The 55,164-nt window shown below is 69.5% G+C and carries 50 protein-coding genes, 3 tRNA genes and 4 pseudogenes; 21 read left to right on the forward strand and 36 right to left on the reverse strand.

What is annotated here, in order from left to right; all coding sequences use genetic code 11:
• Nucleotides 1-408: 408 nt before the first annotated feature.
• From ABT245_RS25530 to ABT245_RS25560, 7 genes are all read right to left on the reverse strand, one after another.
• A complete protein-coding gene (locus ABT245_RS25530) occupies nucleotides 409-951 on the reverse strand; it encodes an MOSC domain-containing protein (protein WP_351737336.1) in 543 nt (180 codons plus the stop codon).
• Nucleotides 952-1,068: 117 nt separating this feature from the next.
• On the reverse strand, nucleotides 1,069-1,356 hold the full coding sequence (locus ABT245_RS25535) for a hypothetical protein (protein ID WP_351737338.1): 288 nt from the start codon (nucleotides 1,354-1,356) through the stop codon (nucleotides 1,069-1,071).
• Entirely contained in the window at nucleotides 1,353-1,649 is a 297-nt protein-coding gene (locus ABT245_RS25540; protein ID WP_351737340.1) for a DUF6247 family protein, read from the reverse strand. Before ABT245_RS25540 ends, ABT245_RS25535 begins: the two co-directional genes overlap by 4 nt.
• 275 nt (nucleotides 1,650-1,924) lie before the next feature.
• Nucleotides 1,925-4,045 carry a tetratricopeptide repeat protein gene (locus ABT245_RS25545; protein ID WP_351737342.1) on the reverse strand — a complete coding sequence of 707 codons (2,121 nt, stop codon included), beginning with the start codon at nucleotides 4,043-4,045 and terminating at the stop codon, nucleotides 1,925-1,927.
• Nucleotides 4,042-4,452, reverse strand: coding sequence for a hypothetical protein (locus ABT245_RS25550; protein WP_351737344.1), 411 nt, complete (start codon nucleotides 4,450-4,452; stop codon nucleotides 4,042-4,044). Before ABT245_RS25550 ends, ABT245_RS25545 begins: the two co-directional genes overlap by 4 nt.
• A 299-nt stretch (nucleotides 4,453-4,751) precedes the next feature.
• The gene (locus tag ABT245_RS25555; protein WP_351737346.1) at nucleotides 4,752-4,946 is read right to left on the reverse strand and encodes a hypothetical protein; all 195 of its coding nucleotides are present in this window, start codon (nucleotides 4,944-4,946) and stop codon (nucleotides 4,752-4,754) included.
• Nucleotides 4,947-4,954: 8 nt separating this feature from the next.
• Entirely contained in the window at nucleotides 4,955-5,803 is an 849-nt protein-coding gene (locus tag ABT245_RS25560) for a helix-turn-helix domain-containing protein (protein ID WP_351737348.1), read from the reverse strand.
• Between the two features lie 267 nt (nucleotides 5,804-6,070).
• Here ABT245_RS25560 and ABT245_RS25565 point away from each other — a divergent pair, with 267 nt between their 5' ends.
• The 3 genes from ABT245_RS25565 to ABT245_RS25575 all read left to right on the forward strand — a co-directional run bounded on the left by ABT245_RS25565 (nucleotide 6,071) and on the right by ABT245_RS25575 (nucleotide 9,203).
• Entirely contained in the window at nucleotides 6,071-6,721 is a 651-nt protein-coding gene (locus ABT245_RS25565) for an ATP-binding protein (protein ID WP_351737350.1), read from the forward strand.
• On the forward strand, nucleotides 6,718-7,113 hold the full coding sequence (locus tag ABT245_RS25570; protein ID WP_351737352.1) for a hypothetical protein: 396 nt from the start codon (nucleotides 6,718-6,720) through the stop codon (nucleotides 7,111-7,113). Before ABT245_RS25565 ends, ABT245_RS25570 begins: the two co-directional genes overlap by 4 nt.
• A 128-nt stretch (nucleotides 7,114-7,241) precedes the next feature.
• Nucleotides 7,242-9,203, forward strand: coding sequence for a hypothetical protein (locus tag ABT245_RS25575; protein ID WP_351737354.1), 1,962 nt, complete (start codon nucleotides 7,242-7,244; stop codon nucleotides 9,201-9,203).
• A 69-nt stretch (nucleotides 9,204-9,272) separates the two neighbouring features.
• Here the strand turns inward: ABT245_RS25575 and ABT245_RS25580 are convergent, their stop codons facing one another.
• The 5 genes from ABT245_RS25580 to ABT245_RS25600 all read right to left on the reverse strand — a co-directional run bounded on the left by ABT245_RS25580 (nucleotide 9,273) and on the right by ABT245_RS25600 (nucleotide 13,704).
• Entirely contained in the window at nucleotides 9,273-10,475 is a 1,203-nt protein-coding gene (locus ABT245_RS25580) for a DNA cytosine methyltransferase (RefSeq protein WP_351737356.1), read from the reverse strand.
• Between the two features lie 89 nt (nucleotides 10,476-10,564).
• Nucleotides 10,565-11,572, reverse strand: a complete 1,008-nt coding sequence (locus ABT245_RS25585) for a DNA cytosine methyltransferase (protein WP_351737358.1) — start codon at nucleotides 11,570-11,572, stop codon at nucleotides 10,565-10,567.
• A gap of 105 nt (nucleotides 11,573-11,677) precedes the next feature.
• On the reverse strand, nucleotides 11,678-12,151 hold the full coding sequence (locus ABT245_RS25590) for a very short patch repair endonuclease (RefSeq protein WP_351737360.1): 474 nt from the start codon (nucleotides 12,149-12,151) through the stop codon (nucleotides 11,678-11,680).
• A gap of 205 nt (nucleotides 12,152-12,356) precedes the next feature.
• Nucleotides 12,357-12,656, reverse strand: a complete 300-nt coding sequence (locus ABT245_RS25595; RefSeq protein ID WP_351737362.1) for an NUDIX hydrolase — start codon at nucleotides 12,654-12,656, stop codon at nucleotides 12,357-12,359.
• Between the two features lie 31 nt (nucleotides 12,657-12,687).
• On the reverse strand, nucleotides 12,688-13,704 hold the full coding sequence (locus ABT245_RS25600; RefSeq protein WP_351737364.1) for a hypothetical protein: 1,017 nt from the start codon (nucleotides 13,702-13,704) through the stop codon (nucleotides 12,688-12,690).
• A 656-nt stretch (nucleotides 13,705-14,360) separates the two neighbouring features.
• Here ABT245_RS25600 and ABT245_RS25605 point away from each other — a divergent pair.
• Nucleotides 14,361-15,164, forward strand: a complete 804-nt coding sequence (locus tag ABT245_RS25605; RefSeq protein WP_351737366.1) for a class E sortase — start codon at nucleotides 14,361-14,363, stop codon at nucleotides 15,162-15,164.
• Between the two features lie 273 nt (nucleotides 15,165-15,437).
• On the opposite strand, the gene ABT245_RS25610 is transcribed toward ABT245_RS25605, so the two are convergent.
• A complete protein-coding gene (locus ABT245_RS25610) occupies nucleotides 15,438-16,793 on the reverse strand; it encodes an MFS transporter (RefSeq protein ID WP_351737368.1) in 1,356 nt (451 codons plus the stop codon).
• Nucleotides 16,794-17,111: 318 nt separating this feature from the next.
• Between ABT245_RS25610 and ABT245_RS25615 the strand changes: the two genes are divergently transcribed.
• From ABT245_RS25615 to ABT245_RS25625, 3 genes are all read left to right on the forward strand, one after another.
• Nucleotides 17,112-17,711, forward strand: a complete 600-nt coding sequence (locus tag ABT245_RS25615; RefSeq protein WP_351737370.1) for a winged helix-turn-helix transcriptional regulator — start codon at nucleotides 17,112-17,114, stop codon at nucleotides 17,709-17,711.
• Nucleotides 17,712-17,782: 71 nt separating this feature from the next.
• A complete protein-coding gene (locus ABT245_RS25620) occupies nucleotides 17,783-18,094 on the forward strand; it encodes a DUF6412 domain-containing protein (RefSeq protein WP_351737372.1) in 312 nt (103 codons plus the stop codon).
• Between the two features lie 128 nt (nucleotides 18,095-18,222).
• A complete protein-coding gene (locus tag ABT245_RS25625; protein ID WP_351737374.1) occupies nucleotides 18,223-18,945 on the forward strand; it encodes a YidC/Oxa1 family membrane protein insertase in 723 nt (240 codons plus the stop codon).
• A gap of 297 nt (nucleotides 18,946-19,242) precedes the next feature.
• Here the strand turns inward: ABT245_RS25625 and ABT245_RS25630 are convergent.
• A pseudogene (locus ABT245_RS25630) lies at nucleotides 19,243-19,799 on the reverse strand (GNAT family N-acetyltransferase).
• A pseudogene (locus ABT245_RS25635) lies at nucleotides 19,796-20,899 on the reverse strand (NsdA family TPR-like regulatory protein); the annotation flags it as partial. The pseudogenes ABT245_RS25635 and ABT245_RS25630, both read right to left, overlap by 4 nt.
• A gap of 272 nt (nucleotides 20,900-21,171) precedes the next feature.
• Between ABT245_RS25635 and ABT245_RS25640 the strand changes: the two are divergent.
• Nucleotides 21,172-21,303: pseudogene (locus ABT245_RS25640) on the forward strand (fumarylacetoacetate hydrolase family protein); the annotation flags it as partial.
• A gap of 65 nt (nucleotides 21,304-21,368) precedes the next feature.
• On the opposite strand, the gene ABT245_RS25645 reads toward ABT245_RS25640, so the two are convergent.
• The 3 genes from ABT245_RS25645 to ABT245_RS25655 form a co-directional block, all read right to left on the reverse strand.
• Complete coding sequence (locus tag ABT245_RS25645) at nucleotides 21,369-22,244, reverse strand: LLM class F420-dependent oxidoreductase (protein WP_351737378.1); 876 nt, start codon at nucleotides 22,242-22,244, stop codon at nucleotides 21,369-21,371.
• 91 nt (nucleotides 22,245-22,335) lie between these two features.
• A complete protein-coding gene (locus ABT245_RS25650; RefSeq protein WP_351737380.1) occupies nucleotides 22,336-22,839 on the reverse strand; it encodes a heme-degrading domain-containing protein in 504 nt (167 codons plus the stop codon).
• Complete coding sequence (locus ABT245_RS25655; protein WP_351737382.1) at nucleotides 22,836-23,915, reverse strand: Gfo/Idh/MocA family oxidoreductase; 1,080 nt, start codon at nucleotides 23,913-23,915, stop codon at nucleotides 22,836-22,838. Before ABT245_RS25655 ends, ABT245_RS25650 begins: the two co-directional genes overlap by 4 nt.
• A 1,358-nt stretch (nucleotides 23,916-25,273) precedes the next feature.
• Here ABT245_RS25655 and ABT245_RS25660 point away from each other — a divergent pair.
• The 5 genes from ABT245_RS25660 (at nucleotide 25,274) to ABT245_RS25680 (ending at nucleotide 30,103) form a co-directional block, all read left to right on the forward strand.
• Nucleotides 25,274-26,053 (forward strand): HAD-IIA family hydrolase, encoded by a 780-nt coding sequence (locus ABT245_RS25660; protein WP_351737384.1) that lies wholly within the window; start codon nucleotides 25,274-25,276, stop codon nucleotides 26,051-26,053.
• Nucleotides 26,054-26,144: 91 nt separating this feature from the next.
• Entirely contained in the window at nucleotides 26,145-26,771 is a 627-nt protein-coding gene (locus ABT245_RS25665; protein WP_351737386.1) for a hypothetical protein, read from the forward strand.
• Nucleotides 26,772-26,782: 11 nt separating this feature from the next.
• Entirely contained in the window at nucleotides 26,783-27,499 is a 717-nt protein-coding gene (locus ABT245_RS25670) for a sortase domain-containing protein (RefSeq protein ID WP_351737388.1), read from the forward strand.
• A gap of 140 nt (nucleotides 27,500-27,639) precedes the next feature.
• Nucleotides 27,640-28,671, forward strand: coding sequence for a glycoside hydrolase family 6 protein (locus tag ABT245_RS25675; protein ID WP_351737390.1), 1,032 nt, complete (start codon nucleotides 27,640-27,642; stop codon nucleotides 28,669-28,671).
• 247 nt (nucleotides 28,672-28,918) lie between these two features.
• Nucleotides 28,919-30,103, forward strand: coding sequence for a helix-turn-helix domain-containing protein (locus ABT245_RS25680; protein WP_351737392.1), 1,185 nt, complete (start codon nucleotides 28,919-28,921; stop codon nucleotides 30,101-30,103).
• Nucleotides 30,104-30,418: 315 nt separating this feature from the next.
• Here ABT245_RS25680 and glxA read toward each other — a convergent pair whose 3' ends face one another.
• The 4 genes from glxA to ABT245_RS25700 all read right to left on the reverse strand — a co-directional run bounded on the left by glxA (nucleotide 30,419) and on the right by ABT245_RS25700 (nucleotide 35,540).
• Nucleotides 30,419-32,356, reverse strand: a complete 1,938-nt coding sequence (gene glxA, locus ABT245_RS25685; protein WP_351737394.1) for a radical copper oxidase GlxA — start codon at nucleotides 32,354-32,356, stop codon at nucleotides 30,419-30,421.
• Nucleotides 32,353-34,359 carry a glycosyltransferase family 2 protein gene (locus ABT245_RS25690; protein ID WP_351737396.1) on the reverse strand — a complete coding sequence of 669 codons (2,007 nt, stop codon included), beginning with the start codon at nucleotides 34,357-34,359 and terminating at the stop codon, nucleotides 32,353-32,355. Before ABT245_RS25690 ends, glxA begins: the two co-directional genes overlap by 4 nt.
• Nucleotides 34,360-34,678: 319 nt before the next feature.
• Nucleotides 34,679-35,401, reverse strand: coding sequence for a FadR/GntR family transcriptional regulator (locus ABT245_RS25695; RefSeq protein ID WP_351737398.1), 723 nt, complete (start codon nucleotides 35,399-35,401; stop codon nucleotides 34,679-34,681).
• Between the two features lie 65 nt (nucleotides 35,402-35,466).
• Nucleotides 35,467-35,540, reverse strand: a tRNA-Lys gene (locus tag ABT245_RS25700).
• 185 nt (nucleotides 35,541-35,725) lie between these two features.
• Between ABT245_RS25700 and ABT245_RS25705 the strand changes: the two genes are divergently transcribed.
• The 3 genes and pseudogenes from ABT245_RS25705 to ABT245_RS25715 form a co-directional block, all read left to right on the forward strand.
• Nucleotides 35,726-37,027 (forward strand): peptidoglycan-binding protein, encoded by a 1,302-nt coding sequence (locus ABT245_RS25705; protein ID WP_351737400.1) that lies wholly within the window; start codon nucleotides 35,726-35,728, stop codon nucleotides 37,025-37,027.
• A gap of 121 nt (nucleotides 37,028-37,148) precedes the next feature.
• Nucleotides 37,149-38,270 (forward strand): SPFH domain-containing protein, encoded by a 1,122-nt coding sequence (locus ABT245_RS25710; protein WP_351737402.1) that lies wholly within the window; start codon nucleotides 37,149-37,151, stop codon nucleotides 38,268-38,270.
• A 47-nt stretch (nucleotides 38,271-38,317) separates the two neighbouring features.
• A pseudogene (locus tag ABT245_RS25715) lies at nucleotides 38,318-38,515 on the forward strand (chitin-binding protein); the annotation flags it as partial.
• A 91-nt stretch (nucleotides 38,516-38,606) separates the two neighbouring features.
• Here the strand turns inward: ABT245_RS25715 and ABT245_RS25720 are convergent.
• The 8 genes from ABT245_RS25720 to ehuB all read right to left on the reverse strand — a co-directional run bounded on the left by ABT245_RS25720 (nucleotide 38,607) and on the right by ehuB (nucleotide 44,091).
• Nucleotides 38,607-38,843, reverse strand: coding sequence for a hypothetical protein (locus tag ABT245_RS25720; RefSeq protein WP_351737404.1), 237 nt, complete (start codon nucleotides 38,841-38,843; stop codon nucleotides 38,607-38,609).
• A gap of 344 nt (nucleotides 38,844-39,187) precedes the next feature.
• Nucleotides 39,188-39,754 (reverse strand): aldo-keto reductase family protein, encoded by a 567-nt coding sequence (locus ABT245_RS25725; RefSeq protein WP_351737406.1) that lies wholly within the window; start codon nucleotides 39,752-39,754, stop codon nucleotides 39,188-39,190.
• A gap of 105 nt (nucleotides 39,755-39,859) precedes the next feature.
• Nucleotides 39,860-39,933 (reverse strand) — tRNA-Lys (locus ABT245_RS25730).
• A 116-nt stretch (nucleotides 39,934-40,049) separates the two neighbouring features.
• Nucleotides 40,050-40,808: an IclR family transcriptional regulator gene (locus ABT245_RS25735; protein WP_351737408.1), complete on the reverse strand. Its 759-nt coding sequence runs from the start codon at nucleotides 40,806-40,808 to the stop codon at nucleotides 40,050-40,052.
• A 227-nt stretch (nucleotides 40,809-41,035) separates the two neighbouring features.
• Nucleotides 41,036-41,755: an ectoine/hydroxyectoine ABC transporter ATP-binding protein EhuA gene (gene ehuA, locus ABT245_RS25740; RefSeq protein ID WP_351737498.1), complete on the reverse strand. Its 720-nt coding sequence runs from the start codon at nucleotides 41,753-41,755 to the stop codon at nucleotides 41,036-41,038.
• 52 nt (nucleotides 41,756-41,807) lie between these two features.
• Complete coding sequence (gene ehuD / locus ABT245_RS25745; RefSeq protein WP_351737410.1) at nucleotides 41,808-42,458, reverse strand: ectoine/hydroxyectoine ABC transporter permease subunit EhuD; 651 nt, start codon at nucleotides 42,456-42,458, stop codon at nucleotides 41,808-41,810.
• On the reverse strand, nucleotides 42,455-43,183 hold the full coding sequence (ehuC, locus tag ABT245_RS25750) for an ectoine/hydroxyectoine ABC transporter permease subunit EhuC (RefSeq protein ID WP_351737412.1): 729 nt from the start codon (nucleotides 43,181-43,183) through the stop codon (nucleotides 42,455-42,457). The genes ehuD and ehuC overlap by 4 nt, the downstream gene beginning before the upstream one ends.
• Complete coding sequence (gene ehuB / locus ABT245_RS25755) at nucleotides 43,180-44,091, reverse strand: ectoine/hydroxyectoine ABC transporter substrate-binding protein EhuB (RefSeq protein WP_351737414.1); 912 nt, start codon at nucleotides 44,089-44,091, stop codon at nucleotides 43,180-43,182. Before ehuB ends, ehuC begins: the two co-directional genes overlap by 4 nt.
• A 47-nt stretch (nucleotides 44,092-44,138) precedes the next feature.
• Between ehuB and ABT245_RS25760 the strand changes: the two genes are divergently transcribed.
• The gene (locus ABT245_RS25760) at nucleotides 44,139-44,645 is read left to right on the forward strand and encodes a DUF3830 family protein (protein ID WP_502982192.1); all 507 of its coding nucleotides are present in this window, start codon (nucleotides 44,139-44,141) and stop codon (nucleotides 44,643-44,645) included.
• Here the strand turns inward: ABT245_RS25760 and ABT245_RS25765 are convergent.
• Together ABT245_RS25765 and ABT245_RS25770 are read right to left on the reverse strand one after the other, a co-directional pair.
• Nucleotides 44,626-46,005, reverse strand: coding sequence for an amidase (locus ABT245_RS25765; protein ID WP_351737418.1), 1,380 nt, complete (start codon nucleotides 46,003-46,005; stop codon nucleotides 44,626-44,628). The genes ABT245_RS25760 and ABT245_RS25765 overlap by 20 nt on opposite strands.
• Before the next feature lie 14 nt (nucleotides 46,006-46,019).
• Nucleotides 46,020-46,973 carry a D-2-hydroxyacid dehydrogenase gene (locus tag ABT245_RS25770; protein ID WP_351737420.1) on the reverse strand — a complete coding sequence of 318 codons (954 nt, stop codon included), beginning with the start codon at nucleotides 46,971-46,973 and terminating at the stop codon, nucleotides 46,020-46,022.
• Nucleotides 46,974-47,157: 184 nt separating this feature from the next.
• Between ABT245_RS25770 and ABT245_RS25775 the strand changes: the two genes are divergently transcribed.
• From ABT245_RS25775 to ABT245_RS25785, 3 genes are all read left to right on the forward strand, one after another.
• Complete coding sequence (locus ABT245_RS25775) at nucleotides 47,158-47,943, forward strand: maleate cis-trans isomerase family protein (protein ID WP_351737422.1); 786 nt, start codon at nucleotides 47,158-47,160, stop codon at nucleotides 47,941-47,943.
• Nucleotides 47,940-48,671 (forward strand): maleate cis-trans isomerase family protein, encoded by a 732-nt coding sequence (locus ABT245_RS25780; RefSeq protein ID WP_351737424.1) that lies wholly within the window; start codon nucleotides 47,940-47,942, stop codon nucleotides 48,669-48,671. Before ABT245_RS25775 ends, ABT245_RS25780 begins: the two co-directional genes overlap by 4 nt.
• Before the next feature lie 500 nt (nucleotides 48,672-49,171).
• Nucleotides 49,172-50,260, forward strand: a complete 1,089-nt coding sequence (locus ABT245_RS25785; protein ID WP_351737426.1) for an LLM class flavin-dependent oxidoreductase — start codon at nucleotides 49,172-49,174, stop codon at nucleotides 50,258-50,260.
• Here ABT245_RS25785 and ABT245_RS25790 read toward each other — a convergent pair.
• On the reverse strand, nucleotides 50,239-52,083 hold the full coding sequence (locus ABT245_RS25790; RefSeq protein WP_351737428.1) for a putative bifunctional diguanylate cyclase/phosphodiesterase: 1,845 nt from the start codon (nucleotides 52,081-52,083) through the stop codon (nucleotides 50,239-50,241). The two genes, ABT245_RS25785 and ABT245_RS25790, sit on opposite strands and share 22 nt — an antisense overlap.
• Nucleotides 52,084-52,441: 358 nt before the next feature.
• Between ABT245_RS25790 and ABT245_RS25795 the strand changes: the two genes are divergently transcribed.
• A complete protein-coding gene (locus ABT245_RS25795; protein ID WP_351737500.1) occupies nucleotides 52,442-53,653 on the forward strand; it encodes a M6 family metalloprotease domain-containing protein in 1,212 nt (403 codons plus the stop codon).
• 118 nt (nucleotides 53,654-53,771) lie between these two features.
• Here the strand turns inward: ABT245_RS25795 and ABT245_RS25800 are convergent.
• From ABT245_RS25800 to ABT245_RS25810, 3 genes are all read right to left on the reverse strand, one after another.
• Nucleotides 53,772-53,845: transfer RNA gene (locus tag ABT245_RS25800), tRNA-Lys, on the reverse strand.
• A gap of 11 nt (nucleotides 53,846-53,856) precedes the next feature.
• Nucleotides 53,857-54,414: a bifunctional DNA primase/polymerase gene (locus ABT245_RS25805; RefSeq protein ID WP_351737430.1), complete on the reverse strand. Its 558-nt coding sequence runs from the start codon at nucleotides 54,412-54,414 to the stop codon at nucleotides 53,857-53,859.
• Between the two features lie 146 nt (nucleotides 54,415-54,560).
• The gene (locus ABT245_RS25810; protein WP_351737432.1) at nucleotides 54,561-54,932 is read right to left on the reverse strand and encodes a DUF8844 domain-containing protein; all 372 of its coding nucleotides are present in this window, start codon (nucleotides 54,930-54,932) and stop codon (nucleotides 54,561-54,563) included.
• Nucleotides 54,933-55,164: the final 232 nt, after the last annotated feature.

Below are 55,164 nucleotides of genomic sequence, written 5' to 3' on the forward strand. Positions count from 1 at the left end.
TACCTTCCCGTCCTCGGTGGTCAGCCCCTTGAGCCGGTCGCGGATCGCGACTCCCGAAGGGCCGGGGAGCACGAACGGCGCCGCCATCTCCCGCAGCCTGCCCATGCCTTCGCCCCCGTCCCGGCGTCTTGCGAAGAGCCCGTCACCGTACCCAACGACCACCATCAGGAAAGGTCCCACATTCGACAGAGGAATCTTCGTTCTGCCCCACGCGGTCGCACAGGCCGCAGCCCGGACACTCACTCATGTGCGCCAGAACACGCCCGTGCACAGTCAACCGCCAGCAGTCCGCAACCCCGGCCCCGCGCACCGTCCCGAACCTGAGTCAAGGTGTGTCAACCTTCCGTCGGCGCCGGAGGCGTCCCAGGGGCGAGGCCGCCGTCGGGCCGGGGGTGCGCCGACGACGCTTCAGACCCGGTCCAGGGGCCGATGCGGCCCCGCCGGCAATTCCGCCTCGATGACATCGCCCGGCCGGACCCGGCCGCCCGCCTTCACGATGCTCATGATGCCGGCCTTGCGCACGAGGTTCCCGTCCGCGTCCCGCCCGACGACCTGCTTCAGCAACCCGGTCTGGAAGGCGTCGATCTGCACACACGGATTGCGCAGCCCGGTCACCTCGACCACGGCCTCGTCACCGATCCGCAGCAGCGTTCCCACGGGCAGCCCCAGCAGATCGATGCCCCGGGTGGTGATGTTCTCGCCCAACTCCCCGGGCCCCACCCGGAACCCGGCCGCGCCGACCTCCTCGAACAACTCCTCGTGCATGAGGTGCACCTGCCGAAGATTCGGCTGCGTGGGATCCTGCGCGACCCGCGACCGATGCTTCACGGTCACCCCGGAATGCACATCCCCTTCGACCCCGAGCCCGGCAAGCAACACGATGCTCTCCCGATTCGGCTTGCTGAACGAGTACACCCCGTTACAACTGACAGCCACGACTATGCCCCGCATAAACCGACCCCCTCCGCGTCACCGAGACCCTACCTCCGCGGCGTCCAAGCGACCTTGGCCCGCGAATCCCGCGGCTCACTGCACGCACATACCGTTGGCGACGGCAGACGCCCGAAATCAATCGGAGGCAACTCCGTCGTCCGGCGTCAGCGAGACAATGGCCACGGTAGGCGGCGGTGGCGCCGGTGTGTATACGTACGCCACTGCCAACCCCGGAACGCTGCCATGGGGTTCGATCCTCGTCTTGCGGACTTCGGTGCCGTCATGACCGGGAAGCCCGAGCAGGACCCCGAGTCGGGGCACCTGTTCCAGCTCCTGCCGCAACCTCTCCAACGCGTGCTCGGCCCCGAGACCCTTCGCTCGCTCGGCGGCCCGCTCTGTGATGGCCGCGATCACACCGCTCATCGGTCCTGGGCCTCCTGCTTCAACCTGGCCGTGAGGTCGATGCCCTCTTGTACGGCGACGTCGAAGTCGGGGTCCTGGTAGAGCCGGATTCGACCCCGATAGTCGACGATCACCGTGGCCACAGCGTTGAGGTCCGTCTCCGATGACGTCTCCAGCGCATGCTGAAGGTCCGCTTCAAAGGACTCTCGGTCGCTGGGAAAGCCATGGCCGGACCTGAGGGCGGCTCTGATGTCACCGATGGTCGTCAACGGCAGCGTCGTAGGTCCAGACGCCTCCGCGTACTGTGCGCTCACGATCGAGTACTCCTTGCTTCCGTCGGTCTAAGACAAGTGTCCTACAGCGGTACGTCTCCCGTTGCGGAGAGCACCAAGGAAGGGGCCGCGCGCCCTGCTCCCTACGGTAATGACCGAATCTGTCACGTACGTGAACCAGGTAGATGGCAGGCCGACGCGCTTACGAGGTGCTGCGCGGAGAGGATTATGATCGATCACGCAGCGTCATGGCTGTTGGTCTGAACCAACCACCTTGCTGAGGAACTGGGTAAGTCGATGTAAAGTCAAGATTTTCTCTATGGTTCTCGATATCTCTCCAGGAGTTCCTTGGCGTGGATCGTCCACGGATGGTTCGGCCCGAGTGTCCTGGTCCGGCCTTCTGTGACTTCTTCCAGATGCTCAATTGCTTCAGCCTCTTCGCCGAGAGTATAGAGAATCACGCCAAATGTTTGGCGGGCGTTGAGCGTGATAGGAAAATCGGCACCGAAGCGGTGGGAGAATTTTTCAGTGGCGGAGCGAATGTACGACAGGGCCTCTGCCGGGCGCCCAGCGCGATTGAGTGCAAAGGCGCAGTTGAGTTCTGCGCCGAGCGTGATGGTGTGGTCTTCTCCGATCTCCTGACGGCATTCCATGACCAAGTCCGGCCCTGCGTCTACGTCTAGCGACTGCGTGGATACTTCTAGGAGGTTCGACCGCGCGTTGAGCGTGAGGGGATGCACGGCGCCGAGTGCTCGAAGATACCCTTCTGCCGCTCGCCGGAACAGCGAGATACCATCCGGTCTTCGGCCAAGAACGACGAGTGGACTGGCTAGCTTTGTGCAAGCCGCTAGTGTGTCTGGTGCTGTTGGCCCCAGCGTCCGTTCGCAGTCCTCCAGATTTTGCTGAAAAACGGCCTCGGATTCCTCAAATCGTCCAAGCCGAAAGAGGGCCCGCCCTACACGTTGACGCAGTCTGACAAGCCAAATGTTGTCTTCGGGCAAGCGGGATTCCAGTAGCTCACCAGCTTGTCTGCCCAAGCTGAGTGCTGAGGTGTAGTCACCAGTTCTATGAATTGCGGTGACAAGTCGAAGAGCGCATTCTGCTGCAGCCTCTGCTGTTGGTTGGCCGGTTGCCCAACTCGCTGTTCTCTGCAATAGCGCGATCACGTGAGGTGCGAGCAGGTTCACCAGGGGGTCCTGCATCCCTCGGTCAGGCACCTCTGGCAATAGAGTGAGACATAGGCGGGCCGCCGTGAAGGAGAGTTGCTCCTGCTGGTCAGCGGGTGTGGCTCGGGCCACGCTGTTGAGGAGCACGCCGTGGGTGCGTAAGCAACGCATTTCCCCGGGCGCCAGCTCGGTGAGGGAGTGATCAATGAGCCCGCGCAGAGCCGATTCGACGCGAGATGCCGGGAGTGCCGGGCCGAGTTCGGCCCCGAGCAGGACTGACAGCGGCAACGGATCACTGGACCAGCAGGCGAGTAGGCGCAGAAGGCGGCCTGCTTCGGGTAGACCTTGTGCGGCGAGGGCATCGATGGAGAGTTGCCAGGTGCAGCTGGGCAGGTGCCGAGAATCGCCGCCGATGGCTGTGGCGCCTTGTTCGATGAGGTCGATGGGGTCGAGACCTGTGCTGCCGTCGAGCCGGCGGCCGTAGTCGGCAAGGCTCCATGGGTCGATCACCTGGTGGGCGAGGAATCCGCCGGCGAGGGTCAGTGCCAGAGGCAGTCGTCCGAGGCGGTCAGCGACCTCCGCGGCATCTTCGATCGACCCGGCATGCGGTGCGAGGTCGCGCAGAACGAGGGCGGCATCCTCACGTGGGAGCACACCGAACTGGAGCAGTTCTGCACCCGGCCACCAATGGGTCGCTGCTTGCCGGGTCGTGACGACCACAGTGCCGGTGGGGCTGGTACGCAGCCAGCCGCCGTCGCGGAGGATGGCGGGATCGTCGGCGTTGTCGAGGACCAGGAGCCAGGGGCGGTCGGACCGGTCGAGGTAGTGCCAAACGAGATCGGCGGCGGGACGCAGCCCGCTGCGTGCTCCCATCAGTTCACCGTCTGTGGCTCCGCGGTCGGCTGCGACAGCGAGCATGCCGGCACGTAGAGAGGCCGGGTCGGAAGCGTTGACCCATAGCCCAAGTCGGCCCACCTGGTCGGTGGCGTATTGGAAGAGCGTGTAGGCGACGGCGGTCTTGCCACAGCCGCCCAGACCGTGAAGGACGTAGGCGCGGTTGCCGACACCGGGTTCGACGGCGGCGCGCAGACGGTCCATCTCTCCGACTCGGTCGCGGAGCACCCGGGGGGCGCGGCCGACCGTCGGGCGGCGCACGGAGTCCGGCCCGAACCAGTCAGGGGCGTGGTGATGGTGCTCAGTGATGTACTGGTCACCGGTGGCTTGGTAGATGCGCCCCTGGCCATCGGCCCGGGCATCGTTGTGGCCGCTCACCGGTGGCCGAAGTTCTGGTCACGGCCGGCCTGGTAGACCCGAGCGTGGCCGGAGGCGGTGGCGTGCTGCGTCACCGACGAGCCTACGGGCCTGTACGGAGCCAGTTCATTCAGCAGCGTCCGCAGCGCCTCTGCTTCCTCGGGGTGTGCGGCGAGCAGTCGCCGTATGCGGCCCTGCCACTCCGTACCTAGTTCGTCGCGGGATTCGAGGTCGCCGCCGGCCTGTGCGGCCAGCAGCTCTCCTCGTGTTACCTCGAGCTCCGCGGAAATCGCCTCGGCCCGCTCTGGCTCAGCACGGCGCCACAACGAGGCGATACAGTCCCTGGCACGTTGCCACACTTCGGTCGTCAACAAGGTCACCAAGGTTGTCCCTGCTGTGCCGGCCAGCACGGCCATCTCCGGATCCATGAACCCACCCCCTCCATCCCGTTACTACCTGTTGCCACAGAGTAGCCAGTGGGTCTGGTAACAGCACGGCCCATACGTTCGCTGCACGCTCTGTGAGCTTGCCTTGCCCGGTGAAGCGTGTGAAGACGGTGTTCGTCTGCGATGTGCCTGATGAACGGATCACCGCGAACATCCTGCATGCTGAACAGCGCTCGTGTCAGACATTCCCTCCGGGCCGGACCGCATCCGTCACTCGGCCTCCGCTGAACCTCAGTTCGTATCTCCGGTCTGCCGAAGTCTGATGTCAGCCTTCGGTGGACTCATCTCAGCAGGCGGTCCGCCTTGCCGGCCTTGATGTCGAGGATCATGGTCCGGAGGGCCTCCCGGCTGTCCGTGATGAAACGGTCCTCCTGGCCGTTCACGGCTATGTACGCGTTTCCGGAGCCGTCCACGCCCATCCGGAAGCACGAGTTGCCTTCCCCGCAGAACGGCTCTTCCCACTGGATCTCTGGCATGGCGTCTCCTAGAGCTCGCGAGTGATGGCGTGGATGAAGGCTCTTGAGTCGTCGGGGGACAGCGCCAGCTCCTCCATCCGGTCCAAGTGAGCACGGTACTTGGTCAATTCTGCCTCGCCGTAGAGGAAATCCGGGCCGTGGGAGTTGTCGATCTGCACGGTGTCCAGTTGTTCCGTTGGCCCTTCCGCGTACAGAACGGTCTGTCCCGCTCCCGGAAAGGCTCCGCGGGTGAAGGGGACGACCAGGACCGTTCGGCTGTCCCGCTCGGACTGGTCCAGCAGGTGACGGAGTTGCTCGCGGGTGACCCTCGGCCCACCGAACTGCATCCGGAGCGCTGCCTCGTGCACGATGCCGGTGAAGGAGGGAGCGGCCTCGGAGTTGAGCACCTCCTGACGGTGGTTGCGGTGGGCGGCTCTCAACGTCACCTCGTGCTCGGGCAGATGCGGAAGGACAGCCCGGAAGACCGCGAGAGCATAGTCGGTCGTCTGGAGCAGGCCGGGAATGTGCACTGTGCACGCGGTGCGCATGCGAACGGACTGCCATTCCAACTCGGCGATGTCCAGGAGCCCTTGAGGCAGGGTCCTGCGGTACTGCTCCCACCAGCCCGAGGTGCGTGAGGCCATTTCCGCCAATGCGGCCACGTACTTTTCGTCGTCGCAGCGGCAGTGGTGAGCCAGGGTGCGCAGCCGCTCCTCGCTGATGCTCCTGACCCCGGACTCCATGTAGGAGATCTTCCCCCGGTCGACTCCCAGGAGCTTTGCGGCCTCCTCCGCGGACATGCCGACCGCTACTCGCATCCTGCGCAGCTCGTGGCCGAGCCGCTTCTGCCGCTGAGTGGGGACTGGCTTCGGGGGCATGCCGTTCCTTCCTGTGCGCTCGGTTGCAGTTTGCCGTGTTCACGTGACCCAGTGCCACGATCTAGCTAATCTGCCGAAGTCGATGGCAAATTTACCTCAACCTCTCTACGTTGGGTGTCGCGCCGATCGCGGATGGTGAGCAGAAGTGCATCGCGCACGCCTGCCCGGGTGCTCCTGTCCTGGGAGCGGTGGGTGTGTGTCAGGGCGACAGGCCACTGCTCGCTTCGTGAGCTGCGTGTCACGGACCTGAAACCAAGGAGGTTGCGCGTGAATCACGACAACTGCCTGCCGCGCTCGGAGTTGCAGATTCCGTTCGAGGCGAGGCCGAACGAGGTGCCTGCATTGCGGCGGATCATCCGTCAGCATCTCGGCCATTGGGGCCTGATCGGCATGGTGGAACCTGCTCAGCTCTGCGTCAGCGAACTGGCCACCAACGTGATCAAGCACGTCGGCTTCGGCGTTTCGGCGACGCTGGCGGTCTCCATGGCGGGCACGAATCTTCGTTTGGAGGTACAGGACCCGTTCGCGAACCAACTCCCGATGGCAGTCCAATCGGACGACCATGCGGAGGACGGAAGGGGCCTCACTCTGATCGACGCGGTGTCCGAAAGGTGGGGCGTTCGCCTCATTTCGGAAGGGAAGGCCATCTGGTGCGAGTTGGTGACAACGCTCACAACGCCGCACGGTCACATCTCGGATCGCCGCGTTTCCCGTGCCGATGAGCTGCTCACTGCGTACGGCAAACAGGTCTGCTGCCCTGGGAGTCCCGGAGTGCCCCCTGTGGTTGAAGGTGGCGACGGCGCGGTCGGGCTGATTGCCGATCTCTTGCACTGGGTTGCGGCTCATGGTCTGGACCCGGATTCCATCCTCGACCAGGCGCAGTCCTGCTTTAAGGCGGCGTCAGGGCAACTCTCGTGACACGCGAGAACGGAATCGGAGCTTCCGGGTTGGTCGAGGACTTCAACTTCGTCCGCCCCGAACCTGATTCGATTCGGGTGATCTGTCGGATCGCGAGTGAAGCAGGGTTCCTGGACGGAGTGGAGGTGATGCCACTCGCGAACGGCCCGACTCGCGGGGAGTTCCTGCTGACGGTTGCCGTGGAGGAAGACCTCGTCCTCGCGTCGAACAGATTCACATGGAGTGAACTGGAGCCTCCGGTCGGCGTGAGGGGGGCCGAGGCGATACGACACGTCCTCGGACGCATTGACGAGATCGCTCGGCGCACCCGGGCTGGCCTGAACGCCTACACATGGCTGCGTGCATCGGAGCGGGAGCAGCTGCTGATCCTCGGTCAAGCTCGCGAGAGCTGACGTGCCCTGACATCGCGAAAACTCTACGCAAAGGAGGACGCCTGAGGCTATGGTGCTCTCTTGGCAAGGGCGTTCGCTCTTGCTGAAGCTTCTAGGGCTACGGCTCTAGGGGGAAGGGAGAGTTCGACATGCCCAGGTACGTGCATGTGCCGACGGAAGCAACACATCAACTCATCCGGCAAGCGTACGAGGCAGGCGGCCCCTACCAGTGGGCCAGAGAAGCGTGGAAGAACTCTGAGGAGAGCCACGCATCGATCATCCAGTTCGGGATTGAGGAACAGGCTGCGGAGCGGCTTGGTGTCCGGCGTCGGACGATCATGGACAACGGCGAGGGCATGGAGCCCGACGACCTCAAGATCTTTCTCACCACCTTCGGCGGCGGTGGCAAGCCGATCGGGATGGACCAGAACTTCGGGCAAGGTTTCAAGTCCGCAGTGCTGCCATGGAATCCCTACGGAGTTGTAGTCATCAGCTACACCCGGAACAACCCCGAGGGGGCCATGCTGTGGATCTATCGGGATGAGCAGGGCAACTACGCCCTGAAGGAATGGGCAGCGCAGGACGAGGACGGGGATTTCGTCTCCTATCTGTCCACGCCCAGGCCCTTCAACGACGAGGAGCACGGTTGCGACTGGGGTGCCATCCGGCCCGATTGGATGGAAACCGGCACCATCATGGTACTGCTGGGCCAGTCGGCGGAATCGAATACTTGGCAGGGGGATCCGGAACCGGCCCGTAACGAGAACGTTGATGGGCTGATCAGGTACCTCAATGGGCGCCTTCTCGAAGTACCTGAACGAAACGGTGCACCGATCGAAACCACGGTCTTTGACCTGTACGAGCGCAAGAGTGAAGAGAGGCGCGCCAGCAAAGACAAGACCGTAGTTCTGCCGGGCGGCCAGGAGATGGTGTGGCGGCCCCGGCGAGTATACGGGCTGCGGCACTTCATCCCGAAAACTGAGCTCACCGGGACTGTAGTAGTCGACGAACATGGCACAGAAGCCGAGTGGTTCTATGTGCCTGAACCAGATGCCCCGGTCAAGGGGTCTCGGGACTATGTCAACCAGCGCCCAGTCGTTGCTGTTGACTACCGCGGCGAGCTCTACCATGCGGACTCCGCTAAGAGCCGGTATCGGCAATTCGGTATCACCGACGAGATTCGGAGCCGTACCTGGTTGGTCTTGCATCCTCCTGTCTACAGCGACAGCCGGCCGATGGAGTGGGGCGTCATCAGCCACGCGTCCCGGAACATGCTCATGGCCAAGGGAGGTGTCGATCTCCCCTGGGACCAGTGGGGGGATGCGTTCTTCGCACGCTTCCCTGAGGAACTTGCACGCGTGCGGGATGAGGCGCGATCCGGGAACCGAGGACAGAGCGATGCGTCGATGGCCAAGAATCTTTCGAGGATCTTGGACCGGCTGAACCCCCGATTCAAGGCGTCGAGGGTTCTTTCATCGGCGGCAGGCCTCGTAATGGGATTCCCGCACGGCGCGACCGCGGGAATTCCGGGCAGCCAGCGAACCACTCGCAATAGTGGTGGCAAGGGAACGCCTGGCGGGGTTGGCGGCAGCACGGGGCCCCGGCAAGTACTGATCCCCGCCGTCGGTGGAAGTGCGCCTGGACGGCCAGCGCGTGCCAAGGGCGGGTTCCCGGCATTCCAGTGGAGGAAATTCGAATCGGACGAGGCTAAATTCCTCGCCCGATATGACCAGAACGACAGTATGACGCTGTCAGACGGGCTGGTTTCCCACGGGGTTGTCTTTCTGAATGAGACGCACCCCGTCTTCGTCCAGGAGTGCAACTACTGGGTCGATAACGTGTGGCCGAAGGCTGATCCGAAGCAAATCCAAGAGCTGATTCACAGGGTGTATGGTGAGGAAGCAGTCGCCCATGTCGTGCACGCGCAGAGGCTCAATGGCACCGTGGTAGGTAGCAATGGTGACAAGCCAGAAGTGATCAGCGAAGAGGACGTTGAACGTCTTCTGGAGCCAGTGGCGCTATCTTCTGCTCTCCTCGGCCTGGTGAATGTCGAGCAGCGCATCCTGACGCAGGGCGGCGGGTTGTTCGGCAGCAGGGCAAACGCTCAGTAGATCTGGGCCGAGACAACACCATGTGTCGGCGCTTCGATCCCCTCGAAGCGCCGACACAGTGCTTTCCGCTCAGATAGCGTTGTTCGCAGCCAGATGGTAGTGAATGTGCTTAGCCAATTGCTCGGCTAGCCCGATCGGTACGGCGTTTCCAATCTGTCTGGCAATTTGCAGCTTAGAGCCACACCACTTGTATTCTTCGGGGAATCCTTGAATCAAAGCAGCTTCGTAGTGCGTGATCGGACGGTTGAGAGATGGATGGAGATAGCGACCCTTCTCGGGCTTAAAGAACTCCGTCCGGATTGTAACGGATGGTGCGTTGATGCGCAGCCGACCCATTACGTCTCCGGTGCCGCTGTTGTGACGGTCCCAACTTTCCGTTGAAAGGGATACTTCCTCGCCGTTGATTATCGTCGTTTTTCCGCGTAGATCCTTGCGGTTTCCACCCGGCGGAATCGCGTCGTATCTAGCAAGCGAGAGGGCTGTTGGACTCCTCCCGATGTGGAGTTCACTCGTCCGGTATATGCCAGGGATGTTGTAGCCGAGAATATCTGCTTCCCTTGACGGGAGGGAATTCGTTAGCGGCTCCTCTGGGCTCTTTGTGAAGATCTCTTCGACGGTCGCCCACGGTAGTCGGCTGGGTGCATCGAATAGCGTCGGATCCCCCTGTGGGGTCCGCTCGTGTGTTGGATCAGGGCTCCCCAGTGCCGGAAGGTCTTTATGTGTTGCGATAACGATGGCGCGCTTTCTAGCCTGGGGGACACCGAAGTCAGCCGCGTTCAAGACGCTCCGAGCTGTGAGATTGTAGCGTCGCAGCAGCCCCTTCTTGTTCGAGGCGAGAAGGGCCCGATATTCGGGTGAATTAAAGAAGCGGTCTACATTTTCGATGACGAAGATTTTGGGTTCGATTGCCGCAACTACTCGAACGTATTCGCGCCACAGTTTATTTCTCGGGTCAAGTGGGTTCTCGTCACCCAGTCCGGAAAACCCCTGGCAGGGTGGCCCCCCGAGTATTACGTCTACATTTCCCTTATATGGGGATGGGTCCCACTTCTTGATGTCGTCAGCGAAGACCTCGCAAGATTCTTCCTGGCCCTCGCCGAAGTTCGCTGCGTACGTGGAGGCGGCAGCCTTGTCAAACTCCACGGCCGCTACCGAGCGGAACGGAGAGGCCTGGCCTGGAGCGGGCTTGTACGAGTGAAAGCCTTGAGTGAAGCCGCCGCAGCCAGCAAACAGGTCGACGACGTTGATCGTGGCAGTGGTGCGGGCGGTCATGGCCGACAGAATACAGACTCGCCGAACTTCCTCGGCCGCCAGCCGAGCGCAAGCAGTGTACCGCTTGCCGTGGTGGGCGTGACTGGCATCTAGGCAGCCTCGGCAGCCGGGGGCTCGCGGAGAACCTCGGCTATGGACGACGCGACAGCGTGTGCCACCGGCGGCGGGAAGGCGTTGCCGATCTGCTTGTACTGAGCTGTCCGGCTCCCCGCGAACTTCCAATCAGCCGGGAAGCCTTGCAGCAGTGCGACCTGCTGAGGGGTGAGCTTCGGGTAGCCCTTCCAACCTCCTCTGCCGATACCATGTCGGAGGACGAAGTCTGGGCCTGGTACCAACTCTGCGGTCGAGTCCCCGTTAACGGCTAGCTCGGCCCACCGCCTCTTGGCGCGATCCGGTCCGAGGTCGCCGCCTCCATGTTTTTCTGAGCCGCCGACCAGTGTTGGAGCGATGTCATTTGCGAGGCGGGCCCATTCGTCGGCTCCCGGCCAGCCTCTGGATTTCATAGATTCCCTCAATACCTCGCCCACAGTTCGAGGGAGTTCCCAGATACCCATTGGCCATTGAAACTTCTCGCGGCCGTCTCGGATGGCCACGATCAGGGTTCGCTGCCTAGTCTGGGAGACTCCAAAATCCTTGGCGTCCAATACCTTGAAATCTACTGAGTAACCTAGATTTTCGAGTTCGCTTGTAATGTTCTTCCGGACGGGAGCGAAATTCCTACTCCTGGCCAGAGTCTTCACGTTTTCAAGCAATACTGCGCGTGGGCGCAAAGTTTTGGCGAGCCTCAGTGCCACGGGCAAGAGATCGCGTTCGTCGTCGGAACCCTTCTGATGCCCGGCTATGGAGTAGGGCGTGCATGGCACGCCGCCCGCAAGGAGATCGACGGCGGTGAGCCCGGCGTCCCGCTCCGGCTCGAAGTCCCGTAGATCCTTCTCAATCACTTGCCAGGACGGGCGGTTGAGACGGAGAGTCTCGCACGCTTCTGCCTTGCGCTCCACGAGCGCAACGTGCTGGAAGCCGGCTTGCTCAACCCCTATGGACTGTCCCCCTCCCCCTGCGCAGATCTCGAGTGATGTCAGGGTCTCGTTGCCCAGCAAGGTCATCCCTCCCCATCCAGACGATGCTGATGAGAGAGTAAACGACCGCACTGACATTCGTTCCTGCCTGCGGCTTCATCGTGCGGAGGAGGGGGGAGCGGTCTCTCAGGAGCCGTGTTGCCGCCTCCGCCGTACCTCCTCGATGATCTTTGCCGCAGTCTCCTCCGCAGGGGTATGTTCCCAGAACCGGAGGACTAGCCAGCCCGCCTCCTTGAGCTGGCTGTCTGTGTCTCGGTCGCGTGCGACGTTGCGAACAACCTTGTCTGACCAATAGTCCGGGTTGGTCTTCGGAGAGACGTAGTGCTCGGGGCATCCATGCCAGTAGCAGCCGTCAATGAACACCGCGACCTTGCCTGGGCGAAACACCATGTCGGCGGTCCGCCGCAGGTCCGGGACGGGCCTTTGCGCAACGCGATACCGCAGGCCGTTGGCGTGGACGAGTCGGCGGACCAGTATCTCCGGCTTGGTGTCTTGGCTGCGCACGGCTTGCATATTGCGCCGTTTCGCCTCCGAAGAAGCCCAGGAACCTGGAGGCGGTGTCCAGGGTCGTGGCTCCTCTGTTGCTTTCCTGCGCGACATGGTGTCCTACGTGTTGGGTCGTCGGTTCGGGGCGATGATCCACGCTAATCGATTTCGGGTCCTGATTGTGAAGTGCCGCCCTGTGGGATTCGAGGCATGGCTTCCTGACAGTGCTGGCACTCACGTTGGGTAGTGCACCAACGCCCCGGGCTTGCGCAGGTCAGGTGCGATGGCATCCGATCACTGGCGGTTCACGGACAAGGCGTCACCGGCTCAGCGTAGCGTCGAGATGAGCCTGCACCGGACCGAAGAGGCCGTACGGCACGTACTCGGTGATTTGGGTAAGTCTGACCCATGCGACCTCGGCCATCTCTTCGTCGTCTGCGACGTAAGGGCTTCCGGACTCTACGACTACGGCCACGTACGACATGCTCCGACCGGTCTTGGAGTGGACCCGTTCTCCGAGGAACTTGAGCGCGGTCACATGTATGCCGACCTCTTCGAGAGTCTCGCGCACGGTTACTTGTTCAGGGCTCTCGCCTGGCTCGATACACGCTGGGCCCATTCCACCGTCGACTCGTTCATGGCCGGGTGGCTCATACCTCAGTGCCGTGGCACTCCTCGTAGTTCTGCCTTGTCCCGCACCAGCACCCCGCCCCTCTCTCTGGCGGCCAAGCCACCGCCCTCCCCCTCGCCGCCAGCGTCGTTGCGTACTGCGGCAGTAGCGTCACGTCGTTCGGGGACGAGCCCTCCGATGCTGCGAAGGCCTCGTAGGAGGGGACCGTGCCTGTGACGATGCCCAGGTTGGCCGTTCCGGAGGAGGCCAGTTCCCGAAGGGCGGACTCTATGGTCGTCAGGTGCTGTTCGTGGGACGGGTACTCGGTGGTGAGGGAGGGGTAGGCGGCCAGCAGTTCGGACAGTTCCGTGGCCGGCCAGTGCAGGACCGCGACCGGGAACGGGCGGGACAGGGTCTCGCGGTGGGTGTCGAGTTCGGCGCGGAGGCGGGAGATCTCGGCCTCCAGCTCCGCCGGGTTGTCCGAGCCGAGGGACCACACGCGTTTGGGGTCGTGGAGTTCGTCCAGGGACACCGAGGAGGAGTGGAGGGTGTCGGCCAGGGTGTCCCAGTCGTCGTGGGCCGCGCCCAGCATCCGGCGGACGCGGTGGCGGCCGAAGAGGAGGGGGTGCGCGGCGTACGGGGGCTGCGGGACGTCCGTCAGGAGCAGCGTCGCGCCCTGCGTGAACGCGTCGTGGGCCGCTTCCAGCTCGTCGTGGGATTCGAGGGCCTCGGCCACGATCACCCAGGGTGCCGGGTCCCGGGGGGCGGCGGTGCGGATTCCCTCGATGATCGCGCGGGCCTCCGCCTCGTGGCCGTACTCCCAGAGGTTGGCCGCCTTCAGGGCCCGTACCAGGTGGGGGGCCTCCAGAGGGGCCGGGGCGGACAGCAGGCGGTCGTAGAGCGCGGTCGCGGCGGGACGGTCGCCGGCGAGTTCCAGGTGGGCCGCGGCCTGGAGGAGCAGGGCCTCGGCGTCCTCGGGATACAGGCCGACGGCCCGTTCCAGGCGTGCCGCTTCGGCGGTGTGGTCGACGTTCTCGGCAGGCGTGTCGGGGCGCATGGGGGACACCGTACTGCCGATGGCCGAGGCAGAGGGCGGGCGCCCGGGGACCGGTATGCGGGCGCCCGGGGACCGGTATGAGGAGGGCGGAGGGGGCAAGGTGCGGGGAGGGGTGAGGTGGCGGTCGTCGAGGGCCTGCCGCTGTGCCGGGCGGGGTGGGGTGTGTGCCGCGTACGTCGGCACCGCCAGGCCGGCCAGGGTGAGCGCGGCGCCGGCGTACGGCGGGGACCGGTAGCCGAGGCCCGCGCCGATGGTCAGGCCGCCGGGCCGGGCGGGCCGGGGGCGGATTCGGCGGTGCCGGTGATGTCGGTGGTGTGGGTGGCTTCGGTGGTGGGGGGTGGTTTCGGTAGTGGGGTGCGGGTAGTTGGGGTGGGGCTCTGGTGGGTTGGCGGTGGTGCGCCTATCGTGCGGGCGTCGCGGGGGCGGGAGCGGTGCGGGGGTGCGGGCGCGCGGGCGGCTTCGGTGGTGCGGGCGGCTTCGGTGGTGCCGGTGACGTCGCTGGTGCGCGACCTCCGTGTGCCGGTGGCGCCAGTGGTGCGGCGACTTCCGTGTGCCGGTGGCGCCAGTGGTGCGGCGACTTCCGTGTGCCGGTGGCGCCGGTGGTGCCGGTGTGGGCAGTGGCCTTGAGAGTGGGCGCGGTGGGAGGCGGGTGGTGTATGCGGGCTTTCGGTGTGCGTGGGGTGCCGGTCGTGGCCGACGGCACGCGGTGGCGGCGTGCCTGTCGTCGGCGGGTGCTGTGGGGCGGGGGCGAGGTCCTGGTGACCGTCGGGGTCGTCCTGCTGCTGCTCGTCGTGCACCAGCTGTGGTGGACGAACCGGGAGGCCGGACAGGGGGCCGAGCGGAAGGTGGAGGCGCTGGAGCGGGAGTGGGACGCCGGCGGCCCCGCGGACCTCGGCACGGGCCCGGCGGCGCCGACCGCGTCGTCCGCGCCGTCGGCGAGCCCGTCGGGCGCCACGGCCGGGCAGCGGTCGTACACCGCCGCCGGTGCGTCCCGGCCCGGCCGCTCCCAGGCGTACGCCGTGCTGAGCATTCCGCGGCTGGGGCTGCGGGTGCCGGTCGCCGAGGGCATCGACAGGCGGGAAGTGCTCGACAAGGGATACGTCGGCCACTACCCCGGCACCCAACAGCCCGGCCAGGCGGGCAACTTCGCGCTCGCCGGGCACCGGAACACGCATGGGGAGCCGTTCCGTCGACTGCCCCGGCTGCGGGCCGCGGACACCATCGAGGTGGCGACGGGCGCGGCGACGTACACGTACGCCGTCGACACGATCCTGCCGCGGACGTCGGCACGTGACGCGGGTGTCCTACGGCCGGTACCGCGCTCGGTCGTCAGGCCCCGGTACGGCTATGTCGAGCCGGGCCACTACATCACCCTGACCACCTGCACCCCGGAGTTCACCTCCCGGTACCGGATGGTGGTGTGGGGGAAGCTGCTGTCGACGCGACCGCGGTCCCGGTGACGGTCGGGGCGCGAAGGCGCGGCGGGCCCACGGGGGCGTTCCCCCGGAGGGTGCGGACCCCTGGCGGGCACCCCCGTGGGCGCGGGCCCCTGGCGGGTGCGGAGCCGCGGCGGGCAGGCGTCCCGCGGGCACGGGCCCCCTGCGGCGCGGATCCCCGGCGGCACGGACCCCCCGCGGCACGGACCCCCGGCCGCGCGGTTCCTCCGCGGGCACCGCCCCCATTACCGGTCGCCGCCCGCCGAACCGTCCCGCTTGTTGATCGCGCGGCTTCGGTCACCCCCGTTCCCGCAGTGCCAGTACGCTCGCCGCGCCCGCCAGTGCCAGGCCGGCCGATACCGTCATGGCCACGTCCGCGCCGTGGGACAGGCCCGCGCCGGAGGACGTGGCCAGGGCGATGGTCAGGGCCACGCCCGCGCAGGAGCCGATGTAGCGGAACGTCTGCTGGGCGCCCGAACCCATCGCCGCCCGCTCGACCGGTACCGACTCCACCGCCAGCAGCGGAAGCGCGGCGTTCAGCAGACCGCTGCCCGCCCCGCTGAGCATGAGCCCCGGCAGCAGCCGGACCCAGGAGTCCGCGTCCACCGCGCCCAGCATCGTGACCACGCCGACCGCGTGGAGCAGGAAGCCGACCACCAGTTGGCCGCGCGGCGACACGCGTCCGGAAAGGCGCTTCGCCTGGAGCGCCACCGCGAAGGACAGTCCGGACCAGAGCAGGAACAGCCATGCCGTGTCCATCGGCGACAGATGCAGCGTCTGCTGCATCAGCGCCGGGAGATAGCTGAACAGACCTATCACCGCGAGCCCGGTGAACAGGCCGCCGGCCGAGGACGCCAGGAAACGGGGGCTGCGCAGCAGACCGAGGTCGATCATCGGGGTGCGTACCCGCCGTTCCACGACCGTGAAGATCCCCACCAGCACCACGGTCGCCGCCAGCAGCAGTCCCACCGGCGCCCGCAGCCAGCCGTCCCGGCCCAGGGTGAGCGCCGCGACCAGGGCGACCAGCGCCAGCCCGAAGGCCGTGGCCCCGGCGGTGTCCGGCCGGCCGCCCCTGGGCGAGCGTGACTCGGACAGTACGCGGACGCCCAGCCCCGCGACGAGCAGGGCCGCCGCGCCCAGGACGCCGTACGCCACCCGCCAGTCGGGCAGCGCGCCGGAGACCAGCGGGCCGGCCGCGATGCCGCCGCTCACGAACGCGCCCCACACACCGGTCGCGTGCAGCCGCCCGCGCGGGCTCGGGAACGCCGCCACCAGCAGGCCGAGGCCGCTCGCCAGGAGCGCCGCGCTCGCCGCGCCCTGGGCGACACGGGCCAGGGTGAAGGCCCAGGTCGACGTCGCCAGCCCGCCGAGGGCCGTGGCGATGCCGAGGGCCAGCGTGCCGGAGAGGAAGACCCGGCGGCGGCCGTAGTCGTCGGCGAGGCTGCCGGCCACCAGGAGCAGCGCGGCAAGGCCCAGCGGGGCGCCGTTCAGGAGCCACGCCTGGGCGGACAGGGGGGTGTGCAGGGCCGCCGCGGTGTCCGGCAGCGTGACCATCGGCGCCGTGTACGTCATCAGGGACACCGCGGTCGCGGCGCTGGTCAGAACCAGGGTGGCGGTCGGGCGGGAGCGCGGGGCCGACTCAGCCGACTCCACAGACTCAGCCGACTCCACAGACTCAGCCGACTCCACAGAGTCCGCCGACTCCACAGAGTCCGCCGACTCCACAGAGTCCGCCGACTCCACAGAGTCCGCCGACTCCACAGAGTCCGCCGACTCCGCAGGGCGCGCCGAGTCCGCCGAGTCCGCAGAGTGCGCAAAGTCCGCCGCGTGCGCCGTGTGTGTGCTGGGCGGGGTACTCCGGGAGGTCGCGCCCATGAGGGTTCTTTCATTGAACCTAGCCATGTGCGTTACCGTAACACTGTCGATTCGGTCATTGAACCAAGGTGTCGGAAAGTGGCTAAGGTGGTGTCCATGGCACTGGGCAAGGACTACGTGACACAGGAGTGCTCCATCGCCCGCGCGCTGGAGATCGTCGGCGAACGCTGGACGCTCCTCGTCGTCCGCGACGCGATCTACGGCGTCCGGCGCTACAACGACTTCCTCGGCCACCTCGGCATCCCGCGCGCCGTCCTGTCGGCCCGGCTCAAGGCGCTGACCGAGGAGGGCATCCTCGACCGGCGCCGCTACCAGGAGTCGCCGCCGCGGGACGAGTACGTCGTGACCGAGCGCGGCATCGCGCTGTGGCCGGCGCTGCGGGCCCTCGCCCTGTGGGGCCGCGAGCACTTCATGGACAGGCAGTTGCGCGCGTTCGAGCACGTGGACTGCGGTACGGAACTCGGGCCGTACGGCGAATGCCCGGCCTGCGGAACTGTCGTGCCCGTCGGGGACGTTGTCATCGTGCCGGGCCCCGGACTCGACCCCGACCCGGCCGATCCGGTCAGCCGGGCGCTGCTGAAGCCGAAACGGCTGCTGGAGCCCCTGGTGATCGAGCCCGGTCAGCCGGGGGAGCCAGGGCAGGGACGGGAACCCGAGCGGGCGGAGGATCGGGTGCAGCAAGGGGATCGGGTATAACCGATCAGCACGGCACGCCTGAGCCGAACGGCGACACGGCAACGCATGAGCGCGCGAGGGGAGGGTGATCGATGGTCCGCAGCTGGTCCACCCTGCGTCCCGCCGCCGTCCTTCTGCTTCTGCTGCTGGAAGTCGCCCTGCTCGACACCGGCGCACTGTCCGCCACGGTCGCGCTCGCCGCGACCGCCGCCGCCGCGTCCGCGCTCGCCGTCTGCGCTCTGATCGCCGCCCGCTGCGTCCCCGCCATACCAACCACCCGGGTCCGTACGGCCATCCGTGACCGGGCCCGCCGTACGGCTTTCCTGCCGCAGCGGGACCCCGACGCCGCGGGCCGGCCACGGCCCAGGGCGCCCGGGCACGCCCTCCCGGCGACCACCGCGTAGGGCCCAACCGGACACCCGGACATACCCAGACACCCGGACATCCGGACCCATACGTGACCCCGCGCGGGTCGTCATGCCGCCACGCACATCCGACCCCGGCACGACGAGACCCCACGGAGGGCTCACCCATGTCCGTTTTCGCCACCCTCGTCGAGCAGCTCGCCGAACTGCTCCGACCGTTCTTCCACGCCTCCGCTGCCGCCGCCGCGATCGTCCTGTTCACCGCGCTCGTCCGGCTGCTGGTGCATCCGCTGTCCCGGGCGGCGGCGCGCGGACAGCGAGCCCGGGCCGCGCTCCAGCCCAGGATCGCCGAGCTGCGCGAGAAACACGGCAAGGACCCGCGTGCGTTCCAGCAGGCCGTGCTGGAACTGCACGCCGAGCAGAAGGTGTCACCGCTGTCCGGCTGTCTGCCCAGCCTGTTGCAGCTGCCCGCCTTCTTCCTCCTCTACCACCTCTTCTCCAGCGCGACGATCGGCGGGCGGGCCAACGGGCTGCTCACGCACGAGCTGTTCGCCGCGCCGCTCGGCGGACGGTGGGCGGACGCCCTCGCCGACGGCGGCCCGTTCGGCGCGGCGGGCACCGTCTACCTCGGCCTGTTCGCCGTCGTCACCGCCGTCGCGACCTTCAACTACCTGCGGACGAAGCGGATGACCGCGGCCGACGCGCCGGTGCCGGCCGCCGCGCCGGCCGGCACCGGGCAGACCCCCGGGCTCGCGGCGGTCGGCCGGGTCATGCCGTTCCTGTCGTACTTCACCCTGCTGACCGTGGCCGTGGTCCCGCTGGCCGCCGCACTGTACGTGGTCACCAGCACGACATGGACCACGGTCGAACGCGCCGTGCTCTATCGGTGATCAAGTTCCCTGACCGGAAAACTCAACGGTCACCAAGGCGCGGTACCGGCCGGGGGCCGCGTCGATGAGTGCACGCACCGTGTCGGCGTGGATCGGCACTGTCTCGGCTCGGCGCTGCTCGGGCCGTCGTACGCCCTCGCACGGGTGGCCAGCGATGATCCGGGGCGCTGTCGTCTCCGGGGATGACCAGGGGATGCCTGGGGGCGCAAGCAGCGTCCCCCGCGTCCCCGTCGTGCCCCGCTCAGCGGTCCGGTGTCGGCACGCGACCGGTCGCGCCCTTCTCCGCGCGCGAGCGGGTTACCGCAGGGTGAGCAGCATCACGTCATGCAGGTCCGCGCCCTCCCACGGGCGGGCCTCGCCCACCTTGCGATATCCCCACGCGCGGTACGCAGCCGACGCCGCTTTTGCTCCCGGGGTGGACATTGAGCAGCACCCGATCGACCTCGACACTGTCGAGCAGCGTTTCGTGCAGCCGCCGAGCGACGCCCTGCCCGCGCCACCGTTTGCGCACGGCAAGTTCCATGAGCCCGAAGGTTCGGTGTCCGTCTTCGCGGCGCAGGTCGTCAGGCACCGGCTCGGTGAGCTGATCCCACCATCCCGTGTTTGCGGTGAGCGGGTAGCCGTAGGCGATGCCGACGGGTTCGCCGCCCTCGCTGCGGGCCAGGGTGGCGCGGAAGGTGGCTTTGCGGGTCTGTGAGCGGAAGCGCTGAAAGGTGGCTGTGACGTCCCTCTCGCTCTCGTTGTAGGGCGGCTCGGCGAACACCTCGGCGTAGACCAGCCGGAAACGCGTCTTCGGCCTGCTGGGCGGCATGCCCGTTCAGGCCCTCGACCGTGATGGTTCCGTTCTGCGTCATGTGGCGCCCCCTAGGACGGTCTCGCGGATACGTTCGCCGCACTCATGGGCTGCCGTGCTGTCCACCCGGGCGGCAGCGCGCTGAAAGGACCGGATCTTGGCCAGTAGTCGTGGCGAGGAGATCCCGCCACACGCGTCCAGTACGGCGCTCATCTCCGCGCACGCCTCATCGACCTCCCCGGCATCGAGGAGCACACCCGCGAGTTTCACCCGATACGAGGCACTGTTGCGGGCGAGGTCACCACCGATGCCGCGCACGGCGGCACGCAGGAACGGCACTGCACGTTCGGGCTGCTCGGCTCGTATGTACATGTCGGCAGTGGCGTAGTCCACCTCGAACGGTCCGACGAACTTTGCCCAGTTGGGTACCTCCGAGTCGGTGTCTGCGCGCCCTTGGTAACTGACAGCTCGGCTCAGGGCACGGCGCGCACCTGCCAGATCTCCCGTGTGCGTGGCTACGTTGGCGTCGCGCAGTGCGATGACCAGGTGGACGGTGTGACCGGCTCCCGCTCGGGTGGCGAGTAGGTAGGCAGTCTCGACCGCGCTTGCCGCCTCCCACGCGCGCTCCGCCTTGATTGCAAGGAGTACGAGCGTCTCCAGTACAGAGACCTGTAGCAGCGGGTTGTCGACAAGCTGCGCCGCTGCAAGTGCCTCCATACAGGCGGCGCGGCCCTGATCGGTGTGCCCGCCGTCGTAGCCGTACCAGGCGCGGTGGCCGTGCAGTTCGGCGAGCATCGTCTGCAACTCCCGCCCTACGCGGCTGGTGTACGACGAGGCGCCGAGCGCGCCCGTGATCTCGTCCTCGGTCCGGCGCGCTTGGGTCATGGCAGGCACGCTGCCCGAAGTGTGGTCGGTCTCATACAAGCCATCGAGTCTCGTGCGCAGCCGTGCAATATCGGTTGTGCCGATCCGTGGCCCAGGGCGGGCAGGAACAAGTGCTGCTGCTGCGAGCGCCCCGGCGTCAGCGACGAACGTCCTCCGCTTCACGTCTCCAGCGTCGCTTACTGGCGCGGGAACCGTCACGCGATGCCGGGGAACCTCGAACCCCATTTCGGCGAGAGGAATGCCGAACATCGTCCAACACCGACGGGCGCACCTACTCGGCGTCGTTCCCCTCGCTCTTCCTCAACCCGGGCTACCCGCCGCGCCGCGCCGTCCCCGCCGACCGGCCCGACCCCATAGCCTGACGGCCGAGGTTTGCTCCATTGGTGGGCGGCGGGTGTGGGCGGTGGCTGGGTGTAGGCGCCGGGTGGGTCCAGTATGTGAACCGGGTGTTGCGGACGGACGGCGGCCTTGGAGGATCGACCAGTCCTCCGATGGCCGCGCCCACCGGTCACGGGTGCCGGCGATCGAGGATCCTGGCGGGGTTCGCCGACGACCTCGACGGGACGCTGCTCGTCGACGAGGCCGCGCTCGGCCGGGTCCGGGCCGCCGCGGAGGGCGGCGACCTGCCCGTGCTGGACGCGGCCGGGCTGCGGATCGGGCCCCCACGGGGGGAAGCTGGCAGTTGTTCGGGTTCGGGTTGTGGGTGGTTGGGCGCTCGGTTCCTTGCGCCACCTTGGGGGTGCCGTTAGGTGCGTTGGTTGAGGAGGGCGGCCAGGGTGCGCCAGGAGGATCGGGGGAGGGCGTTGCGGGGGGTGGCGTCGATCACCTGGAGGGCGACATGGTCGGCGCCCGCCTCGTGGAAGGCGGTGATGCGCTCGCGGATCCGGGACTCGTCGCCCCAGGCGTACAGCGCGTCGATCAGCCGGTCGCTGCCGCCGTTGTGCAGGTCGTCCTCGGTGAAGCCGAGCCGCAGAAAGCTGTTGGTGTAGTTGGGCAGGGCGAGGTACATGGCGAGGCTGTCCCGGGCCAGGGCTCGGGCACGGTCCGGATCGGTCTCCAGGACGACCTTGAACTCCGGTGCCAGCAGGGCCTCTTCGCCCAGGATCTGGCGGGCCTGCGCGGTGTGCTCGGGGGTGACCAGATAGGGGATGGCGCCGGCCGCCCGAGCGCGGGACAGTTCCAGGGTCTTCGGGCCGAGCGCGGCCAGGACCCGGCGCCCGGCGGGCACCCCGGCCGCGTCCAGCGCGTCCAGATAGGCGACCAGGGCCGAGTACGGGCGGCGGTACTGCTCGGCGAGCTTGGCGTGGCTCACCCCGAGGCCGAGCAGAAAACGGCCCGGGTGCGCGGACTCCACCTCGGCGAAGCCCGCGGCGCTGGTGTCGGCGTCGTAGTCCCAGATGCTCTGGATGCTGGTGCCGACGGTGAGCCGGGAGGTGGCCGCAAGCAGCGGCAGGGCGTGCCGGGGGGCGCTGCTGCCGCCCAGCCAGACCGCGCCGAACCCGAGCTGTTCCAGTTCGGCGGCGGCCTCGGCGAGTTCGGCGCGCAGGCCCGGTTCCTCCGAGCGCAGTCCCAGGCTCCAGATGCCGTACCGGCCGACCTTTTCCTTCAGGGCGGTGCTCATGTTCCGTTCCCTCCGGGTGGGTGTCATTCCATGATCGCTGTCCGTTACGGCGATTCAACCGGAGGAAGCCTCGGGATAGTCCCGGGGCGCGCTAATGGCCCAGGAACCGCTCCAGCGCCTCCACCACCAGACGGTGGTCCTGGAGCTGTGGCAGGCCGGAGACGGTGACCGCGCCGATCACACCCACATCCGCGACCGTGATCGGGAACGAGCCGCCGTGCGCCGCGTACACATCGGGGTCGAGCCGGGAGGACTCCTCGAACGTCGTGCCCTTGGCCCTGAAGCGCGCGCCGACCAGATAGGAGGAGGCGCCGTAGCGTTCCACGACGCGGCGCTTGCGGGCGATCCACGCGTCGTTGTCGGGGGTGGCCCCGGACAGCGCCGCGTGGAAGAGCTGCTGGCCCGCGCGATGGATGTCGACGGCCACCGGGGCCTGCCGCTCCCGGGCCAGCTCCACCAGCAGCGAGCCGAGCGCCCAGGCGTCCTCGCAGCTGAACCGGCGGAACACCAGCCGACGTTCCTGCGCCTCCAACTCCTCGATGCTAGGGGTCAGTTCGGGTGTGGAACGCGGGGTGACGCGCGGGTGATGGCTCACAGCGTCACCGCCACGCCGTCGCGGGCGGAGCGACGTGCCGCCTCCAGTACGTCGAGGGCCTCGGCCGCCGCGTGCGCGGTGACCGGGTTGGGGCCGGCGCCGGTCAGGGCGTCGGCCACTGCGGCGTAGTACGCCGGGTAGTCGCCGGGCAGGGTGGGTACGGGGGTGCCGCCGCCGGTGAGCGGGGACTCGCCCGAACCGAGCCGGCCCCACAGGGATTCGGGTTCGGCGCCCCAGCCGGAGCCGGGCCGCCGCCCCTCGCGCAGGGCCGCCTCCTGCGGGTCGAGGCCGTACTTCACATAGCCGGCACGGGAGCCGAGCACCCGGAAGCGGGGCCCGAGTTGGGCGGTCGTCGCGGAGACATACAGATGGGAGCGGACGCCGCCGGCGTGCGTGAGCGCGATGAAGGTGTCGTCGTCGGTCTCGGCGCCCGGGCGGCGTACGTCCGACTCCGCGTACACCCGGGTGGCCGGGCCGAACAGGACCAGGGCCTGGTCGACGACATGGCTGCCGAGGTCGTAGAGCAGACCTCCGATCTCCGCCGGGTCGCCGGACTCGCGCCAGCCTCCCTTGAGCTGGGGGCGCCAGCGCTCGAAGCGTGACTCGAACCGCCACACGTCGCCCAGCGCGCCCTCGGCCAGCAGCTTGCGCAGGGTCAGGAAGTCGTTGTCCCAGCGGCGGTTCTGGTAGACCGACAGCAGCAGGCCGCGCTGCTCGGCGAGTACGGCCAGCTCGCGGGCCTCGGCGGCCGTCCCGGCGAGCGGCTTGTCCACCACGACCGGCAGGCCCGCCTTGAGGGCGGCGGTGGCCAGCGGGACGTGTGTCCTGTTCGGCGAGGCGATGACGATCAGGTCCAGCTCGTCCGGGCGGTCGAACAGCTCGTCGGGACGGGCGGCGAGCCGGACGTCCGGGAACGCGGCGCGGGCCTGCTCCTGCCGCTCGGGGTTCGCGGTGACCACCGTGTCGAGGGTGAGGCCCCCGGTGGCGGCGATCAGCGGGGCGTGGAAGACGGAGCCCGCCAGGCCGTAGCCGATCAGGCCCACGCGAAGGGGGGTGCCAGTCGTACCAGTTGTCATGCGTCCACTTTCGCAACCCTGTCACCAAAGTCCAACCTGCTGCTGGGCGGCCGGACCGTGGCGGCGGGCGCCGGGGGAGTTCGTACGGGGGTGGTGGCCGTCCTGGCGGAGCGGGCCCGGCGCGGCGCGAGGGGACGCCCGGCGACGCGACCCCGGTCCGGCTCGCGGCCGGCGGAAGCCGGGGGGTCGCGCGGGGGGCGGGGTCGCGGGGGGCGGGGTCGCGCGGGGCGCACCTGATGCCGGCGCCCCTGTTCGGACGCCGGGACGGCTGACGCCGGCCACCGCGCCGGCCGCCGGGCGGGGGCGGTGCCAGGGGGCGGGCGGGGGCGGTGCCAGGGGCCGGGTTCGGTGGTACGGCGCGGGGTTGGTGCGGCGTTACGGCCTGGTCGGGTCGGGCGCTACGGCCTGAGTGGGTCCGGCGCTACGGGCTGGGTGGGTCCGGCGCTACGGCCTGAGTGGGTCCGGCGCTACGGGCTGGGTGGGCGGTGTCGCCGGAGGCGGGGCCCTTGCCGGGCCGGGCGGGCGCTCGGCCCGGCACGAGTGTCGGTGCGGGGCGGTGCCGTCCCCGGTCGGCGGGTGTCCGGCAGGGCCCGCCGCCCCCAGGCGCACGCTGGCGCGCTGCCCCGCCCCGGGGAGCCGACCGCTGTCTCCCACTCCCCGCGTGCGCGGAGCTGGTCGAGGCAGGCGGAGGTGCCGTCCCATCACGGGCAGCCGACCCCCGCCTCCCAGCCCCGTCGTCTCCCAACCTCCGCACCCCGCACGCGCGGAACCAGGCTCGGTAGGGGCACGTGCCGTGTGGGCGGCGCCCGCGCCCGCTGCCCCGGCACACGCTGGCGCCTCGCCCCGCCCCGGGGCATCCGCCCCCGCCTCCCGACTCCGTCGTCTGCCCGCGCCCGGGATCCCGGGCGTGGAGCCGGTCTCGGCAGGGGTACGTGATGTCCGGGTGGCGCCCGCGTCTGCCGCCCCAGACACACGTGCCGTTACGCCGCCCCGCCCCGGGGCATCCGCCCCCCGCCTCCCGACTCCGTCGTCTGCCCACCCTCGGGATCCCGGGCGTGGAGCCGGTCTCGGCAGGGGTACGTGATGTCCGGGTGGCGCCCGCGTCTGCCGCCCCCAGGCGCACGCTGGCGCGCCGCCCGCCCCGGGCAGCCGCCCCCCGCCTCCCAGCCCCCGCACCCCCGCTCGCGGAGCCGGGCGAGGTCAGGGGCGCGCGTGCTCCGGGTTGTGGACGGTCACGATGTCGCCACGGTGGGCCGACCGCCCATCCCAGCCGGTTCGGGGCAGCCCTTACTCTTGGGGCGTCGGTACGCCGTGGTTCCGGCGCCCATGACCGTACGCATGCCAGGAGACCGAAGCACATGGCAGACCGCAAGCCCATCGAGTCCTGGCTCACCGACATGGACGGTGTACTGATCCACGAGGGCGTGCCGATCCCCGGCGCCGACGCCTTCCTGAAGAAGCTGTGTGAGTCCGCCCGCCCGTTCCTGGTCCTCACCAACAACTCCATGTACACCCCGCGCGACCTGCACGCCCGGCTCAGCCGCATGGGCCTGGACGTGCCGGTGGACAACATCTGGACCTCCGCGCTGGCCACCGCCAAGTTCCTCGACGACCAGCGCCCCGGCGGCAGCGCGTACGTCATCGGCGAGGCCGGACTGACCACCGCTCTGCACGACATCGGCTACATCCTCACCGACCACGAGCCCGACTACGTGGTGCTGGGCGAGACCCGTACGTACTCCTTCGAAGCGATGACGAAGGCGGTACGGCTGATCCTCGGCGGCGCCCGTTTCATCTGCACCAACCCGGACGAGACCGGCCCCTCCACCGAGGGCCCGCTGCCCGCCACCGGCGCCGTCGCCGCCCTGATCACCAAGGCCACCGGCCGCAAGCCGTACTTCGCGGGCAAGCCGAACCCGCTGATGATGCGCACCGGGCTGAACGCGATCGGCGCCCACTCGGAGACCAGCGCCATGATCGGCGACCGCATGGACACCGATGTGCTGGCCGGCATCGAGGCGGGCATGCAGACATACCTGGTGCTCACCGGCCTGACCCGGCCCGAGAACATCGAGGACTACCCGTACCGGCCGTCCCGGGTGGTGGACTCGATCGCGGACCTCGTCGACCGCATCTGAAACATTTGTGGCCCGAACGGCGCAGTCGGACGCCGTCGAAGATGCGGGACCACGGCCCACGGGGGACCCTCCAGGTACTGGAGGTTTCACGATGGGCTCACTACCCCTCACTCTCGGTACGGGGATCCTGGCCGCCGCGGCGCTCACACCGTCGGCGTACGCGGCGGACGGCGGCGGAGTCTCGGTGGCTCCGGCCGCCCCCGCCCCCGGCGCCGATGTGGACCTGCGGGTCACCGGATGTGACACGAGCACGGGCACCGCGGTCTCCGACGCGTTCCTCACGGACAGCACCCTCACCGGCCCGTCCGCCACCCTCATGGGCTCGTCCGGTACTCTCACCGGCTCGTCCGGCGTCCTCACCGGCCGGGCCCGGATCCGTCCGGCGGCCCCGGCGGGCCCCCACGACGTGCGGATCGCCTGCGGCGGTACGCGGATCACCGGCACGGTCACGGTCGCCGGGGACGGCTCCGGCACCGGGCTCCCGACCGACGACGCACGGCCCGGCGGCCCGCCCACAGCCCCGCCCTCCGCGCCGTCCGCCGCCCCGCCTTCCGCCCCGGTCGACGCGGCGGGTGGCGACACCGCCTACTTCGCCTCCGTCGCCGTACGCTCCGCAGGCCCCGGTCTGGTGCACGCGGTCATCGGTGTCATTCTGGTCGGCCTCGCCGCGGTCGTCGTCGGGCTGCGCAGCGCCCGCCGGGGCCGCGACAAGGACTGAGGGCGCCCGTCATGCGCCCTCCTGTGCGTCACGCCGGGGCCGGTCGGCTGGCCGCCGGCGTGTTCTGGGCGCTGCTGCTGCTCGGGCTGTGGCTGTGGGGCCGCGAGGCGGCCGAGGTGCCGCCGGGGGTGTTCGGTCCTGCCACGGGTGACATGGCCGCGGTGGGGCGCCCGGCCGGCCCCGAACTGCCCACGGCTGCCGAGCCGTTGGCGGACGCGCTGCCCCAGCGCCTGGAGATCCCCGGACTCGGGGTGCGGGCATCCGTCGTCGGCCGCGGCCAGGACGGCCAGGACGGCCAAGCCGGGCGGGTCGGCCGGGACGGGCAGGCCGGCCAGAACGGGCAGGACGCCGCCGGACCGCCGTCGGCCTCCCGGTCCGCAGCCGTGGACTGGTACGCCGCCGGGACCAAGCCGGGGTCGGCCGGGACCGCCGTCATGGTGGGCCGGGCGGACACCGGGACCCGGCCCGCCGTCCTCCGCCGGATCGGCGCCCTGCGGCCCGGCGAGACGGTACGGGTGGCCCGCGACGACGGCACGGTCGCCGAGTTCACCGTGGACGACGTACGCGAGCTGCCGCGCGACCGCTGCGACGCCGGGCGGGCCGCCGGGCCGCACGAGGCCGGCCGTGCCGAGCTACGGCTGATCACCTGCGGCGGCGCCGCCGAACGGGCGGGCGAGGGCGCCGCGAACGTGATGGTGTCGGCGTACCTGACGGGAACCGGCCGATGAGGCGCCGCGTAATGTCCCCCGCCGCCACCCGGCCCGGCCGGTCCTTCCGTAAGCTCGGCAGGGCCGTCGCGGCCTCGTGACCGGCACGGCGGGTATGCCAGGATTGAGCCTCGCAAGGAGTGCGCCCAGGGGGGAGTTGGATGTACGGCAGCAGGGGGGTCCCGGCTTCGGCACGGGCAAGGGCGTCCGCGGTGGTGCTGGGGGCGGCACTGCTGGTCACCGGATGCTCGTCGTCGGACAACGGGAAGAAGCCGGGCGACGCAGGCGCCCGGATCACCCAACAACCCAAGGACGCCGACCCGTTCTGGGTGAACCCGGACGGCACCGCGGCCCGCCAGGTCGCCGCCTACGAGAAGGACGGCAAGGACGCCGACGCCGACCAGATCAGAAAGATCGCCGAGCAGCCGACGGCGGAGTGGATCGGCACGGAGAACCCGGAACAGGAGGCGCGCGGTTTCACCGAGGCCGCCGCCGAGTCCGACCGTACGGCGCTGCTCGTCCTCTACAACATCCCGCACCGCGACTGCGGCCAGTACTCACAGGGCGGCGCCGCCGACGGTGACGCCTACCGCGCCTGGATCGACGGCGTCGCCCGGGGCATCGGCGACCGGGCGGCGACGGTGGTCCTGGAGCCGGACGCCGTGCTCCACCTGGTCAACGGCTGCACACCGGACGAGTTCCACGAGGAGCGCTACGACCTCCTCAAGGGCGCCATCGGCAAGCTGAAGTCCCTGAAGAACACGAAGGTGTACCTGGACGCGGGCAACGCCGGCTGGGGCCATCCCGACCAGATCTTCCAGCCCCTCCAGTGGGCCGGCATCGACCGGGCGGACGGCTTCGCCGTCAACGTCTCCAACTTCTACTCCACCGAGGACTCCCTCGCCTACGGCAAGCAACTGTCGGCGAAGGTCGGCGGCAAGCACTTCGTCATCGACACCAGCCGCAACGGCAATGGCCCCTACACGGGCGGCAGTCCGGACGAGCGCTGGTGCAACCCGCCGGGCCGGGCGCTGGGCGAGCCGCCGACGACGAAGACGGCTGACCCGCTGGCCGACGCCTACCTGTGGATCAAACGCCCCGGCGAATCCGACGGCGAATGCAAGGGCGGCCCCAAGGCAGGCAATTGGTGGCCCACCTACGCCCTGAAACTGGCAAAGGCGTCAACCTCATAGGGACACGAGGCCCTATCGATAAGCGACTCCACCGCGTGGGCCCACCCAGCCGAAGCGAACCACCAGCCACAAGGCGTCCGAGCCGGTGCGGCGAGCCCCTACGGCCGGGGGCGTGTCCACGCGCGGCATCACCGCACTTCACGCCCGGAGGAAACGGCCCCCGTCCAGGTGCGACGGGGGCCGATCTCAGTTCCCGGGCACGGGGCCAGGGGTACCGTTCTGGTGTCGATGCAGAACGGAGACCAGTATGCCCCTGCACACTGACGAGCACACAGGCGCACGCATCGCGCACACGCGCAAGGTCCGCCGGTTGACGCAACGCGAGTTGGCCGACCTGTCGCATGTCTCTTACAGCACCTTGACCAAGGTGGAGCAGGGCATCCTGCCCCCAAGTCCCTCGGTGATCGGCGCACTCGCCCGCGCCTTGTCCGTTGCGGTCACCGAATTGACCGGTCAGCCCTACCTCGAAGAACTGAGGCAGGACCAACTGGACGGCCTGATCAACCCGATTCGCGAAGCCCTGAACATCTATGACCTCGGCCCGGACCCGGACGTGATTCCGCGCCCCGTCGAGGAGTTGGAGGCGCACGCGGACAGGCTGTGCGCCATGGTCCGTGCGACGAACATCAAGCAGGTTGCCGCCGACCTGCCCGGCCTGATCCACGAGGCCACGACAACTGCGCACAGGGACCCGGCAGACCGCAGTTGGCGGTTGCTCGCGAGCACGTACCGGACCGCGTACGACGTGACGACGAAACTCGGGTTCCCCGACCTGTGCACAGTGGCGCTCGACCGTATGGACTGGGCAGCGCAGCGGGCCTCTGACCCCGTGCTGGGGGGGATGCGTCAGTACTTGCGGGCACTCGCTTATCTCCGGGCGAGCGATTACCGGACGGGCAAGCGGCTGGTCCGGTTGGGCATGGCCACCCTCGAGCAGGCAGAGCCGGGGCGCGTGACGGATGCCGTCACGGGACAGCTCTACCTCGGCGCCGCCGTGCTGGCTGGACGGGACAAGGACAAGGACGCGGCAGAAGGACACCTCAGCGAGGCAGAGCGCATCGCGGAGCGGACCGGTCCGGCCGAGAAGGTGCATTGGCTGTCCTTCGGACCGACCAACGTCGGCGTCCACCGGGTCAGCGTGCTGGCCGAACTGGACCTGTATCCGGAAGCCGTGCATTCCGCGCAGGAGATCACGATCCCGGACGGGTGGCCCCCGTCGCGACTCGCACACCATCACGCCGAGGTGGCGCGAGCGCAGATGTGGACGGGACGCACGGATGCGGCGTTCAAAAGCCTGTTGAGGGCACGCAAGCTGGCACCACAGCAGACGCGGTATCACCCCACGGTACGCGAGACATACGCCGGGCTGGAGGCAGCCAAGCGCAGGATGCCCGAGGCATTCATCAACTATGGTGCCTGGCTTCATATTTGACGTAGCGTCAATCTATGGCCGGAGCTATCAGCGATGACTGATAGTTCCGGCCTTCGTCTGTCGGCACGATGCCAGGGTCAGCAGACCCCCGCGACCGTGCGACCGGTCCGGGGGCGTGGCCACCAACCGGTAAGGGCTGACGACGTGCCCCATACAACCAGAATCCCCACGCTGAGCCGGCGAGCGGGGGATCAGCCGATGACCAAGGCGGACACCGACGCCGGGCAATGGGAATACATGACGTACGCGCCCAGGGGCGAAACGTGCTCAGCCGCAACGAACTCGCAGTCGTAAGGCGGCCGAGCCAGCGCAGCGTTACGGCACGTTCACCCACACCGCCTTCGACGGGGTCCCCTGGGCGTTGTCCACGAACAGCATGTACCACCCCGACTGCACCAGGGTCCGGCTCTTCGGTACGGTCACCGTGATCTTGTCCCCGGATGTGGTGAAGTCCAGCGCGATGGACCGCTGGTCGACGTCCGTGACATGCGTGGAGGCGCTGGGCCTGATCAGCCGGACCTTTTTGACCGTCGAGGCGTTCCGCGAGGTGAAGGTCCCCGAGGCGCCGCGGGCGATGGTCTGCGGTCCGCCGGACAGCGAGGGCCGTGAGTCCCGGTAGAGATACGGCGGGGTGTAGATCTCGATCCGCTGCTCGAACTTCCCCGGCTTGGTGTTCGCCTTGTCCGCGTACAGCGAGTCGGACCCGAAGAACATCACCCGCCCGTCGGGCAGCAGGATCGACCCGGAGTGGTAGTTGCGGCCCACCAGCGGGTCGGCCACCTGGGTGAAGCTGTTGCTGTCGGGGTGGTAGATCCGCGCCTGGTGGATGTTGGAGTCGCCGCGCCCGCGGTAGTCCTCCGAGCCGCCCGAGACCAGCACGGTGTCGTCGGGCAGGATCGAGGACTGCGGATAGCGGGTGCCCTTCTCCAGCGAGGGCCCGTCCACGAACTTCGGGTTCGTGGCCTTCAGGTCGATCAGCCGGGTCTTCTTGCTGGCCACCTTGGACTCGCCGACCCCGCCGCCGCCGATCACCAGGTACTTCTCGTCCTGGGCGGGCGGCAGCAGCACCGTGCCGGAGGTCTCCATCAGGTCCGCGTCGCTCAGCCCGGGCAGCTTGGTGAACTCATTGGTGTCCACGTCCCAGATGCCGGGGTCGCGGCCCACATTGTCGGGGCCGTAGCCCGCGTTGGACCCCGAGTAGAAGATCTTCCCGTTCTCCATCAGGAACAGGGCCGGGTAGGTGGGGAACTGCCGGATCTTCTGGGTGTACGTCCACTTCTTGGTCTTCGGGTCGAAGATCTCGTTCTTGCCCGGGACCAGCTGTCCGATGTCGTCGAGACCGGAGACGCTGAGGATCCGGCCGTCGCTCAGGGTGGTCAGCGTCGGGTACCAGCGGGCCTCGTTCATCGGGTCGACCTTGATGTACTTCTCGGCGACCGGGTCGAACTCGTAGGCGTCCCGGATCCCTTGGAAGTCCTTCTTGTCGAGGGCGAGCTTCTGCGCGATGCCGTAGGTGTTGCGTTCGTCGGCGCCGGTCAGCCCCTGGACGCGATAGTTGTCCTGGGTGCCGGTCTCGTACTGGGTGCCGCTCTGTCGCGCCTCGACGTAGATCCGGCCGAGCCCGGGGTCGTTGCGCAGGAAGGCGCCGGTCGTCTTGTCGAAGACCTTCTTCGCGCGCGGCACCAGGACGGGGTCCTTCGACACAAAGGTCTTGCCGTTCTCCTTGCCGGTGAACTTGGTGCCGGCGGGCAGCGTGATCGGCTTGTCCGGGTTCTCGTTGTGCACGACCATCAGGCCGCCGGCCTTGGTGACGTCGCCCTTGAGTTTCTCGTACCGCTTGGTGCCGCCGGCGATGAGGAGATTGCCGTTGGCCAGTTGGGTGTGGCCGGTGCAGAACAGGTCGTTGGGCGTGGGCACCTTCTTGATCGTGCCCTTGACCGGGTCCCAGATGCGGCTGTCGAACTTCTTCGCGTCGAAGTTCTCCTGGTCGTTGCCCGAGCCCGCTATCAGCAGCACCTTGCCGGTGTGCAGGAGCGCCGCGTGGATGGTGTGCTGGCGGTACTCCTTGGGGAACTCGATGATGTCCCACTTGCCGTTGGCGGCCTTGTACTCGGGTCTGTCGATCTTGTACTGGTGGTATTTCTCGGTTCCGAAGCGGTACAGCCACGGTCCGTTCATCCCGGCCAGCGCGAGTACCACCGCCGTGCCTATCGCGAGTCGACGAGCACGGCGGCGACCGGCACTGTCGTTCATTCCTTATGTCCCCCAAGTCCGCCCAGGGCGATTTGCATGGTCTGCTCGTTGGTCCCGTTCGAGGCGGCCCAGGTGGGCCGCTGCTGCGGGGCGTGCGGCGCGGGCGGCATCCCCGTCGCGTCCTGCGGTTCGTGGTCGGCCGCCGGGTCGGCCGCCGCGCCGGTCTGCGGGGCGACCGCAGGGTCGGTCTCCGGGCCGGCCGCGGGCCGCTTGCGTTCCTGCCGGAGCGTGTACCGCCAGGCGAAGATCGGCGCCGCGGTGATCAGCATGGCGAAGGCGGCCCAGGTGATCATCGCCGGGTGGGAGTGCCCGAAGACGAAGCCGGCGGTGAGCGATCCGCCGAAGACCAGGATGAAGAACCAGTGGATCCGGAACGTCCCGAACAGCGTGTCGGGGCTGGCCGATTCGCCCTTGGGCGTCACCACGAACTTGCTCTTGCGGCGCAGTACGGCGTCCATCAGCGAGCGGGCGTAGATCGGCGCGGACAGCGCGGACATCACCATGCCGGCGACTCCGCCGGAGCCCTCCGGCTCGTGCGGGGAGACGTTGTGCCGGCGGTTCCAGATGTACAGGCCGATCTGGAGCGCGGAGGCGTTGCCGTAGAGCATCAGCCACACCGTGGGGTCGATGTTCACACCCGAGGCGCCCAGACCCAGGAACAGCGCGCAACTCAGCGCTGCCAGAATCCAGTTGAGGGCGGACATCGGATAGAAGATGATCATCATGGTGTAGTTGAAGAGCTTGCCGGGCGGCAGGGAGAACAGGCCCTTCCAGTACTGCTTGAGGATCGTCTCGTAGGTGCCACGGGACCAGCGCAGCTGCTGGGTGAAGAAGTCGGTCCAGGCGTTCGGGCCCTCGCCGACCGCGAGCACGTCCGGCGTGTACACCGACCTCCACTTCCGGCCGGTGGCCGGGTTCTTGGCGCGGTGCATCTCGAACCCGGTGGCCATGTCCTCGGTGATCGAGTCGTACAGGCCGCCGATCTGCTTGATCGCCCTGATGCGCACGGCGTTCGACGTGCCCACGAACATCGGGGCGCCGTACCGGTTGCCGGCGCGCTGGATCAGCGCGTGGAAGAGGAACTGCTGCGACTCGGCGGCCTTGGTGACGAAGGTGTCGTAGTTGCCGTACACCTGCGGGCCGATGACGAAGCCGACGTCCGGGTCGCGGAAGTAACCCAGCATCCGCTCCAGGTAGTTGGGCAGCGGCACATGGTCGGTGTCGACCGAGGCGAAGAAGTCGTACTCGTCGCCGTGCGCCTCCAGCCAGGCGTTGTAGTTGCCGTGCTTGGTCTTGGCGCGGTGCGGGCCCTTGGGCTGGTTCCAGTGCTCGACGCCCTTGCGGGAGAAGTGGTGCACGCCGAGCCGGGCGCAGACCTCCTTGACCTCCGGGTCGTCACCCTCGTCGAGCAGCCAGACGTGCAGCAGGCCCCGGTGGCGCAGCCGGACGGCCGCCTCCAGGGTCTTGGTGACCATCTCCAGCGGTTCCTTGCCGGGCACGAAGGAGGTCAGGAAGGCGACTTTGGTGCCGGTCTCGGGAACCACCGGGACGGGGTCGCGGGCGACCAGCGTGGCGTGCGCGTTCGACAGCACGTTCATGCAGCGGAAGAACTCGATCAGGCCGATCGAGACCAGCATCACGATGTCGAGCGCGGGCAGGAAGTCGTAGGCGGGGTAGTCGCGTTCGGTCCAGTGCTCGGGTTGCAGCAGCCAGGCCAGCAGGACCAGCGAGAGCAGCGGGGCGGCGCCGAGCATGAGCGCGGCGCGTATGCGATGGGGCTCCTGCGAGAGCAGCGAGCGGTACTGCACCGTGTACGGCTTGCCGGGATCGGGCTGGGTGAGGGGGCCCGCCAGCCGGCTGTAGTGCTCGTAGTCGTATCTCGGCAGGTTCTTCTTGATCCGGCGGAATGTCCCCGTGTTGCCGGTGCGGTGTCCGGGTACCCGGAGCTGCGCTGTCTGTGACGGGTCGAGGTTCTGCCGGGCGCCCGTCGGCGTCGACGTCATGAGTCATCCCCCCACACGCGGAACCCGCGTGTCAGTCGGTTCGTTGCGCCCCTTCGGGTCCCCCTCGACCGTCATGGGCGCGTCAGTGGTGGGTCGCGGCCACAGCCCCCACGTCTCCCACACCTTATCGACATGGAACCGCGACCTTCCGGTTGCAGGGTGCCCCCCTCGGCATCCGCTCATGGACGGGTCCCCTCTCCCCGTCGCTTCGGCAACCGGTTCCCTTCCCCCCAAGTGCCGCGTATGGGCGGCAGCTTGAACAACCAGGTTTCTACGGTGCCGAGCATGATCGCAAGATGTGAAACGCTGTGTTTACCGGTCATACGTGCTCATCATGGGGTGTATGGGGATTTGGTGGATGCGTTGTGACGGCCGGGGACAGCCGGGCGCGGATGTGTCCGAAGTGGTCTCTTATGGCCTCCTCCGCGCGTATGGAGTCGCCGGACCGGACCGCGTCCAGGATCTCCCGGTGCCGGCGGCCGGTGACCCGTGGGTCCTGCGGCAGCTCCGCCAGATCCCGCCGTACGCGGTGGAAGGCGTCCCAGAACGCCTCCAGCACCTCGCTCAGCAGGGTGTTGTCCAGCCCCCGGTAGAGCATGGCGTGAAACGCCCGGTCGGTCTCGGCGAGGCCGGCTCCCTGCGCGGCCCGCTGTTCCATACGGTCGACGAGCGCCTCCAGTTCAACCAGGTCGGCCTCGGGGAGCCGCCCGGCCAGCCGGGAGACCAGCCCCGCCTCCATCGCCTCGCGCAGTTCGAGCAGCTGGAGCAGGGAGTCCTCGCCCCGGCGGTGCCCGGCGACCGTGCGGAAGGCAAGGCCCTCGACCATCGGGGCGAGGGACATCGGGCCGACGTAGGTGCCGAAGCCGTGCCGGATGTCCACGATGCCCACGGCCTGGAGCGCCTTCAGCGCCTCCCGCACCGAGTTCCGGCTCGCGCCGAGGAGCTTCATCAGCTCGGGCTCGGTCGGCAGCGGCGCCCCCGAGGGCAGTCGCCGGTCGACGATGAGCTTCTTGATCCGCTCTTGCAGGTCTCGGGCTGCCATGGCCAGAGCGTATCCGGCCAAACAAGCGACAGGCCCCTCGGTGTGCGAAGGGCCTGCCGTCATCGTGCGCCGCCAGGGACTCGAACCCCGGACCCGCTGATTAAGAGTCAGCTGCTCTAACCAACTGAGCTAGCGGCGCCTGCTGACGCGAGAACTCTACCCGACCTCGGGGTGTGGTTCTGACCGCCGACAGGCGGCGCCGGGGTGCCGGTCCGGGGCGCGTACATCATTCGGACCGTCAACATGCGCGCCGCGATGACAGTTGAGAAACTGACCAATGTGCACAGACGCGGACATTTCAACCCTGAATGTGAGGGGGAGCGCATGACGACTCCGGTTTTCGAGGAATTCGATCCCGTGAGCGAATGCGAGTGCCCCGGATGTGTCCACTGGCGGCGGGTGAGCCCGCGTACGCTGCCCGGTCGGTTTGGCGGGCACCCGGCCGCCCGGCGGGCCCTGGTCGTCGCCGCCGCCACGTCCGCCCTCGCCGCGGGCCACGCGGCGCCCGCCCTCGCCGCGCCGTCCGCTCCGCCCGCCCCGCACCGGCCGGGCCTTCCGGGGGACCCGGGGCCCGGCACCCCGCAGGGCGGCCAGGTCCCGCTGCACGGGCCGAGCGGCAAGCCCGCCGTCTCGGCCCAGTCACGCACGATCACCCGTACGGAGATCATCAACCGGGCCAAGACCTGGGTCGCCGCCCAGGTGCCGTACAGCACGAGCACGTACTGGTCGGACGGCTACCGCCAGGACTGCTCGGGCTTTGTCTCGATGGCCTGGCATCTGCCGGGCAACGAGTGGACGGGCAGCCTCGGCAAGTTCGGGGTGAAGATCAAGAAGGAGGAGCTGCAGCCCGGCGACATCCTGCTCTTCCACAACTCCGCCGACCCGCAGAAGGGCTCACATGTCGTCATCTTCGGCGGCTGGACGGACTACACGCACACCTACTACACGGCCTACGAGCAGACCCGCCCGCACACCCGCCGGATGGCCACCCCGTACTCCTACTGGAGTAATTCCGACAAATACATTCCCTACCGCTACAAGGGCCTCGCCGCCGGCACGGCGAGTGGCGGGGCGGCCACCACGGTCAGGGGCGGGTCGTTCCCGGGCGCGGCCTACTTCGGACCCGGCGCGAACAACAAGTACGTCACCCGGCTCGGCGAGATGCTGGTCGCCCGCGGCGGCCGGGCCTACTACACCAGGGGGCCGGGACCGCGCTGGGGCGAAGCGGACCGGCGGGCGACCCAGGCGTTCCAGAAGGCCCAGGGCTGGAGCGGCGCGGACGCGGACGGCGTACCCGGACCGCGCACCTGGGAACTGCTGGCGACCGGGAAGGGCAAGGACATCCGGGCCGCCAGGGGCGGCGCGCCCGTGCCCGCCTCGCACGGTGTGCCCGGCTACCCCGGCCGCGCCATGTTCCGGCCCGGCGCGGAGAACACCTACGTCACCCAGCTGGGGCGGCAGCTGGTCAAGAAGGGGTACGGCCGCTACTACACGACCGGGCCGGGACCGCGCTGGGGCGAAGCGGACCGGCGGGCCGTCGAGGCGTTCCAGCGCTCCCAGGGCTGGCGGGGCGGCGCGGCGGACGGCTACCCGGGGCCGGAGACCTGGCGGCGGCTGTTCGCCTAGCCCGCGCCCCTTTTCCTCGTTTTTCCTTGTTTTCCTGGTTTCTCTGGTTTTTCTGGTTTCTTTCTCATCTTCTCTGTCACTCACCTGTCATGACGCATCTGGCGCGGAGGCTGGAGCACGCATGAGCACGACGACGTCACACACGCCCGAGTCGGAGGGACCCGTCGAGGGGCCGTCCCGTCCGACCCGGCTGATCCACAACGAGTCGACCACCGAGATCCCCGTCCACCTGCTGTTCCGAGATGATCCCGCCCCGGTGTCGGTGCCGCTCAAACCGGCGGTGGTGGCCCGCCGGCGCGGCACCGGCGAGCAGCCCCGGCTCAGGCGGCAGGGGCCGGTGCCGGCCCGGAAGGTGCCCGAGGTCGATCCGCTGCTGGTCGAGCGGCCGGTCCGAACGCTGCCCGGGGCCGCGGGAGTGCTCGTCGGGCTGGCCGGGGCCGCCGGGTGCGTGGCCACCTCCTGGTGGGCGGGGGTGCTGCCGCGGCTCGCGGCGGACGCGCTGTGGCTGCCCGGGTACGCGGGCGCCGGTCTCGGCCCGGCCCAGTGGGCGGCGTACGCGGGGGCCGGGGCGCTCGGCGCGCTGGGCTTCGGCGGGCTCGCCCGGGGCGCGACCGGCCGGGCCTGGGTGCTCGGACTGTTCGGCCGCTACCGGGGCACCGTGCGGCGCACCGGCCTCATGTGGGTGAACCCGATGCTGCGGCGGCGCCGGGTCGATGTGCGGCTGCGGCACTGGCGCAGCAAGCCGATGTCGGCCGCCGACGGCAACGGGGTGGGGCTCAGGGTGGTGGTCCTTGTGGTGTGGCGGGTGCGGGACACCGCGCGGGCCGTGCTCGGCGTGGCGGACCACGAGAGGTATCTGCGGGAGTGCGTGGAGGCGGCGCTGGCCCGGGTGCCGGTGGGCATGCCGGGCGGGGCGCGGGGCGCCGCGGAGGCGGCGGGGGAGGCGCTGACCCGGCTGGTGGCGGCGGACGCGGCGGGCATCGGGCTTGAGGTGTTCTCGGTGCAGCCGGTCCGGGCCGAGTACGCGCCCGAGGTCGCCGCGGCCATGCACCGGCGCCGGATCGCCGTGCTGGACGCGCAGCAGCGCTCCTCCATGCTCACCTCGGTGGTGGACTCGGTGGAGGACACGGTGACCCGGCTGACCATGCGCGGTCTGGTCGAACTCGACGACTACGAACGCAAGGCGCTGGTGCGGGATCTGACGGTCGCCTTCTGCGCGGGCCGTACCGAGTCCGCTCCGTGATTGGTATGGATGTGGTCAACAGACGGCAATAATCCGAGACTTGGACTATACCTGGGTTGTCCGCCGCCGTTGGTCTGACCACCGCCGGAGCCTTCGCGCTCTCCTCCGGCGGGGCCGGCGGCCACGGCTACACGGACCAGCCCGTCAGCAGACAGAAGCTGTGCCAGAACGGAACGGTGGCCGACTGCGGTGACATCCGGTGTGAGCCGCAGAGCATCGAGGGCCCAAAGCGCTTCCCGGCCGCCCACTTCTCCGCGCCGGCGGGGGTGTGGCCGGCCGAGATGAGCCGGAGCACCAGGAGGGCAGGGCCGATGAACCCTGCCCCCGAGTAGGTCACTACGAAAGAGCTGCACCCGTCGGCGATGCCGTCGGCCGGATTCCCGTCAGCTCTTCGGCACGGTCGAGGAGGTAGGGGGCCAGTGCCGCGTACCAGCCACGGCCCACGGCCTGGAGCATCTCGGCGAGGGCGATCTCTTCGCCGATCAGGCCGACGGGGGTGTCGAGGACATGGGCGAACTCGGAGCGGATGCGGTCGGCGACGGCGGGGACGCGGAGGCCGTCCACGTAGAGCATCGCGGGGGTCGTAGCCGACGGGGACGGCGCCCCAGCGCTCCCAGTCCAGGATGACGATCAGCTCCGCTTCGAAGACGTACTCGCCGCCGTCCCAGCGGTACAGGTCGTGGAGGTGCGGGCGGGACACCTTGTCGGACACCCGTTCCTCGGCGAGGGCGATCCCCTCGTTCCGGGTGGCGGGGGTCTTGGCTGGCTCGCCGCAGTGGACGCGGAGCCAGTGGCCGCCCTCGGTGCGGCTGCCGATGGTACGGCCGAGCCATCCCCAGGCCGGCGCCCCCGCCGTCGTGGTGGACAGGCGTAAAGCGGCGTGGGCCAGGGCGTCCTCCATGCGTGCCCTGGTGGTCTCATCCTTGGGCGAGTACATCGGTGACCTTCCTGAGGCGGCCCGGGTCGAGCGGGGCGGCAATGGTGGCCTTTGCGACGGCCCAATGGGGAGCGGTACCAGCAGACAGCAGTACCACGTCCAGGCTCGGGCAGGAGGCCGCAACGAGGAGACAGGCGGTGCCCGGCGAGGCGCCCGGGCGGATGAACTCGGCGAGTCCGTACGTGACGAGGCCGGGCAGTTCGCCGCCGTGCAGAGGCGAGGAGCCGAAGGTGATCAGGCCCGCCGCACGGCCAGGACGAGGGGCCCCTGCCATCGAGGGCAAGGGCGATCGGCCTGCCATGACGAGGCTGACCGGCTGTTGGACGGCCCTCAGGTGATGCTCACCCGAACCAGCGACCTCGATGGCCAGGCCCAGGAGTTCGGACACGGAGAAGGCGTCGTGCTGGAACCCCGACCAGGTGGCCACGCCGCACCCGCCGACCCTGCCCGCGGCAGCGAACTCCTCCAGCACCGTGAACACCTCACGAAGTGCCGGATGAAGCTCCGTGCGGCAGAGACCGGCGTGCTCCGGGTTGTGGACGAACACGAGGTCGATCCGGCCGAGAGCGGCCAGGGATCCACCGGGCGTACCGGTGACTGACCGTGCAGGACGTCGAAGGGCCCCTCGTGTGGACGAGGGGCCCTTCATCAGTGCGCCGCCAGGGACTCGAACCCCGGACCCGCTGATTAAGAGTCAGCTGCTCTAACCAACTGAGCTAGCGGCGCATGACTCCCGCCGTCCGCGTCTCGCGATCGGCGACGAAGAAAATACTACCTGGTCCGCGGGGGTGCTCCGGACCACACCGGATCCGGTGCCGGCGGTGTGGCCGGCGCCACCGGTGCTAGATCGCCAGCGACAGCAGCACCGGTGCCGCGTTGCGGTTCAGGGCGTCCGCGGCCTGCCGCAGCCGGTAGGCGTGCGTCACCGGCAGCGACAGCGCCAGACAGCCCACCGAGGAACCCGCCGTGATCGGCACCGCCGCGCACACCGTGCCGACCGCGTACTCCTGTAGGTCGAGCACGGGCACCGTCGGCGGCTGGGACTCCAGGCGGGACAGCAGCAGCCGGTCGCTGGTGATGGTGCGCGAGGTGAGGCGGGCCATCTTGTGCCGGGAGAGGTGATCGCGGCGGGCGTTGTGGTCGAGCTGGGTCAGCAGGCTCTTGCCGACCGCCGTGGCGTGCGCGCAGGAGCGGAAGTCGACCCACTCGTTGACCGCGGGCGTGGCCGGGCTGTCGGCGTACTGGGTGACCTTCACCTCACCGTCGACGTACCGGCTCAGATAGACGGCCGCGCCGACCGAGTCCCGCAGCCGGACCAGGGTGAGCTGGAGCTTGTCGCGCAGCGCCCGCTCCCGGTGCTGCGCGGAGCCGAGGCGGCTCAGCGCAGCACCGGTCACATAGGCGCCGTCGGTGACCTGCTCGACGTATCCCTCGCGGCGCAGCATCCGCAGCAGCGCGGTCAGCCGCTCGGGGCCGAGGCAGGTCCGGCGGGCCAGCTCGGTGTCGGTGATGCCCGCGGTGTGCCGTGCCACCGTCTCCAGGACGCGCAGGGCGTCCTGGGCGGAGTGGTACGGGGCGGTCGGCTCGTGCATCAGCGCCACGGTGGTCCCCCCTGCGCTTGCTGTCTGGGCCGCGAATCCGGACGGCGGATCGTTTCCACGATAACGGTCAGGTCTCCGCTGGGAAGGGGGCGTTGACGAGATCACGATGCCCGTAAGCTGCGGCATCGGCATGCTGGCATATGCCTATGACATGCCCCAGCGGGTGACCTGCCGTGTTGGCACCCTCACCCGCTGCAATTGCACCGCCACGGCGAGCAAAAACTCGGTCACAGGACGGCGCCCAGGAACTCCCGGGTGCGCTCCTGCTCCGGATCGCTGAAGATCCGCTCCGGTGACCCCGCCTCGATGACCCGGCCGCCGTCGAACATCAGGACCTGGTCGGAGATGTCCCGGGCGAAGTTCATCTCGTGGGTCACGCACAGCATCGTGATGTCCGTGCTGCGGGCGATGTCCCGCAGCAGGTCCAGGACGCCCGCGACCAGCTCGGGGTCGAGCGCGGAGGTCACCTCGTCCAGCAGCAGCACCTGCGGCCGCATGGCCAGCGCCCGCGCGATCGCCACCCGCTGCTGCTGACCCCCGGACAGCTGGGCGGGGCGCATGTCGCACTTGTCGCTGAGGCCGACCAGCTCCAGCAGTTCCCGGGCGCGCGCCTCCGCCTCGTCCTTGTCCAGGCCGAGCACGGTGACCGGGGCCTCGGTGATGTTCCGCAGCACCGTCATGTTCGGGAACAGGTTGAACTGCTGGAACACCATCCCGATCTTCTTGCGGACCTCGCGGACCTCCTTCTCGGAGGCCGGGAACAGCGGCTGCCCGTCCACCGTGATGGTGCCCTCGTCCGGCTTGGCCAGCGTCATCAGCAGCCGCAGGATCGTCGTCTTGCCGGAACCGGACGGGCCGATCAGCGTGACATGCCGGCCCGCCTGCACGGACAGGTCGAGCCCGTCGAGGACGGTGTGGTCGCCGAACCGCTTGGTCACCCCCCGCATGCGGATCAGCCCGGTCGGAGGGTCCTCGGCGGCGGTCGGCTGCTTACGGGTCTCAACGGACAAGGCGACGCTCCAGGGTGCGCAGAAGGAGGGAGGCGAGATAGGAGATGACGATGAAGGCCACGCCGATCACCGTCACCGGCTCGGTGAACTGGAAGTGCTGCTGGGAGAAGAGCCGCGCCCGGCCCAGCATCTCCAGGACGGTGATCGTCATCAGGATGGGCGTGTCCTTGAGCATCGAGATGACGTAGTTGCCGAGCGGCGGCACCACCCGGCGGACCGCCTGCGGCAGGATCACCGCCGTCCAGGTCCTGCGCACCGACAGGCTCAGCGCCGTCGCGGCCTCCCACTGGCCGACGGGCACCGCCTCGATACCGGCCCGGTAGACCTGCATCGTGTACGTCGAGTAGTGCAGCCCGATCGCGAAGACACCGGTGGTCAGCGCGGAGAAGGTCAGGCCCCACTCGGGCAGCACGTAGAAGAGGAAGAACAACTGCACCAGCAGCGGCGTGTTGCGGACGAACTCCGTCACCACCCCGACCGGCCAGCGCACCCACCGGGTCGGCGTCCGCATCAGCAGCGCCCACACCAGGCCCAGGCTGAACGAGAGCAGCGAGCCGAGCGCCAGCGCCTGCAACGTGACCAGCAGACCGTCCCAGAAGTGCGGCATGAAGTCGCCGACGGCGTTCCAGTCCCAGGTCATGCCGCACCACCGCCCGCGGCGCCCACGCCGGTCGTCTGGGCGCGCTTGACCTCACGCGCCGTCCGTTCCGTGCCGGGGTCCTTGCCGAGACCGGCCTTCAGCCGTTTCTCCAGCGCCCGCATCAGCCGGGTGATCACGAAGGCGATCACAAAGTAGATCAGCAGGACGTAGGTGTAGACCTCCGCGCTCTGCTGGAGCGCCAGCCGCACCAGGTTGGCGCTGAACGCCAGATCGCCCATGCCCATGATGGACACCAGCGCGGTGCCCTTGAGCAGTTCGACCACCAGATTGCAGAAGGAGGGGATCATCTCCGGCACCGCCTGCGGCAGCAGGATCAGCCGCAGCCGCTGAAAGGGCGTGAAGCCGAGGGCGATGCCGCCCTCCTTCTGCGCCGCCTCGACCGCGTTCAGCGCCCCGCGCACGACCTCCGAGCCGTATGCGCCGTAGGTCAGCCCGAGCGCCAGCGTGCCCGCCCACAGCGGTACCAGCTGCCAGCCGAAGGCGATCGGCAGCACGAAGAACACCCAGAAGATCATGACGAGCGCCGAGGTGCCGCGGAACACCTCGGTGTAGAAACCGGCGACGAAACGGACGATGCGCAGCCGGTGGGTGCGCGCGATGCCGACGACGAAGGAGACCGCCGCGGCCAGCAGCGCGCTGAGGACCAGAAGCTGGATCGTGGTCCAGACTCCCTTGAGTACGAGTTCCCAGAGGCCGGCTGTCATCCGCCGCACAGCTCCTTCGCGGTGAGGTCGGTCATCTCGGCCTGTGTGAAGCCGAACGGCCGCAGGATGCGGAACAGCTCACCGCTCTTCTTCATCTTGTGCAGCTCGGTGTTGAAGGCGTCCCGCAGCTTCCTCTCTGTGGGCCGGAAGGCGAACGCGCCGCCGTCCACGTGCGGTTTGCCGTCGACGAGCGGGGCGAAGGCCGTGGTGGCCTCCGCCTTGGCGGACTTCCGCACCACCTGATGGGTGGTCAGCGCGGTGCCCGCGAACACGTCGACGCGTCCGACCTCGACCGCGTTCAGCCCGGCCACCTGGTCCGGGACGATCAGAATGTCGCTCTCCTTGTAGCCGGCCTCGACCGCGTACTGGATCTGGGCGTATCCGGTCCCGGTGGCGAACTTGGCCTTCTTCGCGACGACGTCCTTGTAGTCGTGCAGCCCTTTCGGATTGCCCTTGCGGACGATGAAGGCGTCGGGCATCTGGAAGTCGGGGTCGGCGAAGATCACCTGTTCACAACGGTCGGGGCTCACGGACATCCCGGCGGCCACGACATCGAACTGCTGCGAGTTCAGTCCGGGGATCAGCGATCCGAACTCGGTCGGCACCGGCTGCACGTCGTCCACGCCGAGCCGTTTGAAGATGACCTTCGCCAACTCCGGTGCCTCACCGGTCAGCCGGCCGTCCTTGCCGATGTAGCCGAAGGGTATTTCACCGGCGATGCCGAGCCGGACGACACCCTGCGCCCGCAGCCGGTCCAGCAGGTCGCCGCCGTTCGCCGCGGACGTCGTGGCGACGCGTGAGCAGCCCGCCGCGCCCAGCGCGCCGAGGGCCGCCACGCCCGCGAGCACCGCCCGCCGGCTGCGTCTGTGCCCGGTTGTGTGTACGCCGTTCCCAAGTGGTGGAGCCATGGCCGCGCGGCTACCCGGGACCACACGACTTATGCACCATGGATTCCATGACGGATTCCACGACCGCCCGATTCCTCGAAGTCTCGCTGGCCGAGCGGGACGTCCGGTGCACGGCCCGGCTTCTGGACGACCGTGCCCCCCTCACCTGCGCCGCGGTCTGGGACGCCCTGCCGCTGTCCGGTGACGTCTACCACGCCAAGTACGCCCGCAACGAGATCTACGCCCTCTTCCCTCCCTTCGCGGCATCCGAACCGCCCCTGGAGAATCCGACGGTCGCCCCGATCCCCGGCGACCTCTGCTATTTCTCCTTCGCCGGCGCGGAACTGGGCACGCGCGCCTACGGCTACGACCGCGAGGTCCGCCCCGGGACCACCCTGGTCGACCTGGCCCTGTTCTACGAGCGCAACAACCTGCTGCTCAACGGCGACGTGGGCTGGGTGCCCGGCATCGTCTGGGGCCAGATCGTCGACGGACTCGACCGGATGGCCGAGGCGTGCAACGACCTGTGGCGGTCCGGGGCGGCGGGGGAGACGCTCAGCTTCCGCCGCGCGTGAGCCCGGCCGTGTACAGCGTGTGGGCGGCACGCAGCACCAGATCGTCCCGGTGCCGGGCCGCGACCAGCTGGAGACCGATCGGCAGCCCCGCCTCGTCCGCCCCGACGGGAACGCTCGCGGCCGGCTGCTGGGTGAGGTTGAACGGGTAGGTGAACGGCGTCCACCCCGTCCAGCGCCGGTGGCCCGAACCCTTCGGCGCCTCCGCGCCCGCCTCGAACGCCGTGATCGGCACGGTCGGCGTGACCAGCAGGTCGTATGTCTCATGGAAGCGGCCCATGCGCCGGCCGAGGTCCATGCGCACGTCCACCGCGGCCAGGTAGTCCAGCGCCGAGAGCCGGGCGCCCGCCCCGCAGATCTCGCGCAGCCCGGGGTCGAGCAGCGCCCGCCGGTCCGGCGGCAGCCCCTGCACGACCCGGGCGGCGCCGCTGAACCACAGGGTGTGGAAGGCGCCCACCGGGTCCGCGAGGTCGGGGTCGGTCTCCTCGACGTACGCGCCCGAATCCGCGAGCCCGGCCACCGCACGCCGCACCGCCGCCGCGACCGCCGGACGCACCGCCACCTGACCGCCCAGCGACGGCGAGTACGCCACCCGCAGCCCGCGCACGCCCGAGCCGAGGGCCGCCACGAACGAGCCGGGCGCCGCGGGCAGCGCCGACCAGTCCCGGGCATCGGGCCGGCCGATGACGTCCAGCAGCAGCGCCGCGTCCCGGGTCATCGGGCCCACATGGGACAGCGTTCCGAAGGCGCTCGGCGGATACAGCGGCACCCTGCCGTACGTCGGCTTCAGCCCGAAGATCCCGCAGAACGCGGCCGGGATGCGCACACTGCCCCCGCCGTCCGTGCCCAGCGACAACGGGCCCGCGCCCAGCGCCACCGCCGCCGCGCTGCCGCCGCTCGAGCCGCCCGCGGTACGGGCGGGGTCGTGCGGATTGCGGGTCACCCCGGTCAGCGGAGAATCGGTGACACCCTTCCAGCCGTACTCGGGTGTCGTCGTCTTGCCGATGAAGACCGCGCCCTGCTCACGCAGCCGGGCCACCGACGGCGCGTCCTCGGCCCACACGCCGTCCGCCGATACGGTCCTCGAACCCCGCAGGGTCGGATGGCCGCGCAGCAGCAGGATGTCCTTGACCGTCACCGGCACGCCGTCCACCAGCCCCGCCGGCTCCCCGCGCCGCCACCGCCCGGCCGACTCCCGGGCCCGTTCCAGCGCATCCTCCGAAAGGAGCCGGGCGAAGGCGTTCACCTCCGGCTGGATCCGCGCCGCCCGCTCCAGGGCGGCGGTGGTGGCCTCCACGGGGCTGAACTCGCCCCTGCGGTAGCCGTCGAGAAGTTGTACGGCGGTCAGGTCGGTCAGCTCCATGCACCCTCCCGGGGTCAGTGGCCCGGCACGTATCCGCGCTTCTTGTCGACCACGTTCACCAGCGCTCTTCCCGCCGCCCACCGCTCGTACAACTCCACGAACTGGGAGCCGAGTTCATCCCGCCAGCCGACCGTGTCACCGCTCATGTGCGGGGAGACGATCAGCCCCGGCAGCCGCCACAGCGGGCTGTCCGGGGCCAGCGGCTCGGTGGCGAACACGTCCAGGGCCGCGCCCGCGATCCAGCGCTTGGACAGCGCCTCGACGAGCGCGTCCTCGACGACCAACTGCCCGCGGCCGACGTTGATGAAGTGCGCCGAGGGCTGCATCACACCGAAGCGGCGGGCGTCGAACATGCCGTGCGTCTGCTCGGTCAGCGGCGCCGCCGCGATCACCCAGTCCGCCCGCGCGATCAGCCGGTCCAGGTCGTCGGGGCCGTATATGCCGGTACGCGGGACACGGCCGACGACCGCGGGCGTCACTTCCAGCGCCTTGAGCGTGCGGGCGACGGCCCGGCCGATCGGCCCGGAGCCGACCACGCACGCGCGCGTACCGGCCAGCCGCCGGGCCTCGCGGTGCCGCCAGGTCCGCTGCCGCTGGAGGTCCAGGGTGCGCGGGAGATCCTTGGCGATGGCCAGCACGAGCGCGGCCACATACTCGGCGATGGGCCCGTCGAAGACCCCGCGCGCGTTGGTCACCACGGTGTCCGAATCGGCCAGCTCCGGGCACATCAGATGGTCGACGCCCGCGCTCGCCGTGTGCACCCAGCGGGGGCGCGGACCGCCGCCCGGCCAGGCATCGCGGACCGCGCGCGAGGCGAAGTCCCACACCAGCAGGACGTCCGCCGTCGGCAGCAGCCCGGCCAGCGTGCGTGCGTCGGCGTGCACGACGCGGGCACGGCCGGTGAGCCGGCCGAGGCGGGGGAGCGGGTCGGTATCGAGCACGAGGAGCGTCGGTACGGACGTCGACAAACCGTTCCTCCGGGGTCCGTGGCGGGATCTTGGGGCGGGGTCTTGGCGGGGTCTTGGCGGGGTCTGAAAGAGGGCGTCTGACATGGGCGGATTGACCACGCTCGCACCCGAACCTACCTTCGTCAACACGGGCGTACCCGGACCCGGTTGCCCGCCCGTTTTCCCCCGTGAGGCGGTGTCTGCCATGGACGTCTCCTTTCTCGGCGGTCCCCGCCCGCAGCGCGGTGTCGGCGTGGTCGCCCCCTTCGACTTCGCGCTCGACCGGGAGCTGTGGCGCTGGGTGCCGGACGAGGTGTCGCTGCACCTGACGCGGACGCCGTACGTGCCGGTCGAGGTGAGCCTGGACCTGGCCCGGCTGGTCAGCGAGCACGAAACCCTCGGCGAGGCGGTCCGCGCGCTGACCGCCGTGGAACCCGAGGTGGTGGCCTACGCCTGCACCTCCGGCAGCTTCGTCGGCGGGATCGCCTGGGAACGGGCGATGGGCGAGGCGATGGCCCGGGCCGGCGCGGTCCCGGCCGTGACGACGTCCGGTGCGCTGCTGGAGGCGCTGGCCGAGCTGCGGGTGCGGCGGGTGGCCCTGCTGACGCCGTACACGGAGTCGGTGACCCGCGCCCTGCGGGACTATGTGGCCGAGGCGCGGGTCCGGGTGACCGGATGCGTCTACATGGGGCTGACCCGGTACATCTGGCGGGTGCCGTACCGGGACGTGGCCGAGATGGCGCGCCGGGCCGCGCGGGCGGGCGGCGCCGACGCCCTGTTCATCTCCTGCACCAATCTGCCGACGTACGACGTGATCCCCCAGCTGGAGGCGGAGCTGCGCATCCCCGTGCTCTCGGCCAACCAGGTCACGATGTGGGCGGCGCTGCGCCGACTGGGTACCCGAGCGGTGGGGCCGTACCAGGCGCTGTTGGACGAAGCGGCGCGCGGATGGCCCGCACTGCCGGAAGAACAGCAGGAGGGCTGGACATGACCGCACTCGGATTCCTCTACCCGGGGCACTCCGCCGAGGACGACTATCCGCGTATCGAGCAGCTCCTGGGCAGCGACATCCGGGTGGAGCTGGTGCACACCGACATCGGCGAGGACGCGCACCGGGTGGACGCGCTGCGCCGGATGGGGGCGCCGGAGCGGCTGGCGGCGGGTGTTGCGAGCCTGCGCCTGGCGGGCGCGGAGGCGGTCGTGTGGGCGTGCACCAGCGGCAGCTTCGTGTACGGCTGGGAGGGCGCCCATGAGCAGGTCCGCTCGCTGGCGCTGGCCGCGGGCATGCCGGCCTCCTCGACGTCCTTCGCGTTCGTGCACGCCCTGCGTGAGATCGGGGCGCACCGGGTGGCGGTCGGTGCGACCTATCCGGACGATGTGGCCGAACTGTTCGCGGACTTCCTGCGGGCCGCGGGCACCACGGTGACCGCGGTGCGGCCGTCCGGGATCGTCACGGCCGCGGAGGTGGGCGACTGGGGCGAGCGCGAGCTGTTCGACCTGGCCCGGCGGGCGGACCGGGCGGAGGCGGAGGCGCTGCTGCTGCCGGACACGGCCCTGCACACGGTGGCCCACCTGCCCGCGCTGGAGAAGGAGCTGGGCAAGCCGGTCCTCACGGCCAACCAGGTCACGGTGTGGGAGGCCCTACGCCTGACGGACCGCAGGGTGAACGCCCCCACCCTGGGCTCCCTGTTCACCCACGAGCCCCTGATCCAGGCCTGACCCACCCCTCCGAGAGCCACCCGGACGGCTCCGACAGACCGCACCATGCGCCAGCCGCCTCCACCAAAAGGCCCGCGGGAAACCGCGCGACCAGCCACCATGGCGCCGCAGTCAACGGATGGCGGACGCCCCCAAAGGGCCACGGGGAACTGCGCGACCAGCCACGACGGTGCCGCAGCCAGCGGCCGGCGGACGCCAAAGGGGCGCGGGGAACTGCGCGACCGCCACGACGGCGCCGCAGCCAGTGGCCGGCGGACGCCAAAGAGCCGTGGGAAACCGCGCGACCGGCCACAACGGTGCCGCAGCCAGTGGCCGGCGGATGTCCCCGAAGGGGCGCGCGGGGAACCGCGCGACCGGCCACAATGGCGCCGCAGCCAGCGGACGTACCGCGGCCGGGGCGCGCCGGGAATTGGTCGGGCATGGTGGTCGGGAATAAAACGGAGCCCGCCTCCCGTTAGCTCGCGGAAGACAGCGTACGGCGAAATACAGGAGGCACCACCGTGGCGGCAGACGAGATCCGGGGGACGGCCCACGGGACCGCCCCCGTCCCCCTCTCCGTACTGGATCTGGTGACCGTCGGGACGGGCAGCACCGCCACCGACGCACTGCGCACCGGTGTCGAGCTGTCCCGGCTCGCCGAGGCGCGCGGCTTCCACCGGTACTGGGTCGCCGAGCACCACTCCATGCCGGGCGTCGCCTCCTCCTCGCCGGCGGTGATCCTCGCCCACCTCGCCGCCCACACGGAACGGATCCGGCTCGGCTCGGGCGGGGTGATGCTGCCCAACCATGCCCCCCTGGTCATCGCGGAGCAGTTCGGCACGCTGGAGGCGCTGGCGCCGGGCCGGATCGACCTCGGTCTTGGGCGGGCGCCGGGCACCGACGGGGCCACCGCCGCCGCGCTGCGCCGCACCGACACCCTGAACGAGGGCGCCGACGACTTCCCGCAGCAACTGGCGGAGCTGACCCGGTTCCTGGACGACGACTTCCCCGACGGCCACCCCTACCGGCGTATCCACGCCGTTCCCGGCCCGGTGCAGGCCACCGCGCCCGGCGGTGTCCAGTCCCCGCACCGCCCGCCCGTCTGGCTGCTCGGTTCCTCCGGTTTCAGCGCCCGGCTCGCGGCCCTGCTCGGCCTGCCGTTCGCCTTCGCGCACCACTTCTCCGCGCAGAACACCGTCCCGGCCCTCGACCTGTACCGGGAGAACTTCCGGCCCTCCGACGCCCTCGACGAGCCGTACGCCCTGATCGGCGTCTCCGCCCTCGCCGCGGACGACGAGCGGGAGGCACGCCGGCAGACCCGGGCGATGGCGCTGAACATGGTTCGGCTGCGCACCGGCCGCCCCGGCCTGTTCCCGGACCCGGCGGAGGCCGAGAAGCACGAGTTCAGCCCGATGGAGGAGGAGTTCGTACGGTCCTGGACGGGCAATATCGTGCACGGCGGCGCCGACGAGGTGCGCGCCGGACTCGACGCGCTGCACAAGCGCACCGGCGCCGACGAGTTGATGCTCACCTCGCACGCGCACCGCGGCGATCTGCGGCTGCGCTCGTACCAACTGATCGCGGACGCCTACGGGTTGCCCACCGCGTAGGACTGCGTGGCCAGCAGTTCGGAGATGCGGTCCGGCGGCACCGGCCGGGAGTAGAGCCAGCCCTGGCCGGTGTCGCAGCCGATGTGCCGCAGCCGGGTCGCCTGCGCGGAGGTCTCCACGCACTCGGCGGTCACCGTGAGCCCGAGCCGGTGCGCCAGTTGGATCATCGCCTCGACCACGACCTCGTCGGCCGGATTCGGCCGGTCGCCGGGGTCGTCGTACTGGAAGCCGCGCACGAACGAGCCGTCCAGCTTGAGGACGGACACCGGCAGCCGGCTCAGATACGCCAGGTTCGAGTAGCCGGTGCCGAAGTCGTCGATGGCGATCCGCACCCCCATGTCGCTCAGCGCCTGTAGGGCCTCCAGCGGGCGGCCCGCCGACCCCATCACCGCCGACTCGGTCAGCTCCAGCTGCAACAGGTGCGGGGCCAGGTCCGTCCGGGCGAGGGCGTCCGCCACATCGGCCACCAGGTCGGAGTCCCAGACCTGGCGCACCGCCACATTGACGCTCATGAAGATCGGCGGCTCGTCCGGGTGGTCCAGCTGCCAGCGGCGCGCCTGGCGGCAGGCGGTGACCAGCGCCCAGCGGCCGAGCGGCACGATCGAGCCGTCCTCCTCGGCGAGTCCGATGAACCGATTCGGCATCAGTGTGCCGAACTGCGGATGCTGCCAGCGGACCAGCGCCTCGACCCCGCGCAGCCGGCCGTCCTCCATGCCGACCAACGGCTGGTACTCCAGGGCGAATTCACCGCGGTCGATGGCGGGGCGCAGGGCGGAGGAGAGGGCCTGCCGGGTCATCCGGTGCGCGTTGCGCTCCGGGTCGAACAGCGTCCAGCGGCCCTTGCCGTCGGCCTTCGCCCAGTACAGGGTGGTGTCGGCCGCCTGCATCAGTCCGGTGGCCGTCGTACCGGCCGTGTGCCGTTCGACCACGCCGATGGAGGCCGTCAGCGACAGCCGCCGGCCCGCGAGGTCGAAGGGGGCGCGGAGCGCGGTCAGCGCCGACTCGGCCAGCTCGGCGAGTTGGTCCGTGCCCGTCGAGTCCTCGACGAGCAGGGCGAATTCATCGCCGCCGAGCCGCGCCACCAGGGGGGTGCCCGTCCGTCCGCACCCGGCCTCGTCCGCGATCTGGGTCAGCCGCTCCGCCACGGCGGCCAGCAGCCGGTCGCCGACCCGGTGGCCGAGGGTGTCGTTGACCGCCTTGAAGCCGTCGAGGTCCAGGTAGCACAGTCCGACCCGGCCGGTGCCGCCCTGCTCGTAGGCGTCCGCCTCCAGCGCGGCCGTCAGCCGTTCGAAGAACAGCGTGCGGTTGGCGAGCCGGGTCACCGGGTCGTGCATCTGCAAGTGCCGCAGTTTGGCCTGGAGTTCACGGCGGGCGCTGATGTCGGCGACGGAGAGCAGGATGCCGTGCTCGGACTCGGCCAGCGGGGTGACGGTGATCTGCGCCCACACCGCGCGGCCGTCGGGCTGCTTCAGCCGCCGGGTGCAGCGCAGCTTGGCCTGCCGGCCGCGCAGCACCTCGCGGTAGGCGTGCCAGGCACGGGTGTCGGTGGTCAGATCGACCAGGTCGGCCGCGACGCGTCCGGTCAGTGCGCCGGCGTCGGTGCCGAGCAGCGCGCCGAACGCGTCGTTGGCGCTGACCACTCGGCCGTCGCGGTCGACGATCGCCATGGACAGCGGGGCGGCCGCGAAGACCGCACGGTAGGTGTGTGCCGGTGACCCGGCGGTCGGCCGCCGGGCACTCGAAGACGTACTGTTGTCACGCTCTGTGACGGCGGACCGGTCGAGGTCTGCCGCGGGCGTCGGCCCTTCGGACGTTCCGCTCACCGCTCGCTCCCGCAGTGCCACTCGATCTCTGTCCGTGCAGGAAAGTGTGCCGATCATAGAGGCTGGCCCGAGGGCCTTCCAGCCGACTTCCAGTGTCCCCGATCGACCCGGGGTTCCGACAGATCGTTTCTGCCCGTGCCTGGACGAGTTCTTAGGACCGGCGACCGCTTGTGACGTTCTGTGAGTGATTCGAGGCGTCGGCCATTCGAGGGTGTGACGGTTCCTCACTCTTCTGGTGCAGACAAACAGGGCGTAGTGCAGCAAAATCCCACAGTCTGGGTGCGGTGTCCGTGCAACCTCACCCGGAGGTCCCCCCTTGCCGCCCCATCTGCGCAGTGCCGCCGCCGTGTTCACCACGATGTCGGCGCTCGCCGCGACGTCGATCCTCACCGTCCCCTCGGTGGCCGAACCGTTCTCCACGACGCCGTGCGCCCTGCACCGGACCGACGCGCACCACTCCGAGGGGGTGGACACCTGGAACGCCTCCTATCCGCGCCCCACACGCCCGCTCGACGCCGTGCTGGTGTTCCTCTCCTTCCCGGACTCGGCCCCGCGCGGCACGCCCGCCGAACTGGCCGCCGACCATTTCCCGGCCACCAGCCGCTTCTTCGAACAGGTCTCCTACGGCAGGTTCACCCTGCGCCCGCATCCGCTGAAGCGCTGGATCCGTATGCCGCGCCCCTCGACGTCGTACGTCATAAGGCGTGACTGGAGCGCCGCGCAGCGGGCCGCCTATCTGCGGGACGCGTTCGCGGTGGCCGACCCGGACGTCGACTTCTCGCGCTACGACATCGTCTACTTCGTGGCCGATCCGGACGCCCCCGGCGTGGACTCCGACGCGACGAAGGTCGTCAACCTGGACACCCCGGTGCGGGTGGACGACACGGACGTACGCCGGGTCGTCACGGTCTTCGAGGACCATCCGCCGGACCGGCTGGTCCTCGCGCACGAGACCGGGCATGTCTTCGACCTCCCGGACCTCTACCACCGCCCGGTGGACGGCAAGGGCGACTGGGACACCTACGTCGGCGACTGGGACCTGATGGGCAGTCAGTTCGGGCTGGCGCCCGACCTGTTCGCCTGGCACAAGTGGAAGCTGGGCTGGCTGGATCCCCGCCAGGTGGTGTGCGTACGGGGGACCGGAGCGACCCGGCTGACCCTGGAGCCGCTGGCCGCAGGGGAGCCGCCGGGCGCCGGGAGCGCCGGGTCACCGGCCTTCGGCCTGGGCGGCGGGGTGAAGCTGGCCGTCGTACGCACCGGAGCCGACAGCGCGCTGGCCTTCGAGGCGCGCGGGCCCGCCGGGAGCGACCACGGGGTCTGCCGGCAGGGTGTGCTGGTGTACCGGGTGCACAGCGGTGCGGCGTCCGGAAACGGCCCGATGGAGGTCGTGGACGCCCATCCGCGCACCGAGGCGTGCTGGGAGGGCTCGGTCTACCCGCCGCTCGCCGACGCCCCGGTCGCGCTCGGCGAGACCTTCACGGTGCCGGGGGACGGCGCCCGGGTGGAGGTGGAGGACCGAACGGTGTCCGGCGCCTGGACGGTGAAGATCACACCGAAGGCCGTGGGCTGAGCCGGCCGAAGAACAGGGCGGCGAGGCCCCGCGGCGCGCGCCGGGCGGGGAAGCCGTGCGAAAACAGAGATGGCGAGGGGTTCGCGGTTGATGCGAACATGCCTCGCCATCGTCGTCGTGCGCCGCCAGGGACTCGAACCCCGGACCCGCTGATTAAGAGTCAGCTGCTCTAACCAACTGAGCTAGCGGCGCCTGCCGACGTCCTAGACCTTAGCACCCTGGTCGACGGGAGGAAAAATCGATATCCGCAGAGTCTCCCGGGCCGCCCGGACCGCCGCCCAGAGCACCACATCGGGACCGGGAAGCCAGGGATGCCGGGTGCTGGGGGCGACCAGCCAGCGGGAGCCGTCGCGGGCGGCGGGCTCCTCGCCGTCCGGGCCGCGCAGGGCCGGCACGGTCACCGCGTCCCCGGTGCCGTGGCACAGCAGCGGCGGCACGCCGCCGGTGCGGCCCCGGCGGCCCCACTCCTCCCAGGACAGCAGCGAGGGCAGGCGCTGGGCCGTGCCCGCAGCGGCGAACAGGAGCAGGCGGCCCCGGAAGACCGCGACCGGCCCCGACCCCGGGCCCTCGGCCCACAGCCGGTCCAGCATCCGGCGACCGAAGATCGCCGGCGCGTTCACCACGTCGAAGGCGGTGCCGCAGGGCAGGACGAGCGGGGCGTCGGGCCGCTCCTCCCATAATGCGAGGGCGCTGCGCGGATACGTTTCTGCGGAGGCGAGCCAGGCGGCGCCGTCGGTGGTGACCTTCCGTGTGCTGCTCATGACCCCTAGATCTACCGTCAGTGAAATTTCCATCGCTGTGAGTTGCGGAAATTCGGGACGGTAGGGCGGAGGGAGGAGTATCTTGCCGCCTGGCATATGCCGTGGCGCGGGGGCGGTGACATCCGCCCCACGGCATCGCCCGGGTGTCACACGGGATCGGCGGTGCCGCGCCCCTCAGCATCGACCCCGCGCATCAGGTCCCGGCCGAACTCCACCATCTTCTTGGCATAGTCCTCGGTCCACTCGGCCCGCTCGGCGATGTCCGCGGGCGTCAGCCGGTCGAAGCGGTGCGGGTCGGCCAGCTGGGCCGCCGCGATCGCCTGGTACTCCACGGCACGGTCGGCGGCGGCGCGGAACGCCTGGGCCAGCTCGGTCGAGCGCGCCAGCAGGGCCCGGGGGTCGTCCATCGACTCCAGGTCGAAGAAGTGCTCGGGATCGGCGACCGCCGCCACGGGCTCGAAGAGCAGGGGCGCGGGGCGTAGCCGCGGTTCGTTCCGACGCGGCGTGGGCTCCGCCATGTCTCGTCCTCCTCGTACGGTTTCCTGGGCCGCCCCTCAGGCTGCACCCCCATCCATTCTCCCGCGCCCCCACAACCACGTAACGACCACCGTTTCATCCCTGCGCCCCGCCACTGCCCGACCGACACGGACCCGACCACCGCCCCGAGCGCGCCCGGACTGGCTGCCGGCCCGCCGGGCCCGCCGCTCTGCCCGGGGCGCCGGTCATGGTTGCCAGGGGACTCGGTGTTCT

This window comes from Streptomyces sp. NPDC001508, from assembly GCF_040298665.1.
Lineage (GTDB): Bacteria > Actinomycetota > Actinomycetes > Streptomycetales > Streptomycetaceae > Streptomyces.

What these genes read in the sequence shown, in the direction of transcription:
- ehuA (WP_351737498.1), bottom strand. Translation starts at nt 41,755, where the DNA reads ATGCGGGGGGTGACCAAGCGGTTCGGCGACCACACCGTCCTCGACGGG.
- ABT245_RS25775 (WP_351737422.1), top strand. Translation starts at nt 47,158, where the DNA reads ATGGACGTCTCCTTTCTCGGCGGTCCCCGCCCGCAGCGCGGTGTCGGC.
- ABT245_RS25780 (WP_351737424.1), top strand. Translation starts at nt 47,940, where the DNA reads ATGACCGCACTCGGATTCCTCTACCCGGGGCACTCCGCCGAGGACGAC.
- ABT245_RS25575 (WP_351737354.1), top strand. Translation starts at nt 7,242, where the DNA reads ATGCCCAGGTACGTGCATGTGCCGACGGAAGCAACACATCAACTCATC.
- ABT245_RS25695 (WP_351737398.1), bottom strand. Translation starts at nt 35,401, where the DNA reads ATGGCAGCCCGAGACCTGCAAGAGCGGATCAAGAAGCTCATCGTCGAC.
- ABT245_RS25595 (WP_351737362.1), bottom strand. Translation starts at nt 12,656, where the DNA reads ATGGGCCCAGCGTGTATCGAGCCAGGCGAGAGCCCTGAACAAGTAACC.
- ABT245_RS25680 (WP_351737392.1), top strand. Translation starts at nt 28,919, where the DNA reads ATGCCCCTGCACACTGACGAGCACACAGGCGCACGCATCGCGCACACG.
- ABT245_RS25560 (WP_351737348.1), bottom strand. Translation starts at nt 5,803, where the DNA reads ATGCCCCCGAAGCCAGTCCCCACTCAGCGGCAGAAGCGGCTCGGCCAC.
- ABT245_RS25535 (WP_351737338.1), bottom strand. Translation starts at nt 1,356, where the DNA reads ATGAGCGGTGTGATCGCGGCCATCACAGAGCGGGCCGCCGAGCGAGCG.
- ABT245_RS25675 (WP_351737390.1), top strand. Translation starts at nt 27,640, where the DNA reads ATGTACGGCAGCAGGGGGGTCCCGGCTTCGGCACGGGCAAGGGCGTCC.
- ABT245_RS25810 (WP_351737432.1), bottom strand. Translation starts at nt 54,932, where the DNA reads ATGGCGGAGCCCACGCCGCGTCGGAACGAACCGCGGCTACGCCCCGCG.
- ABT245_RS25530 (WP_351737336.1), bottom strand. Translation starts at nt 951, where the DNA reads ATGCGGGGCATAGTCGTGGCTGTCAGTTGTAACGGGGTGTACTCGTTC.
- ABT245_RS25620 (WP_351737372.1), top strand. Translation starts at nt 17,783, where the DNA reads ATGGTCCGCAGCTGGTCCACCCTGCGTCCCGCCGCCGTCCTTCTGCTT.
- ABT245_RS25765 (WP_351737418.1), bottom strand. Translation starts at nt 46,005, where the DNA reads ATGGAGCTGACCGACCTGACCGCCGTACAACTTCTCGACGGCTACCGC.
- ABT245_RS25580 (WP_351737356.1), bottom strand. Translation starts at nt 10,475, where the DNA reads ATGACCGCCCGCACCACTGCCACGATCAACGTCGTCGACCTGTTTGCT.
- ABT245_RS25665 (WP_351737386.1), top strand. Translation starts at nt 26,145, where the DNA reads ATGGGCTCACTACCCCTCACTCTCGGTACGGGGATCCTGGCCGCCGCG.
- ABT245_RS25625 (WP_351737374.1), top strand. Translation starts at nt 18,223, where the DNA reads ATGTCCGTTTTCGCCACCCTCGTCGAGCAGCTCGCCGAACTGCTCCGA.
- ABT245_RS25720 (WP_351737404.1), bottom strand. Translation starts at nt 38,843, where the DNA reads ATGCTCTACGTGGACGGCCTCCGCGTCCCCGCCGTCGCCGACCGCATC.
- ehuD (WP_351737410.1), bottom strand. Translation starts at nt 42,458, where the DNA reads ATGACCTGGGACTGGAACGCCGTCGGCGACTTCATGCCGCACTTCTGG.
- ABT245_RS25550 (WP_351737344.1), bottom strand. Translation starts at nt 4,452, where the DNA reads ATGGATCCGGAGATGGCCGTGCTGGCCGGCACAGCAGGGACAACCTTG.
- ehuC (WP_351737412.1), bottom strand. Translation starts at nt 43,183, where the DNA reads ATGACAGCCGGCCTCTGGGAACTCGTACTCAAGGGAGTCTGGACCACG.
- ABT245_RS25645 (WP_351737378.1), bottom strand. Translation starts at nt 22,244, where the DNA reads ATGAGCACCGCCCTGAAGGAAAAGGTCGGCCGGTACGGCATCTGGAGC.
- ABT245_RS25690 (WP_351737396.1), bottom strand. Translation starts at nt 34,359, where the DNA reads ATGACGTCGACGCCGACGGGCGCCCGGCAGAACCTCGACCCGTCACAG.
- ABT245_RS25600 (WP_351737364.1), bottom strand. Translation starts at nt 13,704, where the DNA reads ATGCGCCCCGACACGCCTGCCGAGAACGTCGACCACACCGCCGAAGCG.
- ABT245_RS25615 (WP_351737370.1), top strand. Translation starts at nt 17,112, where the DNA reads ATGGCACTGGGCAAGGACTACGTGACACAGGAGTGCTCCATCGCCCGC.
- ABT245_RS25670 (WP_351737388.1), top strand. Translation starts at nt 26,783, where the DNA reads ATGCGCCCTCCTGTGCGTCACGCCGGGGCCGGTCGGCTGGCCGCCGGC.
- ABT245_RS25590 (WP_351737360.1), bottom strand. Translation starts at nt 12,151, where the DNA reads ATGTCGCGCAGGAAAGCAACAGAGGAGCCACGACCCTGGACACCGCCT.
- ABT245_RS25660 (WP_351737384.1), top strand. Translation starts at nt 25,274, where the DNA reads ATGGCAGACCGCAAGCCCATCGAGTCCTGGCTCACCGACATGGACGGT.
- ehuB (WP_351737414.1), bottom strand. Translation starts at nt 44,091, where the DNA reads ATGGCTCCACCACTTGGGAACGGCGTACACACAACCGGGCACAGACGC.
- ABT245_RS25795 (WP_351737500.1), top strand. Translation starts at nt 52,442, where the DNA reads ATGTCGGCGCTCGCCGCGACGTCGATCCTCACCGTCCCCTCGGTGGCC.
- ABT245_RS25705 (WP_351737400.1), top strand. Translation starts at nt 35,726, where the DNA reads ATGACGACTCCGGTTTTCGAGGAATTCGATCCCGTGAGCGAATGCGAG.
- ABT245_RS25760 (WP_502982192.1), top strand. Translation starts at nt 44,139, where the DNA reads ATGACGGATTCCACGACCGCCCGATTCCTCGAAGTCTCGCTGGCCGAG.
- ABT245_RS25605 (WP_351737366.1), top strand. Translation starts at nt 14,361, where the DNA reads ATGCGGGCTTTCGGTGTGCGTGGGGTGCCGGTCGTGGCCGACGGCACG.
- ABT245_RS25655 (WP_351737382.1), bottom strand. Translation starts at nt 23,915, where the DNA reads ATGACAACTGGTACGACTGGCACCCCCCTTCGCGTGGGCCTGATCGGC.
- ABT245_RS25805 (WP_351737430.1), bottom strand. Translation starts at nt 54,414, where the DNA reads ATGAGCAGCACACGGAAGGTCACCACCGACGGCGCCGCCTGGCTCGCC.
- ABT245_RS25555 (WP_351737346.1), bottom strand. Translation starts at nt 4,946, where the DNA reads ATGCCAGAGATCCAGTGGGAAGAGCCGTTCTGCGGGGAAGGCAACTCG.
- ABT245_RS25710 (WP_351737402.1), top strand. Translation starts at nt 37,149, where the DNA reads ATGAGCACGACGACGTCACACACGCCCGAGTCGGAGGGACCCGTCGAG.
- glxA (WP_351737394.1), bottom strand. Translation starts at nt 32,356, where the DNA reads ATGAACGACAGTGCCGGTCGCCGCCGTGCTCGTCGACTCGCGATAGGC.